The following is a 53,497-nucleotide window of genomic DNA, read 5'->3' as shown; positions in this document are numbered from 1 at the left end:
AGCAGCTTCGTCGAATTTATCCGCGGTAACCAGTTTATGCATTGCTTCGCGGTCAGCCAAGTCTACACGCGGCTGGTCTTGGCGAGACTGACGCATCAGGTCACGCATTTGCTGGCGTTGTTGTTCAGTCAGATTGACGCCATCAAACATGTTATTGTGGCCGCGACCGTCTTTCTTGTTCATCATCGAACCGTCACCGTGGCACCAACTGTTATCCGTGGCTCCAGTTTTATCGGCGGCGAAGGCGGCGCTAGAGCCGAGAACTAACATTGACGCCATGATTAACGTTGATACTTTAGTTACTTTGCGCATTATTAACTCCTAGGTTCTGTCTGCTAAGCGATTTGCTGCTATGCGATTCAATGAGAAGAAGTCTATCGGTCTGGCTGCAAACAAGCGTCAGGGGATGTAAAACTGGGGTCAGTGCATGTAAAGCTAAGTAAAGTCATGGAATACCGGCAATCGATAACGTATTTTGCGTCAAGAGGAGAAATAATCATGCATAAAATCCTATTAGTTGATGATGATCGTGAATTGACGTCGCTGTTGAAAGAATTACTGGAAATGGAAGGCTTTAATGTTGTTGTTGCCTATGATGGTGAACAGGCATTAAACCTGCTGGATAGTTCTATCGACTTGTTATTGCTTGATATTATGATGCCACGTAAGAACGGTATCGAAACCCTGAAAGAGTTACGTCAACATCACCAGACACCGGTGATTATGCTGACTGCCCGTGGCAGTGAATTGGATCGGGTGCTTGGCCTTGAGCTAGGTGCGGATGATTATCTGGCAAAACCGTTTAACGATCGCGAGTTGGTTGCACGTATCCGTGCCATTTTGCGCCGCTCCAACTGGAGCGAACAGCAGCAGAATGTTGATCAGGGAGCCCCGACACTGGAAGTTGATTGCCTGCAATTGAATCCGGGCCGTCAAGAGGCCAGTTTTGAAGGCCAATCTCTGGAGTTAACCGGCACTGAATTTACCTTACTCTATCTGCTAGCCCAGCACCTTGGTCAGGTAGTATCGCGGGAGCATCTCAGTCAGGAAGTGTTAGGTAAACGATTGACACCGTTTGACCGTGCCATTGATATGCACATTTCAAACCTACGCCGTAAGTTGCCGGATCGCAAAGACGGGTTACCTTGGTTTAAAACCCTGCGTGGTCGCGGGTATCTGATGGTTTCTGAAACATGATTAACAGTTTAACGACGCGAATTTTTGCTATTTTCTGGTTTACCTTGGCTCTGGTATTAATGCTGGTGCTGATGGTGCCTAAGCTCGACTCGCGTCAACTGACTACCTTGCTCGACAGTGAACAGCGTCAGGGAACGATGCTAGAGCAACATATTGAAGCGGAGCTGGCCAGTGATCCTGCCAATGACCTCATGTGGTGGCGCAGACTTTATCGCGCTATCGAGAAATGGGCCCCACCAGGCCAGCATTTGGTGTTAGTGACCACCGAGGGCCGTGTCATTGGTGCTCAGCGCCACGAAATGCAAATTGTACGTAATTTTATCGGTCAGTCAGATAACGCCGATCAGCCGAAAAAGAAAAAATATGGCCGGGTGGAGATGGTTGGCCCCTTCTCTATTCGTGATGGCGAAGATAACTATCAGCTTTATTTGCTACGTCCAGCCAGCAGCCCGCAATCTGATTTTATCAATTTGATGTTTGATAGGCCGCTACTGCTGTTGATTGCTACCATGCTGATCAGTTCACCATTGCTGTTATGGCTGGCATGGAGTCTGGCAAAACCCGCCCGTAAACTGAAAAATGCGGCCGATGATGTTGCCCGCGGCAACCTGAAACAGCACCCTGAGTTGGAATCCGGGCCGCAAGAGTTTTTAGCCACCGGTGCCAGCTTCAATCAAATGATCAGTGCGCTGGATCGAATGGTTGTGGCCCAACAACGGCTGATTTCTGATATCTCCCATGAGTTACGCACACCACTTACCCGCCTGCAACTGGCAACTGCGCTAATGCGACGCCGTCATGGCGAGGGGAAAGAGCTAGAGCGTATCGAACTGGAAGCACAGCGGTTAGACAGTATGATCAATGACTTACTGGTTTTATCTCGCAGCCAGCATAAAAACGAGCTACACCGCGAACCAATTAAAGCCAATGATTTGTGGTCAGACGTGCTGGAGGATGCCCAGTTTGAAGCCGATCAAATGGGTAAAACACTGGAAGTCACCGCACCTCCGGGGCCATGGACCTTATTTGGCAACCCGGCCGCCCTCGACAGTGCGTTGGAGAATATCGTACGTAATGCATTGCGTTATTCCCATCATCACATTGCTGTGGCATTCAGCTCTGATAATCAGGGTATTACTATCACTGTCGATGATGATGGCCCCGGTGTCAGCGTGGAAGACCGCGAGCAGATATTCCGGCCATTCTACCGCACTGATGAAGCGCGGGATCGCGAATCAGGTGGGACGGGTTTGGGGCTGGCAATTGTCGAAACAGCCGTTAATCAGCATCGTGGATGGGTGCGGGCTGAAGACAGCCCATTAGGTGGCTTGCGCTTGATACTCTGGTTGCCGCTGCATCCGCTTAAGTCCTAATCTATTGTACATCTGCCCGATCATCTGGGATCGGGCAGATCTCGGCTATCACGGTTTGCTGACATCTCTTCCCTCCCTCTTTTTCCAGTAACTGCTGCTTCCGCTCAACACCCCAACGATAGCCTGACAATGCTCCATCCTGACGAATGACCCGATGGCAGGGAATGGCGACCGCCAGTATATTGGCAGCACAGGCGCTGGCAACCGCACGCACCGCTTTCGGTGAACCAATTTTAGTGGCAATATCACCATAACTGGCGGTCTCGCCTGCCGGTATTTCCCGCAGCGCCTGCCAAACTCGCTGCTGAAAAGCAGTCCCACGGATATCCAGTGGCAAATCAAGCCCCAGTTGCGGTGCCTCAACCAATCCCACCACCTGCGCGAACCATTGCTCAAACTCAGTCTCGCCACCGATTAACTCCGCCTGCGGAAACTTATCCTGTAACTGCTGTACCAGCAGAGCGGGTGAATCACCCAATAAGATGGCACAGATACCCAGTTCACTTTTCGCCATCAAAATCGCGCCAAGGGAGCTTTCTCCAACGGCAAAGTGCAGCCTAGTATCGCGCCCACCCTTACGATATCGGGTTGGCGTCATCCCCAATAACTGATTCGATTGCTCATAGAATCGTCCATTAGAGTTGTATCCAGCGTCAAAGATAGCGTCAGTCACCGAGCCTTCGCCCGCCAATTGAATGCGGAGACGTGCACTGCGGGCCGCACTGGCATATGCCTTAGGTGTCAGCCCAGTAATAGCTTTAAACAACCGATGGAAATAAAAGGCGCTGAGATTGAGTTTAGCCGCCAGTTCACTGAGTTTGAGTGGTGTTTCGGCCTGTTCAATTAAACGGCATGCCTGACTGATTTTTTCTGCGTGCTGCCGTGCTTGAGATAACTCAGTTGGCCGACAACGTTTACAAGGCCGGTAGCCGGCAAGTTCAGCCGTATCATTATCGGCAAAGAATTCAATATGTTCGGCTTTAGCCTGGCGGGATGGACAAGAGGGTCGGCAATACACACCGGTGGTTTTCACGGCATAAACAAACTGGCCATCGGCGGTTTTATCGCGATTAATAATAGCGGCCCAACGTGGGTCTGGTGCGCTGTCCATAAATCCCCTCACTGATATCATGATGGATACCCCATTGATGCTGATTGTGGTGACCAGCATATAAAACAGCCACCACTTGCACTCTCCGCTTGTTGCTTTTAAATTTTTTCTTTTACGCCACTCACGTTGGCAACCACTGCACTGAGAGCCAGTTTCTGATATCCTGCGCCCCTCATTATTGGGGGACATATGCTTAATATCGTTTTATTTGAACCCGAAATCCCGCCCAATACCGGTAATATCATCCGGTTATGTGCGAATACCGGCTGCCAGCTTCATCTGATTAAACCCTTGGGTTTCACCTGGGATGACAAACGCTTACGCCGCGCGGGTCTTGATTATCATGAGTTTGCCGACATCAAGCATCACCATGATTATCAAGCATTCCTCGACAGTGAAAAACTGGATGGCGTGCAATCTGCCGATAAAAAACCGGCCCGCTTATTTGCGCTGACCACCAAAGGGACACCGGCCCACAGTGCCGTGAGCTATCAGGAAAATGATTACCTGCTGTTTGGCCCTGAAACCCGTGGTTTACCGGCCAATGTTCTGGATGCATTGCCTGCCCAACAGAAAATCAGAATTCCAATGCAGGCCGACAGCCGCAGTATGAACCTATCAAATGCAGTGTCAGTCGTGGTGTATGAAGCCTGGCGGCAATTAGGTTATCCGGGTGCGTTACTGAAAGAGTAGTTTTTTTGACCAAGTTGTGTTGGCGACCGGCTAGCAACGCAATAGAAAGGTGCCTATCCAAAGTAATTGACGTTGTAGCAAGGTAGCAAACGAACTCATCCCGCGGAGCTGACTCAAGTCAGTGACTCGGGTGAGTAAGTGCAGCTAACACAACTATAGCTTTAAGTACGAAGGATAAGATTAGATGCCGTCTCCATACTCAAAACCGTGCCCCGCCCCATTAAAATGCTGATCCATATCCAGTGATGGTTTATCGCTTTCTGGTTTGCCCACTATTCGAGCAGGTACGCCAGCGGCAGTGGTATGTGCGGGTACTGACTGCAACACCACCGACCCGGCACCAATTTTAGCGCCACACCCAACTTCAATATTCCCCAGAATTTTTGCACCAGCACCAATCATCACACCTTCACGGATCTTCGGATGACGATCACCACTGGTTTTACCGGTACCACCCAAAGTGACAGATTGCAGGATAGAAACATCATTCTCAACTACTGCGGTTTCACCAATAACAATACCGGTGGCGTGGTCCAGCATAATGCCGCAACCAATAGTCGCCGCCGGATGGATATCTACCCCAAAAGCAACAGAGACTTGATTTTGCAGATAAATTGCCAACGCTTTACGATCCTGCGCCCACAACCAGTGACCAATACGGTAAGCCTGCAAAGCATGAAAACCTTTGAGATACAGCAGTGGTGTTGAATATTTATCAACAGCAGGGTCACGTAGCCGTACAGCCATAATATCGCGAGCAGCGGAGACAATCATCTGTCCATCCGCGCGATAAGCATCTTCAACCACCTCACGGATGGCAATAGCGGGCATGATCGGGTTAGCCAGTTTATTCGCCAAAATATAACTCAGCGCACTGCCTAAATTTTCATGCTTCAATAATGTCGCGTGAAAAAAACTCGCCAGCATGGGTTCACACTCAGCCAGTGCTCTAGCTTCTGCTTTAATGCTACTCCAGACCAGTTCTAACTCTTCTGACGACATTATATACTCCTGCCCATAAACAAGCCGCTTCGGGGAACGACCGAAGCAACTAATACTCTATGCCTTGAAATAGCGGTGACGCTAATGACTTTAGGTATGTCGTTATTATTTTATTCCGCCAACCCGCTTAACCTATCAAATGCCGCTTTTCTCATCTTTTTTGGTTCGGCCCAATAAGGTCAACGCCGCGTCACGGGCATTTTTTTGGCAATACAACACCTGGTAAATCTGTTCGGTTATTGGCATCTCGACACCATGGCGCTGCGCCAAAGCCAGAACTTCCTTAGTATTGCGATAACCTTCAACCACTTGACCAATTTTGTCCTGCGCTTCTTGTACTCCTAACCCCTGGCCCAGCATAATGCCAAACCGGCGGTTACGGGATTGGTTATCGGTGCACGTTAGCACCAAATCACCGAGTCCTGCCATACCCATAAATGTTGAGGGATCAGCCCCCAATGCAGAACCCAAACGCGTCATTTCAGCCAGACCACGGGTTATCAATGCCGTGCGAGCGTTCGCACCAAAGCCAATGCCATCGGACATACCGGCACCAATTGCAATCACGTTTTTTACCGCGCCACCCAGTTGCACCCCGATAAAGTCAGGATTGCTATAAACCCGGAAACTTTTACCACAGTGCAATAACTGTTGTAGGTCTTCACTGAATTGCGCATCAGTCGATGCTAATGCAATTGCAGTGGGTAAACCTGCCGCCAGCTCTTTGGCAAAGGTCGGACCGGAAACAACGGCAAGCGGGATAGCATCACCCAGCACTTCCCTCGCCACATCAGCAAGCAAGCGGCCTGTTTCTGCCTCAAGCCCTTTGGTTGCCCAGACAATCCGCGCATCTTTGCGTAAATGCGGTTTCAACTGATGCAATACGGCGCCGAAGACATGACTGGGCACCACGACTAACACATCGCGACTGGCTACCAGCGCGCATGCCAAGTCAGTTTCCAGTAGCAGAGTGTCAGGGAAAGGGACATCGGGCAGGAAAGCGTGGTTACAACGCTCTTGTTGCAGTACTTGAATATGCTTAGGGTCATGGCCCCATAACACGACTTTATGGCCATTACGCGCCAGCGTAATGGCTAATGCGGTGCCGTAAGATCCGGCACCGATTACCGTCATTGAAGCATTGGTGGTGTTCATCAGGCATCCTGACGTTGTTCAACACCTTCAACTTCACCTTCAGCCTGCTGTTGCAGATAGTTCATGAACAGGGCATCAAAGTTAACCGGTGCCAAATTCAGCTGTGGGAAAGTACCACGAGAAACCAGGCTGGTGATGCATTCACGAGCATACGGGAACAGAATGTTCGGGCAGTATGCACCTAAGCAATGCGCCAGTTGGGTGCCGTCGATACCTGCGATGGAGAAGATGCCACCTTGCTGAACTTCGCACAGGAATGCAGTTTCTTCGCCCAAAGAGGCCGTCACAGTCACTCGCAGTACCACTTCGTACACATCTTCAGTCAGCTGACTGGAAGCAGTATCAAGATCAAGTTTAACTTCTGGCTGCCAATCCTGCTGGAAAACCTGCGGAGCATTCGGTGCTTCGAAGGAGATATCCTTGGTGTAGATGCGTTGGATCTGGAAAGCCATCTCGGTGTTGTTTTGTTCTGACATGTGTATAGATACCCTAAAGTTAGACGTCCTTATTAAACTGCACTGCCGCCGTAGGCTCTTTCCATTAATTAATGGGGCCCACTGACGAGTTAAAGCAGCGGGTCAAGCCCACCGCGCGCATCCAGGGCATGTAAATCATCACAGCCGCCGATATGCTGCCCATCAATAAATATCTGAGGCACAGTTGTCCGCCCGCTGCGAGCAATCATCTCTTCGCGTTTGGCCGGGTCATTATCAATTGCGATGTCATGGAAAGCAGCACCTTTATTGTTCAGCAGTGCTTTAGCACGATGGCAGAACGGGCATGTTGCTTTGGTATAAATCTCAATCTTCGCCATGGATACACCTCAAATTTACATTTCATTGATATAGCGATTTTTATAGCAATTACTTGCCGCGTGCCAGAGGTAAATTCTCGCCACTCCAGCCGGAGATGCCATCTTTCAAGGTAAACACCTGCTCAAAACCGGCTTTATTCAGCAGCTCAGCAGAAGCACGAGAGGTTGTCCCTGTTGAGCAGACGACGATAATCGGCTGTGCCTTGTGCTTTCCCAACTCAGCCAGATTGCCATTTTTGATATCAACCGGCAGCAAGTTAATAGAACTGGCGATATGACCCTTGCGGTAATCATCACGTGTGCGGATATCAACCACAACCGCATCTTCTTTGTTAATCAGACGCGTCGCTTCACCACGGGTAATCTCTTTCACTTTTGACAGCGAACTTTTGAAGGTGGTGAAAATTACGGCGACGAACAACGCCACCCAGGCCAGGCTCAAAACTGGATGCTGGCTAATGAATTGCATAATTTCTTGCAACATGGGGGTAAAAACTCCCGTTAGTTAGGGGATAATATTCAAGGTCACAGAGTATACCTGCGCGTTGCGGCAAATACAGCCAATATGCAAGCGCTATTGCAGAAACTGCGAGCAATCTCGGGAAGTTTTATTACCTAAATGATGATATTTATACAAAACCCCGCGCCAATGTTGATCTCTTTGGGCTATTTTTAACCGGCTTTGTAGTAAATTACCGGCTTTCTATCTATATACCCATAAGAAGGTTATGCAATGTCGAGCACTAAAAAACCACTGGTTCTGACTATTCTTGATGGCTACGGCCACCGTGAAGAACAGCAAGATAATGCCATTCTGAATGCCAAAACGCCGGTAATGGACCGTTTATGGCAGCAACAGCCCCACACATTGATTGCGGCTTCAGGTCTGGATGTCGGCCTACCGGATGGACAGATGGGTAACTCTGAAGTCGGTCACGTTAATCTGGGTGCTGGCCGTATTGTTTATCAGGACTTAACCCGCCTCGACAAAGAAATAAAAGAGGGTGACTTCTTCACCAACCCAACCCTGACGGCGGCCGTTGATAAAGCGGTTAAAGCCGGTAAAGCGGTTCATATTATGGGTCTGTTATCTGCCGGTGGCGTACACAGCCACGAAGAGCACATTCTGGCGATGGTCGAGCTGGCAGCCAAACGCGGGGCGACAACCATTTATCTGCACGCGTTCCTCGATGGACGTGACACCCCGCCGCGCAGTGCTGAGTCTTCACTGAAACGATTCACTGAAAAATTTTCCGAACTGGGTAAAGGCCGCATCGCGTCTATTATTGGTCGCTATTATGCTATGGACCGCGATAACCGTTGGGATCGTGTCCAATTAGCCTACGACTTGCTAACACAGGCAAAAGGTGAATTCACGGTAGATAACGCCGCCGCAGGTCTTCAAGCCGCCTACGCCCGCGATGAAAATGATGAGTTCGTCAGACCTACCGTGATCCAGGCGGCAGGTGAAGCAGATGCAGCCATGAACGATGGGGATGCATTAATCTTCATGAACTTCCGTGCTGACCGCGCACGCCAAATCACGCGTGCTTTTGTTAACACTGACTTTGACGGTTTTAAACGCGATAAAGTGGTTAACTTCGGCGATTTCATCATGTTGACCGAATATGCGGCTGATATTAAAGTGGCGAGTGCTTATCCACCTGCATCACTCAACAATACCTTCGGCGAATGGCTGATGAAGCATGACAAAACTCAGCTGCGTATCTCTGAAACTGAAAAATATGCTCACGTCACGTTCTTCTATAACGGTGGTGTTGAAGAGCCGTTTAAAGGCGAAGATCGTATTCTGATTAATTCACCGAAAGTCGCAACCTATGATCTGCAACCTGAAATGAGTTCGGCAGAACTGACTGAAAAATTGGTCGGTGCTATCACCAGCGGTAAATATGATGTGATCATTTGTAACTACCCGAATGGCGATATGGTCGGCCATACCGGTGATTATGATGCCGCAGTGAAAGCAATAGAAACACTGGATAGTTGCATCGAGCAAGTGGTTACCGCCGTAAAAGCGGTCGATGGCCAATTACTGATAACCGCCGACCACGGCAATGCTGAGCAGATGCGCGACCCGGCTACCGGTCAGGCCCACACGGCCCATACCAGCCTGCCTGTACCACTGATTTATATCGGTAATAAAGAGGTTAAAGCGGTTGAAGGTGGCAAACTTTCAGATATCGCACCGACTATGCTGTCACTGATGGAAATGGAAATCCCGCAAGAGATGACTGGTAAGCCGCTGTTCATCGTGGAATAATCCTTCGTTATGAAGGAAAAGGCGTCATTTGCAGGATTAATGATTATGGTCGATGCCAGCACCAACAACAGAAAGTCATCCTCTCTGTTATCAGGTCAATTTGTGCGTCGTCCGTGGTCAGCACTGTGTGCCAGCGTTTTTTACGCTGGCGTATTGCTGTTGCCATTATCCGGCAATGCAGTTGATGCCCCTGCAACGGCAAAAACGGCGGAGAACAAAACCCAACTGAAAACTCTTCAGCAGGATATCGCCGAGAAAGAAAAAAGTGTTAAGCAACAAAAGCAGCAACGCAGCTCATTGCAGGAGCAACTGAAACAACAGGAAAATACCATTGCTCAGGCCAGCCGCAGCCTGCGTGAAACCCAAGGTACCCTGACGGAGTTGGACAAAGAAATATCCAACCTCACCTCCTCGATTGAAAAACTACAAAGCAAGCAGTCTCAGCAACAAAATATTCTGTCAAAACAACTTGATGCCGCCTTTAAACAAGGCCAGAACAGTAGTCTACAGCTTATTTTAAGTGGCGAAGAGAGCCAGCGTAGTGAGCGTATTCTGGCGTATTTCAGTTATCTTAATGAAGCCCGACAGGAATCCATTGAGGAGTTGAAACAGACCCGCATTCATCTCTCAACCGAGAAAAAAACGCTGGAGCAAAAGCAAAACCAACAAAAAGTGCTGTTGGATGAGCAAAAAACTCAGCAACAAAAGCTGGAACAAGCACGTGCTGCGCGCAAGAAAACCCTGACATCGCTGGAAGCCTCGCTGGAAAAAGATCAGCAGAATCTGGCGGAGTTAAAACTGAACGAATCACGTTTACGCGACCAAATCGCCAAAGCAGAACGGGAAGCCAAAGCCCGTGCCGAACGGGAAGCAAAAGAAGCGGCCCGAGTACGCGAACAAGTGAAAGTCAAAGAACAACAAGCCAAGAAAACGGGTTCCAGCTATAAGCCAAGTGAAAGTGAGCGCTCGTTAATGGCGCGAACCGGTGGCCTCGGTCGCCCGGATGGTCAAGCCGTTTGGCCGGTTCGTGGCAACGTGACTCATCGCTTCGGCGAAGCCTTACAAGGTGAGCTACGCTGGAAAGGTATGGTTATTTCCGCCCCCGAAGGCAGTGAAGTCAAAGCGATAGCTGATGGCCGGGTGTTGCTGGCAGACTGGCTGCAAGGTTACGGTCTGGTGGTGGTCATTGAGCACGGCAAAGGGGACATGAGTTTATATGGCTACAACCAGAGTGCGCTGGTCAATGTCGGTGCTCAAGTAAAAGCTGGCCAGCCGATCGCTCTGGTTGGTACCAGTGGCGGTCAGGGTGAGCCATCACTCTATTTCGAAATCCGCCGTCAAGGACAAGCTGTTAACCCACAACCCTGGTTAGGAAGATAGGGAACAATGTTAGGGAACACCTATTGCGCTATTTCAACACCCGTCGGTTTATCATAGTAAGCACCCTGCTGATCGCCAACGCAGTACAAGCGGGCAAACTTTCGATTGTTATTGATGACTTTGGTTATCGCCCTCAGAATGAAAACAAAGTATTACAAATGCCGCTGCCCATTTCGGTGGCTATCTTGCCTAACGCCCCTTACGCCAAAGAAATGGCGATCAAAGCCCATAATCAAGGGCGTGAAATCCTGATTCATCTACCAATGGCCCCGCTGAGCAAGCAGCCGCTGGAACGCGATACATTACAACCATCAATGAGCAGCGAAGAGATCCAGCGCATCATTCGTCAGGCGGTGAGTAATGTTCCTTACGCCACTGGCATGAATAACCACATGGGTAGCGCGATGACCTCCAGTTTGCCAGGCATGCAGAAAGTGATGCAGGCACTGGAACACTATCAGTTCTATTTCCTCGACAGCGTGACTATTGGCAACAGCCAGGCCAGTAAAGCGGCCGAAGGTACTGGCGTCAAAGTGATTAAACGCAAAGTCTTTTTGGATGACTCGCAAAATGAAGCGGCGATCCGCCAGCAGTTTAACCGTGCGGTAGAATTAGCACGCCGTAACGGTTCGGCCATTGCTATCGGCCACCCGCATCCGGCCACCATTAAAGTGCTGCAACAAATGCTGCCTCAGTTGCCTTCCGACATCGTATTAGTCAGGCCCAGTGCACTACTTAATGAACCGGTGCAAAATAATCGTGGTAGTGGCTCAGTGGCACCAGATACATCAAAACCGCACGATCCAGCGAAAGACCATCGCCTGAAAGCTATCAAGCAATGCAGCGCAAAGGCCAGTTATGTACCAGAGAAAATCTATGCCGACAGGATGTTTAGTATCATAGGTGAAAGCCTAATGCAGAACCCAGCGATGCTCTTTATTCAGCAGCATTGGCAGCAGTATTCCCCGCCAGCGGTGCCCGTTACTCCTGTTGAGAAACAGGCAGTCGATAAACCTAAAGCTGATAATCCGTAATCTGCTCAATAAAAATGGGGCAGCCATCACCTGACTGCCCCACTCTCACCCCTGCAGCTTCAAGGCCGAAGGGCGTTCCCAAAGTCATTGGAGGTGCAGGTAGGCGGCCAGCAAACTCATCCCGATGAGCTTACATAAGTAAGTGATTCGGGTTAGTGCGCGCAGCCAACACCCCTGCAGCTTCAAGGCCGAAGGGCGTATTTTAGTCCCAGCTTAAAACCACCTTACCCGACTTACCCGAACGCATGGCATCAAACCCTTGCTGGAACTCATCAATAGAGAAACGATGAGTAATGATCGGGGTTAAATCCAAACCGGCTTGAATCAGTGCCGCCATTTTGTACCAGGTTTCGAACATCTCGCGGCCATAAATCCCTTTGATAAACAGCCCCTTGAAAATTACCTGATTCCAATCGATCGACATATCAGAAGGCGGTATCCCCAACATCGCAATACGCCCACCGTGATTCATTGAGTTAAGCAAGGTACGAAATGCTACCGGCGCACCTGACATTTCCAGACCCACATCAAAACCTTCAGTCATGCCCAGTTCAGCCATAACATCACTCAGATTCTCTTTGCTGACGTTAACAGCACGGGTCACCCCCATTTTGCGCGCCAGATCCAGACGGTATTCATTCACATCAGTGATGACAACATGGCGAGCGCCAACATGTTTACACACAGCGGCGGCCATGATACCAATCGGGCCAGCACCGGAAACCAATACATCTTCACCCACTAAATCAAAGGATAACGCGGTATGTACTGCATTGCCGAAGGGGTCAAAAATGGCAGCAAGCTCATCAGAAATATTGTCTGGGATCTTAAAAGCATTGAACGCCGGGATCACCAGGTATTCGGCAAAAGAACCGGGCCGATTGACGCCGACCCCCACAGTATTGCGACAAAGATGGGTACGCCCACCCCGGCAGTTACGACAATGGCCACAGGTAATATGACCTTCGCCAGACACCCGGTCACCAATATTAAAACCTTTAACCTCCTGACCTATAGCCACAACTTCGCCGACATATTCGTGGCCGACCACCATCGGAACGGGGATGGTTTTTTGTGACCATTCATCCCAGTTATAGATATGCACATCGGTACCACAAATAGCGGTTTTGCGAATTTTGATCATGATGTCGTTGTGGCCCAGCTCCGGCTGTGGCACGTCGGTCATCCAGATACCTTCTTCGGCTTTCAGTTTGGACAGTGCTTTCATGAACATTCCTTACGCAATAACATTAAGTTGTTTGCCAATACGCACAAAGGCGTCGATAGCCCGCTCGACTTGCTCTGGCGTGTGATCTGCCGACATCTGGGTGCGGATACGGGCCTGACCTTTCGGCACCACCGGATAGAAGAAACCGGTGACATAAATGCCTTCTTTCAGCAGAGCATTGGCAAACTCTTGCGCGAGTGTCGCGTCACCCAGCATCACGGGGATAATGGCATGATCGGCACCGGCTAATGTGAAACCGGCGGCACTCATTTTCTCGCGGAATAAACGCGCGTTCGACCATAAGCGATCACGCAGTTCAGCACCGTCTTCCAGTAGCGATAACACTTCAATCGAAGCCGCAACGATGGCCGGAGCCAATGAATTTGAGAACAGATAAGGCCGTGAACGCTGGCGCAACCACTCAACCACTTCTTTACGGCCAGCGGTATAACCGCCCGATGCTCCCCCCAGTGCTTTGCCCAAGGTTCCGGTGATAATATCAACGCGATCCATCACTTCGCAGTATTCATGAGTACCACGGCCATTCGCGCCAACAAAACCGACGGCATGGGAGTCATCGACCATCACCAGCGCCTGATACTCATCGGCCAAATCACAAACGCCCTTCAAATTGGCAATCACGCCATCCATTGAGAACACACCGTCGGTTGCAACCATAATATGGCGCGCACCATCCACTTTGGCTTGTTTTAGCTGGGCTTCCAGTTCGCTCATATTATTGTTGGCATAACGGTAACGCTTGGCTTTACATAACCGCACGCCATCAATGATTGAGGCATGATTCAGGGCGTCAGAAATAATGGCATCCTCTGGCCCCAATAGGGTTTCAAACAGACCCCCGTTAGCATCAAAACACGACGAATAGAGAATGGCATCTTCCATACCAAGGAAACTGGCCAACTGTTGTTCAAGCTCTTTATGAGTGTCTTGAGTGCCACAGATAAAGCGAACCGACGCCATACCAAAGCCATGAGTATCCATGCCTTTTTTAGCCGCAGCGATCAACCGTGGGTGGTTAGCCAGACCCAAATAGTTATTGGCGCAGAAATTAATCACATGATGCCCACCAGCCACTGCGATATCGGCTTGTTGGGCGGAAGTGATGATCCGTTCATTTTTATACAGCCCTTCAGCACGGGTCGTTTTGAGTTGTTGTTCTAATTGCTGATAAAAAGGGTTTCTATTAAAAGGCAGGGACATTGGGTTATCTCCAGGATGGGCAGTTTCACCCTACATTTTACTGCCTGATGGGTTAACTGACGAGGAACCTTATCTTATATTATGAAAAATGCAGCACATATCACGGTGAACATTCCTAAAGCCGCACAGAAACCGAGAGATTACGTCCCTTCCGGCTGTGCGCTATCCTATGAAATGTTATGATAATACCAAATAGAGAGTGGGGCATGGTGCCCGACCGAGAAGATTAGCAAGGGTGAACCTGATGATTATCGTCACTGGCGGTGCCGGATTTATTGGCAGCAACATCGTTAAGGCACTGAATAATATCGGCTATAAAGATATTCTGGTTGTTGATAACCTAAAAGACGGTACCAAATTCGTCAATCTGGTTGATCTGGATATCGCTGATTACATGGATAAAGACGATTTTGTCGCCAGCATTGTTGCCGGTGATGACATGGGCGATATCGATGCTATTTTCCATGAGGGTGCGTGTTCTTCAACCACCGAATGGGATGGTAAGTACATGATGGATAACAACTATCAGTACTCTAAAGACATTCTGCACTTCTGTCTCGATCGCCGCATTCCTTTCTTGTACGCCTCTTCTGCTGCCACTTACGGCGGGCGCACTGATAACTTCATCGAAGATCGTCAGTACGAGAAACCACTTAATGTTTATGGTTATTCCAAATTTCTGTTCGATCAATATGTGCGCGAAATTTTGCCAGAAGCTGATTCACAAATTTGTGGATTCCGTTATTTCAACGTTTATGGCCCACGTGAAGGCCATAAAGGCAGCATGGCAAGCGTGGCCTTCCACCTGAATAACCAGATCAACGCTGGCGAGAATCCTAAGTTATTCTCCGGCAGTGAAAACTTCGAACGCGATTTCATCTATGTGGGCGATGTGGCTGACGTTAATCTGTGGTTCTGGGAAAACAGTGTCTCCGGCATTTTCAACTGTGGAACGGGCCATGCAGAATCCTTCCAGGCAGTTGCCGATGCAGTGGTGGATTTCCACCAAAGCGGGCCAGTGGAATACATTGAATTCCCAGAAAAGCTGAAAGGCCGTTATCAGACATACACGCAAGCGGATCTGACTAAGTTACGTGCTGCGGGTTATGACAAACCGTTCAAAACTGTCGCCGAAGGCGTCAAAGAATATCTGGCCTGGCTCAATCGCTCAGTCTAAATTACTTGCTGCAAGGAATTGATAAACGGTATGAAAATACTGGTCATCGGCCCTTCTTGGGTTGGCGATATGATGATGTCGCAAAGTCTTTACCGTACCCTGAAGGCCGAATATCCGGCAGCAGATATTGATGTGATGGCACCCGCGTGGTGCCGCCCGCTTTTGGCCAGAATGCCGGAAGTTCGTCACGCAATCCCAATGCCATTAGGGCATGGAGCCTTTGCTTTTGAGGAGCGTCGCCGCTTGGGTCTTGCCTTGCGTGAAACAGGCTATGACCGTGCTTACGTGCTGCCAAACTCGTTTAAATCTGCCCTGATACCTTATTTTTCAGGGATTAAACAACGCATTGGCTGGCGTGGCGAAATGCGCTACTTCTTGCTTAATGATATGCGCATTCTGGATAAACAAGCCTTCCCCCTGATGGTCCAGCGCTATGTTGCCCTGGCCTATGATAAAGAACGCATTCACTCAGCCGCAGATTTACCCCAGCCTTTGCTATGGCCACAGTTGCAGGTTCGGGATGAAGAAATTGCAGAGATTACGGCGTCATACAACCTGACTGATAACCGGCCCATTATTGGTTTCTGCCCTGGTGCAGAGTTCGGCCCGGCAAAACGCTGGCCACATTATCACTACGCCACGCTGGCCCAGAAACTGATTGATGCTGGCTATCAAGTTATCTTATTAGGGTCTGCCAAAGATAATGAAGCTGGCGAAGAAATTCGTCAGGCACTGGCTGAAAACTCCCGCGAATATTGCCTCAACCTGGCGGGGCAAACCTCACTGGAACAAGCCGTGGTATTGATTGCGGCCTGTTGCGCAGTGGTCACCAATGATTCTGGCTTAATGCATGTCGCTGCGGCATTAAATAAGCCGTTGGTTGCTTTGTATGGCCCTAGCAGCCCGGATTTCACCCCACCACTGTCTGACAAAGCCACTGTCATTCGCTTAATTACCGGCTATCACAAAGTGCGTAAAGGCGATAGCGCGCAGGGTTACCATCAAAGCTTGATTGATATTCAACCAGAAAAAGTGATGATCGCCCTTAAGGCGTTATTAGCGGCACACCAAAGTACTGTCAGCGAGGCCGATTAATGCATGTATTGATCGTTAAAACCTCTTCAATGGGGGATGTGTTACATACATTACCCGCACTGACTGATGCCATGCAGGCCATTCCCGATATTCGCTTTGATTGGGTAGTAGAAGAAGGATTCTGTCAGATCCCCAGTTGGCATCCGGCGGTGGATAAAGTGATTCCGGTGGCTATCCGCCGTTGGCGTAAAAACTGGTTTGGCAGTGATACCCGGCAGGAACGTTGTGATTTTAAACGTGTGGTGCAGCAACGCAGCTATGATGTGGTGATCGACGCGCAGGGGCTGATTAAAAGTGCCGCGCTGATTACCCGTATTGCCAAAGGGATAAAACATGGCCCGGACAGCAAAAGCGCCCGTGAGCCGTTTGCCAGTTGGTTTTATAACTGCCGCCATCATATTGATATCAAACAACATGCGGTCGAACGAATACGTCAGTTATTTGCCAAGAGTCTGGGCTATGATAAACCAGAAAGTTATGGCGATTATGCTATCGCGCCACGTTTTTTAAGCCACTTACCAGCCGATGCTGACCAGTATCTGGTCTTCCTGCATGCGACAACCCGCGAGAGCAAACACTGGCCTGAAAGCCATTGGTTGAAATTGATTGAGCAGGTTGCACCTACCGGTTTAAAAATCAAATTGCCCTGGGGTGCGGAACATGAATATCAGCGCGCTTTACGGTTAGCGGAGCATTTCCCTCATGTTGAGGTATTGCCTAAGCTCAGTCTCCAGCAGGTGGCAGAGGTTCTGGCGGGCGCAAAAGCTGTCGTTTCTGTTGATACCGGCCTTAGTCATCTGACCGCCGCCTTGGATCGCCCCAACATTACGTTGTTCGGCCCAACCGATCCGGGTTTAATTGGCGGCTACGGAAAGAACCAAATTGCGGTTATTTCTGAGCAAAAAAGTATGGATACCATTACGGCTGAAACTATTATGGCGCGCCTGGAAGCACTAATTTCATGAGCGAGCATTGTTTATTTTCGCTGAATTATTCACGCTAAAAACGCTGCCAATACGTATTTATCATGTAATGACAATCGGCTCTGATAATTATCAGGGTCGGCTGCTGTTGGTTAATTCATTATTTAAATAATGAATAGGAGCAACTCGCCCATACTGTCTTAATAATTGTTCGCTGGCTTCTCTTTTTAGATGATTAATTGCTAAATACCATACCAATAAAATATAAACTTCATTAACAAGTGATAAACAGCTAACAGAAGGCATATTGTCAGATAAAAACATCACTGACTGATGACCTTATGGCATCTATCTCTGTCTTATTAAAGACATCAAGAGGTAATGACAATTGTTCTCATCTTTAAACAAGAGAAATGAACTTTATCACCCTCCATTCACTGAAACTTGTTACAACTTTATATTCTTTTTATGAATAAACCGGCGCGCCTCCGGCCATCCATCGAACCCAGTTGAAAAGAGCCTTTCTTGCTCAAATATGGTATTATTCTTAATAATCCATATAAATGAAATTGATAGAATGTTGCTGCGTTTATATCAGGTACTACTTTACCTTATTCAACCTTTGATTTGGCTGCGGTTGTTGTTACGTAGCCGTAAATCCCCTGCTTATCGCAAGCGCTGGGCAGAACGCTATGGTTTTTGTGCCGGTAAAGTCGTCGCTGGCGGTATCATGCTGCATTCAGTTTCAGTCGGTGAAACACTGGCTGCCATCCCCTTGGTCAGGGCATTACGTCACCGTTATCCATCATTACCTATTACCGTCACCACCATGACACCGACCGGTTCTGAGCGTGTTCAATCCGCTTTTGGTAAAGATGTTCACCACGTTTATCTGCCCTACGACCTCCCCGGTTCGGTGAACCGTTTTCTTGATCAGGTTAATCCCAAGCTGGTTATTATCATGGAAACAGAGCTGTGGCCGAACCTTATCAATGCACTGCATCGCCGCAAGATACCGTTGGTCATTGCCAATGCGCGTCTTTCTGCCCGCTCTGCCGCTGGCTACAAAAAAATCGGTAGTTTTATCCGTAATATGTTGCAACGGATCACCCTGATTGCGGCACAAAATCAGGAAGATGGCGATCGTTTCATTGAATTAGGTCTTCGTCGCTCACAGCTCACGGTAACCGGTAGTCTGAAATTTGATATTTCCGTCACCCCTGAGTTAGCCGCCAGAGCCGTGACATTGCGCCGCCAGTGGGCACCTCATCGCCCAGTGTGGATTGCGACCAGTACCCATGACGGCGAGGAATCCATTTTGCTGGAAGCCCATAGTCAATTATTGCAACGCTTCCCAACATTGTTGTTGATTCTGGTGCCTCGTCACCCAGAACGTTTCCCTAAAGCGGTTGAACTGACGGAGAAAGCCGGGCTGAGCTACACATTACGTAGCAAGGGCGAAGTTCCTACAGGCAATACACAGGTAGTGATTGGTGACACCATGGGTGAGCTAATGCTGCTGTACGGCATTGCTGATCTGGCCTTTGTGGGCGGCAGTCTGGTTGAACGTGGTGGTCATAACCCGTTGGAAGCTGCAGCTCATGCGATACCCGTGCTGATGGGGCCGCATACGTTTAACTTTAAAGACATCTGTGCCAAGCTGGAACAGGCCGAGGGATTGATTACGGTCACCGACACGCTATCACTGGTGAAAGAAATCACCATGCTGCTGACTGATGAAGATTGCCGTCTCTATTATGGCCGCCATGCGGTTGATGTATTGCATGAAAATCAAGGCGCGCTACAACGGTTATTACACTTGCTGGAGCCTTATTTACCGCAACGGAGCCACTAAATGAGTGCAAAAAAACGCCTGTCAGTGGTGATGATTACCAAGAATGAAGCCTCACTGCTAGCGGATTGTTTGGCATCCGTTATCTGGGCTGATGAGATAGTGGTATTAGATTCAGGCAGTGAAGATGAAACCGTCGCATTAGCGCAACAATATGGCGCAAAAGTGTACAGCAACACAGAATGGCCGGGTTATGGCAAACAGCGGCAATTAGCCCAGCAATATGCCAATGGTGATTATATTCTCATGCTGGATGCTGATGAGCGAGTGACGCCACAGCTAAAAACCGCGATTGAAGCCGTGCTACTGGCACCAGAAGAAGGCGCAGTTTATAGCTGTGGCCGGCGAAATCTGTTCTTAGGCCGCTTTATGCGCCACAGTGGCTGGTATCCCGATAGAGTGACCCGGTTATATCCACACCATCAATTCCGTTACAACGACGATTTAGTCCATGAATCACTTAACAGTGGCTCGGTTAACGTCATCCCCTTAGCAGGCGATTTACTACATCTAACTTGCCGTGATTTCTTTACTTTTCAGCGTAAACAACTCAGTTACGCTGAAGCATGGGCAACCCAACGCCACCAACAAGGCAGAAGTTGCAGTTATTTTTCAATTCTCAGCCATACTCTCGGGGCATTCTGTAAGACATGGCTACTACGTGCTGGCTTCCTCGATGGTAAACAAGGGCTATTGCTGGCGGTGGTAAACGCGCAATATACCTTTAATAAATATGCGGCTCTGTGGGCATTGAGCCATCAATATCAGAAGAGCGAGAATTCATGACCACCAAAGCCATCTATCCGGGGACATTTGACCCCATCACCAATGGGCATTTGGACTTAGTGACACGGGCATCAGCGATGTTCAGTCATGTCATCCTGGCTATCGCCGACAGTTCCAGTAAAAAACCGATGTTTACCCTCGCCGAACGGGTGGCAATGGCAAAAAAAGTGACGGTACACTTGAAGAATGTTGAAGTGTTAGGGTTCAGTGAACTGATGGCGGAGTTTGCCAGAAAACACGATGCGAATATTTTAGTGCGGGGTTTACGTTCAGTTTCAGATTTTGAATATGAATGGCAACTAGCAAATATGAACCGCCATCTAATGCCAAAGCTGGAAAGTGTCTTTCTGATGCCATCAGAAAAGTGGTCGTTTATCTCCTCATCACTGGTGAAAGAAGTGGCGCGCCATGGTGGAGACATCACGCCATTCCTTCCAGCATCGGTCACCAAGGCGCTAATGGCGAAACTGGTCTGACCCCCTTATTGACGCACCAAGGCAGCCAGGCAGCCAGGCAGCAAGCTAAGATAGCTAACAGCCCTGCGGCTTCAAATACGAAGGGGATATGATTAATGCTGGCAGTGGCGGCAAAAAAACGTGCTGCGCTGCCCATGTTTCGCAATTTCAATCCGATGCCCACAACGGCGGCATACCTCACCAGCTCGCCCATACACCTGTAACTCTTGTGCAAAGTAACCCGGCTTACCATCTGACTGTAAAAAATCGCGCAATGTCGTGCCCCCCTGCTCAATAGAATGCAATAACACGGCTTTTATCGTTGCTACCAGCAAAGTGATTTCGGATGCGGTTAATGAACCGGCAGCACGCTCTGGCAAAATACCGGCGGCAAACAGAGATTCACTGGCATAGATATTGCCAACCCCGACCACCACTTTGTTATCCATCAACCACTGTTTAATCACGGTGCGTTTGTTACGTGATTTATCAAACAGATATTGGGAAGAAAATTCATCACTCAGTGGCTCAGGCCCTAAATGCGCTAAAACGCTGCTGGTTTCCAGGTCTTTCGCCCATAACCAGGCACCAAAGCGGCGCGGGTCGGTATAACGCAATATTTTGCCATTACTGATCACCAAATCGACATGATCATGTTTTTCCGCCTCAGCTTCCTCTGACAAAATGCGCAGGCTGCCTGACATCCCCAAATGCACGATAATCCAGCCAGTCGGCAGTTCTATCAGTAAATACTTTGCCCGACGCTGAACACTCAGCACGGGTTGATCACTTAATGCCAGAATTTCATCGGATACTGGCCAGCGTAAGCGGGCATTTCTGACCACTGCATAAAGAATAGTCTGACCGACAAGATAAGGTTCGATCCCGCGTCGGCTGGTTTCAACTTCTGGTAATTCAGGCATCTAACCTCCCTTCAACGTATCTCACTGTACTGTATATAATAAAAAACCCGGCCGAAGCCGGGTTTTTCTTAATCCACTAAAATTATTTAATTTTAGCTTCTTTGTAGATCACGTGTTGACGGATAACTGGATCGAATTTCTTCAATTCCAATTTTTCCGGCTTCGTACGCTTGTTCTTCGTAGTGGTATAGAAGTGACCAGTACCAGCAGAAGAAACTAGCTTGATCTTCTCGCGAACACCTTTAGCCATGATTCAGTTCCTTAATACTTCTCACCGCGGGCACGAATTTCGGCCAAGACCGTTTCAATACCCTTCTTATCAATAAAACGCATACCTTTAGCAGATACACGCAGAGTTACAAAGCGCTTCTCGCCCTCAACCCAAAAACGGTGAGAGTGAAGGTTCGGCAGAAAACGGCGTTTGGTCGCGTTCATTGCGTGGGAACGGTTGTTACCGCTCACCGGGCGCTTGCCAGTAACTTGGCAGACTCGGGACATGTCTATTCTCCAAAAATCAAATCAGCTCGAGCTTCGTATAGGATTTGGCCGCCTCGTCAGGCTTTAGAGCCCATCTCAGCAAATTCACTGAGAAGACTCACTGTCATCAGGTCAGAAACCCCTATCACCAGGCTATAAACCTGCTGAGATAGGCCCTTCACGCCAAACCCAAGATTCTCAAAGGTGGCGTAGTATACGCTCTGAAGCGTAAGTGCTCAAGTCCCGAACAGCTAAAGATCCCGAAAGGATCAATTATTATTTGGCTAAAGCCATCCCCGTTCGGCAAATGAGACACATTCACCCCGACCAACCACCAAATGATCGAGCACCCGAATATCTAATAATGAACAGGCTTTTATCACCTGCGTAGTAATCAAACGGTCGGCCTGGCTCGGTTCAGCCTTACCCGAAGGGTGATTATGCGCCAGAATCAGCGCGGCGGCATTAACCTTCAACGCTTCGCGCACAATTTCCCTTGGATGGATCTCAACGCTGTTGATGGTACCAGTAAATAACTCCTCATGGCGAATAACACGATGCTGGTTATCCAAAAACATAACTAAAAAAACCTCACGCTCACGGTGAGAAAGAATATTTTGCAGAAATTTTTGTGTGATATCGGGATTAAGTAGAACACTTTCTCGCATTAGATGAGATGAAAAACAGCGAGAAGCCAGCTCCCCAATCGCCTGAATTTGGCTGAACTTCGACGCTCCAATCCCCTTTCGTGCGCACAACGTCTGATAATCTGCAGACATCAGCCCGTGCAGCGAACCAAACTCTTCAATCAAATACTCTGCCATCTGCATTACATGCATCCCCGGAATACCGGTGCGTAAAAAAATAGCGAGCAACTCGGCGTCAGTCAGCACGGCAGCACCGTATTGCAATAATTTTTCTCTTGGGGCTATCTGCCCATACCATCCATCCATCCTTTTGCTCCTGTTATCCCTGAACAGCGTAGGCAGCATGACAGAAGGCTTTATACCCAGCGACACCATGATTAAGAGCATGCGTAACGTCTCGCAAATTTGCTGATTGATGACATCAGGAGACAGCCTGATAGCTAATCTGCTCAGCGGTTATGCTAAAATATCGCCTCCTATGGCTTTCATTCGGACAATCATGATGACGGGACTTGCCGGCAAACATATTGTGCTCGGAATTAGCGGGGGTATTGCCGCGTATAAATCTCCTGAGCTGGTACGCCGCTTACGCGACAGAGGCGCAGATGTACGCGTAGTTATGACCCCCGCCGCCAAAGCATTCATTACGCCGCTCACGTTGCAGGCAGTCTCGGGCTATCCCGTCGCTGACGATTTGCTCGATCCTGCGGCAGAAGCGGCTATGGGCCATATTGAGCTGGGTAAATGGGCTGATTTGGTGATTATGGCCCCTGCTACCGCAGATTTACTGGCGCGAGTGGCAGCAGGTATGGCTAATGACCTACTGACTACAGTTTGCCTGGCAACCGTAGCCCCTGTTGCAGCCGTGCCCGCCATGAATCAACAGATGTACCGGGCAGCCGCTACCCAAGCGAACTTGCAGACCCTTGCCAATCGCGGAGTGTTACTGTGGGGGCCAGACAGTGGCAGCCAGGCTTGTGGCGATGTCGGCCCAGGCAGAATGCTGGACCCGCTGGAAATTGTCGCATTGGCGCATGATCATTTTTATGCCAAACAAGATCTGCAACATTTGAGTGTCATGATTACCGCTGGGCCAACGCGTGAAGCACTTGATCCCGTGCGCTTTATCAGCAATCAAAGTTCGGGCAAGATGGGCTTCGCTATTGCTCAGGCAGCGGCTGCCAGAGGAGCCAAGGTCACTCTGGTTGCCGGGCCGGTGAACCTCTCCACGCCAGTTGGTGTGGATCGCATTGATGTTATCAGTGCTATTGAGATGCAGCAGACCGTTCAGAGCCTGGCAGGCCAGCAGAATATTTTTATTTCTTGTGCCGCAGTAGCAGATTACCGTGCAGAGCACGTTTCTGACGAGAAAATAAAAAAACAGGGTGACGAGATTACCCTTAAGTTAGTGAAAAACCCGGATATTGTTGCCGGCGTGGCTTCGATGGTTAAAAATCGTCCATTTGTGGTTGGATTTGCTGCCGAAACCCAGAATGTGGAAGAATACGCGCGACAAAAACTGGCGCGAAAGAAGCTGGATCTTATTTGCGCTAATGATGTATCGCTCGCAGAGCATGGTTTTAACAGTGATACCAATGCCTTGCACCTTTTTTGGCCAGCTGGCGAGAAACGTTTACCGCTCAGCGATAAACATCTCCTCAGTCAGCATTTAATAGACGAGATTGTCAGCCGTTATGATGAAAAAAATCGACATTAAAATTCTGGACCCACGTGTTGGCAATGAATTTCCTTTACCAGCCTATGCTACAGAAGGTTCTGCTGGGCTGGATTTACGGGCCTGTCTGGACGAGGCAGTTGATTTGCTGCCAGGGCAAACCACATTGTTACCCACTGGTTTAGCGATACATATCGGTGACAACGCCTTGGCTGCGGTCATTCTGCCGCGCTCCGGTTTGGGGCATAAACACGGTGTGGTATTGGGTAATCTGGTCGGGCTGATTGATTCCGATTATCAAGGTCAGTTGATGGTGTCAGTCTGGAACCGTGGTCAACAACCTTTTACCATCGAACCCGGCGAACGCATCGCACAAATGGTATTTGTTCCCGTAGTACAAGCAGAATTCAATTTGGTTGAAGATTTTTACCTCAGTGAACGTGGTACCGGTGGTTTTGGTCATTCTGGGCGCCAATAACCTACCCTAGACCTCAATACCGTAAAAAAGCTATCACATAAGCCGCCGGGGCTTGGTACCCAGTGCGGCCGGTATTTGGGTTTTTGTTATTAAGTCATTTTTAGCAAGGGTCTACTCGGACATGGCAGAAAAAGAAAATACGAAAAGGAATAGGCGCGAGGAAATTTTGCAGTCTTTAGCGCAAATGCTGGAATCCGGTGACGGCAACCAACGCATTACTACCGCTAAACTCGCGGCTAATGTGGGGGTTTCCGAAGCCGCGCTTTATCGGCATTTCCCCAGTAAGACGCGGATGTTTGATAGCCTGATCGAGTTTATTGAAGATAGTTTGATGTCCCGCATTAATTTGATTTTGCAAGATGAAAAAGAGACGTTCAATCGCCTCCGGCTTATCCTGCTGCTGATATTAGGTTTTGCGGAACGCAATCCAGGGCTGACCCGTATCATGACCGGGCATGCGCTGATGTTCGAACAAGATCGCCTGCAAGGGCGGATTAACCAGTTATTTGAACGAATTGAGGTACAGCTACGTCAGGTTCTGCGCGAGAAAAAACTACGCGACGGGCAAGGTTTTATCCATGATGAAGCGCTATTGGCAACTCAGCTACTGGCATTTTGTGAAGGGATGCTTTCACGCTTTGTTCGTTCTGAATTCCGCTACCGGCCGACGCAAGAGTTTGATGCGCGCTGGCCACTGATTGTGGCGCAGTTGCAATAAGCCCCAAATATACTCTGGTTGTTATGTAAAAAGGGCCATCTGGCCCTTTCACATTTATTCCGTATTACGGTTTAAACGCCATACAGCTCACGATATTGACGCACTGCCGCCAAATGGTCAGCCATTTCTGGCTTTTCTTCCAGATAACCGATCACATCATTCAGCGTGACAATGGCAATCACTTTGCAGTGATAATCTCGCTCTACTTCCTGAATTGCTGAAATCTCACCACGGCCACGTTCCTGACGGTCCAATGAAATCATCACACCGGCCAGAGTGGCACCGTGCGCATTGATAATCTCCATTGATTCACGAATAGCAGTGCCAGCAGTTATTACATCATCCACTAACATTACCCGACCTTGTAACGAACTACCCACCAGACTGCCACCTTCACCGTGATCTTTCGCTTCTTTACGGTTAAAGCAATAAGGCACATCACGCTCATGGTGCTCTGCCAACGCTACGGCGGTGGTGGTGGCAATAGGAATGCCCTTGTATGCTGGCCCGAACAATAGATCGAACGCCACTCCACAATCCATTAATGCCGCAGCGTAGAAACGCCCCAGTCTTGCCAGGTCAAGCCCAGTATTAAACAACCCGGCATTAAAGAAATAGGGGCTAATCCGCCCAGACTTCAGGGTAAATTCGCCAAACTTCAACACCTGCTTGTTAAGCGCAAACTCGATAAAATCGCGCTGATAGGCTTTCATGGGTACGTCTCCTCTCTAGATTGTGGCTACTGTCATTAATTTTTTTGTTGACTGATTCGGTGCCTAAATTGCAGGCAAAAAAAAGGCGACTCGCAAGTACCTTGGCAACCCCAGCAATAGCAGTAATTGCCATTACAAAACAATGAGTTATATTTTTTAAGTCGTGCTAACAAGTCCTAATTAGTGCCAGTTAATGGACAGTTATGGACACTTTATGGACATTCCCGCGATGGGATTATACGCCACTGCATCCTGTAAAAAGTCTGGCGCAAAGTGCGCATAGGTCATTGTTTGCTGTATCGTCGCATGTCCCAAGATCCGCTGAAGTGTAATGATATTCCCTCCGTTCATCATGAAGTGCGTTGCGAACGTATGCCGCAAAACATGCACCGCCTGACCCGGTGGCAAATCTGGCTTCACTTTCTTTAGCACATTACGGACTGTTGTATAGCTTGGGCGGAATAAAGCACCAGACTTGCCAGTCCTTACGAATGATTTTAATTCATCCGATATTGGAACCGTTCGGCGCTTTCCATTTTTGGTTTTCATGAATGTTACCTTATTACCGATAATATGCTCACATTTAAGGTTTGACACTTCACCCCATCGCCCACCAGTAGCAAGGCACAGCAATACAGCTTTGTGATCATCCCCCGACAGTAGGCTGATGAGACTTTCTATCTCTTCATCAGATAAAAAGGACATATCTGTCTCGCCTTCTTTGAATGGCTTAACCCCTTCAAATGGGTTCGGACTGTGGTACTCATCGGCATTAATTAATTTGGTAAACATCCCCCTTAAAATGGCGTGATGCCGGTTAACGCTCGACGGCCTTAGCCCTGCACTCAACATACGCACACGGTAGTCTATAATCGACTTTCTTGTAAGCTGGTCGGCCCTGATAACACCTTGAACGCTGAGATTTTTAATAATCGCGGTCAATCGCTCTCTTTCTTTTTTGCCCCTAACGTGGCTCTGGCCGTGATATACCCACCACAATTCAAGTAATTCAGTGAATCTTCTACGGTCTGCTGGTTTTTCCAGCCAATCTTTATCGTGGTAATTAACAAGAATATGGCGCTCAAAAACTTGAGCCTCGCCTTTCGTGTTAAACCTGCGCCGAATTCGCTTTCCCTCGGAACCCTGCGGTCTAATGTCCACCTCATAACGACCATCATCGAGCTTCTTAATCGACATAAGTAAGCCCTCCGACATAACTGACAGATTGCGACCAAAGGTCGTCAGCGTATTCGTAATAAATATCTAACCAATTTTCGTCTCTGATGGGGGTAACGCTGTGGTTTCTGGCCCATTAAGAGAGAGGGCCGGTGCTATTTGCCCGGCTGCTGGATTGACTTCATCGAACATAAACCAGTCCCTGTATTTTCTAAATCTGGATACTTTTAGCATTTTTATGATGGCATCAGCCCCTGGCTTTGATCTTCCTTGCTCATAGTGAATGAACGTTCCGTATGGAATTCCTGTTAAATCAGACATTTCCTTCTGACTAAGCCTCTCTGACTCCCTAATCAGTTTGATTTTTTCACCTAATCCAATTGACATAGTGCGAACATCTCCATAGTATCTATTCCAATTGGGATAGATAATTGTGTTGTAACTGGTTCCAACTAGTTCTAACTCAATACCAAATAGCAGACTGGAGAATAGCAAATGTCTGATGAAGCTAAAACGATAGATGAAACTACCGAAGCCAAAACCAGAGCTGGCAAGCCGGTAAAGGAAGAAATTCGCTTATCTGTAAACCCTTCCGACCTGGTATCGAAAGAGGGTTTCGCCCTCCATATCGGTAAGACTGTTGGCGCAATAGTGGCAATGGCAAAGGCCGGAAAACTGCCCGCCTTTTACATGGCTGATCCCCTTAAGCCTGGCGGCCAAGCGGAGTTATGGGTTAACCGCAGAGAGTGGGACAACCACGCGAAACAGTTAGTCGATACCGCGCCAGCAGCATGGCACGGCTGGAAAGACCGTATTAACGTCAGCAAGCCCGGCAGGGGCCGCAAGAATAAAGCAGGGGCCGCAGCATGACCTACCAGTCATTAGAAAACTTAGCGCATGAGATTACCCAGCCCGCCCCTATTCGTGCGCTGAACCGTATTAGTAACCACACCTATTCCTACTGTGGTTTTTTAATTACCTGCAACAAGCGCAGCAAGATAAACCCAATCACTCGTTACCGCGTTCGCCAGGGCGATGAGTCTTACGGCAAATTTGACGCGCTAGCGCAGGCGCTGGAATACATCGACACGCTGCATGAAATGAGGAACGCACAATGAAAAAGTCACTAATTCTACAGCTCGCCAATATCGTGCTGCAAAACCATTACTTTAACAGTGACGAATTGTGGGCAAGCTTCCCCGGTAACGCGATCAGCTCTCTGCCTGATACCGAGCGGAAATTAGTCATTCAGAAATACGACATCATTACCGCAAATACCATTGCCAATCTGGACATGCTGACAACGTTGGCGGTAACCACTGGCGAGGGTGACATAACCGTCTACCCATTATTGAGAGACGCCACCCGCGACTTCAAGGCAAGCAAGGTACCACCCGAACCATTTAATGAAGTACTGAGGGGATAAAGCCCTCCCTCAAATAATAGATTTGCGAAAGGGTTTTATTCTTATTAACCAGCGAGGATTTAAATATGTCTAATTTTGTGAAAATAAAATCTACCGAAGGATTCTTTATTCTTAATACTGAAATGATTGAATCAGTATTTCCCTCCGGTACCGGATCAGTAATAAATTACCCCGGCGACGCCCGCGCGCGCACATCAGTAGCCCTTGACGTTATTGCCGCCGCCCTTATTCCAGCAAGCGACGGTGCTCATATCATTGATGCCGTATCGATATACCCACCCAATGCAGTCAAAGGCATACCCGACGGATACATTAAAGAAGAGCCAGTGGGGCGAGCTGAGCCAGTCCCACCCATTCAAGAGATGAAACCCATTACCGTAAATGATGCAATGTTTTCGGATTGCGTTATTGCAAGAATGATTACCGAACTCGAACACCATCTTGTTCGTAAAGATATTATTGAACTATTAAAGATGGTGCAGGGCTTTATGTGGAGCCTGGCAGATCATTCTGAAAATGCCGAGCCAGTAAAGCAGCCCGACATTGATAAGTTAGAACAAGGGGTTAGATACTCTATTGCTCGCTGGATCTCATCTCGTCAGCGAGCCTGATAAGGGCATCAATTCGCATTTTCACATAGTTGGAATCAAAAGATAGCGACACGGTGGGCTGACTACGGCCAAAGGCGAGATTCATTATTGAGTCAAGTTTTTCAGTAAACCGCTTAGCGGCGTCTTTATCCATCGCGAAAGGGTTTTATTTTTATTTACGGAATGGGATTGTGAAAATGAAGAAATTACAACCGCGTGGTACATCGAAAAAAACCAGCCCCACTCCTGAGGCTGAACTTACACCATCTTTTATTTTTAAAAACCTGCTTGGCTATGAAATGAGATTTCTCACAGTCGAAGAGAGCGGTTTCCACCGTCGATATTATTCAGACCATCAATCAAATCCTGAATAAGGTCTGTAGCCATTTCCGGAGTTAGAGCATATGGCGGCGTATCGTGCCCCATTAAAGTTCCAATACGCGTATGGAGATTGCCCATGATTACGCCAATAAACTTATTTCCGGAAGCGTCGGACATTAGTTTGCACTCAAGTTCCTTTGGGAAAATTGCTTCAATTTCCATGTATATAACTCCTTTTTGTGGTTGGTAGGTATTTGCGCCGGAGTTCCTTCTCACAGTAGTAACCGGCGCAAAAACAGTACCACAAAAAACGCGGGCCGGGCGCGATGCCGTCCCCCGGCAACTATTCATTTGATGGAGATCACTTTATGACCGCTAATCAATGTCCGTCACTGGCCGCAATGCTGGTAAGCGGTCAAGAAATCAATCAGGGGCAGGTAACGTACCGCTTTCATTATCGGGGTTGGATTGAAACCCCTGAGGGACGTCACTTCCAGCCAGATGCAAGCAAAGTCTTTTTTATCAGGGGTTGTCGCACTCCATTCATGACAAAGCCCAGGGCTAAACCCTGTTGGTGGGCGCGTCTGATGGGAATATTTGCGTAAGGGGATGTATGGCAAACACCGAAGAGGCCCGAACTGTACCGCTGACATTAAAAGAGCGTCAGCACGGCCTACGGCATACCGCTGAAATTTGGTGTTTATTCCCCAACAAAAAACACCAGGGAATCATTCCGGCACTGCTTAAAGAAATGGGCGACACAGACCCAAAAATGAAAGGTGCCATTTACTATCTTGCAGATATTCCAAGGGCCAGGCATGGATTAGCGTTTAAGGAGCTGCTACCGCAAGAGCAGATAAATATAGTTGATGCACTAAACAGATGGAGGGCATCAGCCAGTTTATTACCGGAAAGAATCACCTATATAGATTGTGATCCGCTACCGGATAATAAAATAGATTAAATAAACACCTGAATTTAACAGGCGCTTAGTTGCGCCGGGATTCCCATTATCTAAATGGCGAGGTAATAACAATGGCTGTTGCACCAATAAAGCTAACCAAAGAACTAAACGACATCGAGCTGATCGCGCATTTTAATAATGCTCGTCTTTCTGAACGCTTGTTATTGCTTGAACGATTAGAAAACAAACTAACTGCATTAAATAACCTCAACATTTCTAAAGAAGAAGTATTTAAAGAGTTATCTAACTGGATGTTATTAATTAAATCCATTGCTAATTCATCCACTGAAAATAAAGAGGCTAAATAATGGCTACTAATACTAATACTAATACTAATACTAATACTTTTATCGCACTAAGGGGGCTGTTCCGCGCGTCTTCTGACATTACACGTGCAGCATCCCGCTTTGGTATTAATCCAAGGTATGTACTTACGCAACTAACTGATGCCGGTATTGAAATCGAACGCCTTAATAGTGAAACAATCAGGTTAAGGAAGCGTATTAAGTTTTTAGATGAATTCTATTCATCATCCGAACTTAAATGGGATTCTTTAATATTTGCGATTATGGGAACGGATGCGGGTAAAGATGTATGCCAAGAGGGGCGTAATAAAACAACTGCATTAGCAATCCAGGCAATAAATAAAACAGAGGCAGAACGTAAAGAAGCTTTACGCACAGCGGAAGCATTTCAAGAAGTTGCTTCACATTCACAAGCGGTTAAAACCCATCAATTAAAAATCCTGCCTGAATATTTCCAAGCAGTTATTGAAGGAAAGAAAAAAGCCGAACTACGAACTAATGACCGAGATTTTAAGGTCGGCGATTATTTGCTTTTAGCTGAGTGGGACGAAGAGGCATTCGAGTATTCCGGCCGTAAGATTATTGTAGAAATATCAGACGTTACGCAATGTGATTTTACTGCCCCGAAATTAGTCATGCTTTCATTTTTTGATCCATGCGATGAAATTCCATTTTAAAACCGAAATATAAACACAATCCCCTATCAGTTCGTAGTGGGGGCTTATTACACATGTAAATACGAGAATTAAAAATGAGCAAAGAAAGCAAGTCTTGGAAAATAACCCCCGTCATGGCTCTTGGGCTTATTTTCATCACCTTAAAGTTAATGGGGTATATCACCTGGTCATGGTGGTGGGTCACTGCGCCATTTTGGGTATTGCCTGCAATATTAATTGCTGCTGCTGGAATCGTTTCTTTGATCGTGGGTGCCATCAAGCTATTTGGGGGAGATAAATCATGACTGCCCCTACGCGCCACCGCCAACCCTGGTCACCTGATGAGGTGGCTTATCTGCGCGAAGCCATCACAACAACCTTATACCGGGATATTGCCAATCGATTGGGGCGAACACCCAAGGCAGTGCAGCAAAAGGTATCTTTTGAGGGGATAAATCCGTCAACTATCGGTGAGTGCAACCGCAATGCCAAATACAGCGATCATGATGTGGAGCTATGTCGCGCGCTTTACGATGAGGGCGTAAAGCCTAGATTCATCTCAGAGAAAATGGAACTCCCGGTCAGCTACGTCTACCAAGTCACTCAATACCGGATACGCCAGTCACCCACACCTGGTTACTCACTCCAGCAATGACCAACAAACGCGGCAGAATTCAGCCCACCCCATCACAACCTTACCCCGGAAACGATGAAACGTTTGCTGGGGTTTACTCTTGGAATAAACCCAAAGCCAGCATAAACCCACGTCAAAATATAGTGCCGGTGCAACTTACCCCGCTTGCACAAATGATAGCGGCCTACCAGGTGGATATTGAGAGCAAAAAAGCAGCCACCGAAGCCGCACTCACTGACGAGGAGCGCAAGGCCAAAGTAAGGCACCAGTGGCGACTTGATAACTTTGAAGATGACGAGGCAAAGCGTGATATTACCCTCGCCTGGCTGACCTTGGCCAAAGAAGCCGAACGCCATAATCACGCTCTAAAAACTCAGGCCGATCTCACCAGCCAACCGAAATTTATTCGCCAGCCATTACAGCGACGTATTGATTACTTACGCCGGGAACAGTGTGACGAGCGAGCCAATGCATTCTTGAACGGAACTATTGAGAAAGCATTGTCACGCCTGGACGCTATGCGAGGGAAACAACAAACCGCCGCCCTACGATACATTGCCAGCCGCGAGGGATTAGACGGCCTGTTGCATTTGGCCGAACTCAATAAAAGAGAGGTCACCACTCTGGCAACCATGGCCGCTGCGCATATGGATATGTTACTTGATAGCCAGATGGAGAACCTCCCGGCAGACAATGCCACGCCAGCCCAGATATTGCATATTTATCACGCTATTGCTAACGAAGCCCAAAAGCTTTCGATCACCCCGCCGAATTGGGATGCGCTCAACGATAAAATACGCCGCAGAGGCAAGATACCCTACGACCTGATCCCCGGAGCGCTGGCCCGTTTGCGCTGTGCCACATGGTGGAAGGGCCGATTATGGCGGCTGCGGTGTCAGTGGCGAGAGGAGCAATTGCGCGCTGTCATGCTGGTTCACAAGAAAGCCTCCCCTTATATCAGCCAGGAAGCGCTCATTTATCAGCGCGAGCAGTGGCGGCGCTCCGCTGAGTTTATCCGCGCCCATGAGCTGGTTAATAACGACGGTTTTATCATGGATATGGAAGAAGTAGTTAACGCCAGCGCCAGTAACCCACACCTGCGCTACATCGAAATGATGACCACCTGTAAGGGGCTGGAAAATCTGGCAGAAATGCGCGGCGATAAGGCGATGTTTTACACCATCACCTGCCCCTCTAAGTATCACGCCACGCTTAAAGATGGCAGACCTAACCCGAAATGGACGACTAAGACCGTCAGGGAAAGCAGCGATTACCTGGTTAATCTGTTTGCAGGTATCAGGAAAAAACTTAGCCGGCTAGATTTGCGCTGGTACGGCGTCCGCATTGCTGAACCCCATCATGATGGCACTGTCCATTGGCATTTAATGTGCATCATGAAAGGAGAGCACCGGGGCGCAATCACTCGGGTGATGCGGGATTTTGCCATTCGTGAGGACAGGGCGGAGTTAGGGCGGGATATTAAACCCCGCTTTGATGCTAAGCGGGTACTCAAAAGCAAAGGCACCATCACCAGCTACCTCACCAAGTACCTGGGTAAGAACGTGCACGGCAGTAACATTAAAGGAAAGCTGGATAAAAAGACCGGCAAGCCGATAGTCAGCAAAGAAACCGGCCAGCTTTTGGGTGACGATACCGAGAAGGCTGTCGCCTGGGCTTCCCTTCACGGCGTCCAGCAATTCCGCTTTTTTGGCATTCCCTCCCGCCAGGTCTACCGCGAATTGCGCACGCTGGCCGGCCAGCTTCGCCGCAAGGCGGAGGCAAAAGCCCTCAAGCTGGAAGTCACCGCCCCACAAAAAGATGAAAACGGCGAGAGTAAAGCCTGGTTATGTAAAGTCTGGTTATGGAAGAAAGTGCTGGCGAATAAAGCCATGGATGATGTGTTAGCCGCAGCGGACTCCGGCTGCATGGCAACATACATCCTCAAGCAAGGCGGTGTGCTGGAACCCCGCAAAAATCACCTTATTCGCACCGCCTATATTGAGGCCGAAACCCCTAACGACTACGGCGAGCTCGGTACCAAGATTTACGGCATCTGGTCACCCAGCCTAGGCGACCGCTCACGCGTTTGCATCCATAGCGATAACTGGAAGATGGTACGCAAGACTGATAGCAACGACAGCCAAACCAAGGCCACTCCTGTGGCCGCAGGGGTTGACGTTGGTTTTGATTTTGACGTTGGGGCGCGCAGTATCGCCCCTCGGACTCGTGGCAATAAGTGTCCCCACCCCGACGACGAGGCCCCAAAGCAGCGTAAAAAACGGACAACGCCCCCGCCAGATTTAAGCGACTTTAACAAGATAACCTTTACCCAGCGGCGGGAAATGCGTGAACGGTTGCGGAAATTACCGCCAGATATCAATGAAGAGTCCGATTCGCGCCCTCGGAAACAACAAAAACGACATAGTGAAGCAGCGTCACCGCTTTGGCTTAGGGCGGAGTTACGAGAGGTATTAGAAAATCAGGGGTTATCAGGTGATGATATTTATATTAATGCCCTTCTTCGCGGCTCCTTTATCGAAATTGATGAAGATCGGAAAATGAGGTTGCGAGATAAAACAACAATAGAAATAAAACCTATAGCCCGCTATTGTCAGAAATGTTGTAAGGAGATTGATAATAATAATTCGGCTAATGGCCGTGAGTGCGACTCTTGTACTTAGCCGGTCTGAGGGGCAACATGAAATATCATGAAGTAAAAGTGTCTGGTCGAGACTACATAACAAGAACCGATGACGGGTATCTGGTTGTTACTTGCGATAATCTCCATCAATTCAACATCGGTGATGCTGTTGTCCTGCGTTCAGAGAGCACTTTTTACAGTGGATATACAGATTATCGCACTGGTGAACTCAAGGACGAGTACATCACCTTTTGCCCACCGAAGAATGATAAAACGGGCGAAATACTTGATATCAAACCTGATTTTTTACCGACAAAGGTTGCCTTGCTACTGCGTTTAATGCCAGAAAATGAGGTAAGAGAAAGAGAGGAAATGGAAAAAAATGAGCAGTATTAGCTCTCACAAAAACCCCGCCATTCGGCGGGTTTCTCTTATCCTGGCTGACCTTGCAGCAAGTTTAGGGCCATTTGCCGTTCATCTGGCCGTAGCCTTTCCAGCAATGCTTTAATTAAACCCTTATCACCCAGGCCGCTAGGGCTAACAGTATGCGAGCGGGTTAATTCATATACGCTGGTTTCGCTACATTCTACATTAGTGCAGGTGTAATACAGGTTTGCAAGCTGGGGCGCTTGCCATACTGACTTGCGGTTATGCATTCGCGCACCACACGCCGTGCAAAAAACCTTGATTGTCGCCATACCATCCCCCGAAAAACCGCCATCTTGAGATGATTTTAGCACTTTTTGTCGCTTATTTCTCATACGTTATGCTCCATCGCCGGGCGGGATAATAACCTCATTATCAGCCGGCTTGGTCAGTGGCAATCCATCACTGTTTAGCCCCTCAAATTGCAGGTGCAAATGGCCCGGAATATCGGGATCGTGATTGACCGCACTGGCGAACATCCGTTGAAGCGGGATAACCTCATCTTTTCGGTAAGTATCGCGCGCGGTTTCCGGGCTTGCCATCACCGCCCCGTTCGTCGGGATTATCCCCGCCAGGCCGGAAGGGAATCGGTGCGCGGTCAAAACGTCTTGGGCACTGATGCTTTTAATATTGGCGAATTCGTCTTTTACGCCAGCATCACCAATGGGGATAAACTGGACGCCTTTCTCGCCGCCGTCAGCGATATTGATATACATCATCTTGAAGTTACCGACACCTTTCGATTCCTCAATTTTTTTCGATACATCCTCTTCCATTTCATCACTCAGGTTGGGATCGGTGGTGTAGATAATCCCGCCCGTATGCGCACCGTTATGGTAATAGCGACGCCGGAATATGGTCGCCTCTGTATTCAGTAACGCGCTGTGCATCCCGCCGATGTAATCCGGTAAGCCATAAACTTGCTGTTGTGGATCATACTGGCGCAAAAAAATCACATCGCGCGCCGGATAAACCAGCGGCGGGCCTTTCTGCAATACCGAAAAATCCCCGTCTTTACGGCGTCGGACGTACAGCGCCGGCAGCGGCACTAGGTCAATCACATCCCCCCAACCGTTGCGCACTTTCAATATAGCGATATCACCAAACAGCAAATAGTCATATGCCGCTTGCCCCATTTCGCCCAGGCTCAGACCGCCCCCGGCATAGTCGCTCACCACCATATTTTTGCGCGCATACAGAACTCCGCCATGCTGGCCGCACATGTTGGCAAGTTGCGCCAGGGCCAGCCGGTCGATGGGTTGCCGCCAGTGGTCGGCGGTCGAGTCGTACCAGATTTCGTGATACTGCGTTCCCTGCGTCAATATCGGCATAGGGGTATCGGTGGTTACGATGCTGAATGTGCCACGCCGTGCCGGCATGGCTGGCGCATTGGATTTTTGCTGCCTGGCGCTGTAGCGCTGTTTGCGTTTGCTCATTATTTTTTCCTGTCAGACGTCCCGCCCAGCCGGATTTGCGCTTGCGTTCGTTGTTAATTGGCTCGTTTATCACCGCGTGGGCGATGGCAAAGAATCTATCCGCGTGGCCGGTGTCGGCGCTACGGTCGGCAACAAACGTCATGCCCCCGCCGCTCTTGGTGGTGGTGTGGCGAATGGCCATAAAGCTGGCCGCAATACCCTTATCCTCAATATCCCAGGCAATGCGTTTATGCTCGACCACGTCGATCATCTTCATGACCAGGCGATTTTTACTTTCCTGGCTATAGCGGATTTCTGTCACTTCACGGCGCGCAAAGTCTTGCACCATCTCGCACACCGGCCCGCCAATGCCGGTGGTATCAATACCGATATGGGTGATGTTGTAGCGGGTCATGTACTCTTTGATGCGGCCCACCTGATACTTAAAGGCGAAGCCGTGCCAGGTTTCGATATGCAACACCCGGAACGGCTCCCCGTCATTCAGTGGCGGTGCGACCAGGACAAACGAAGCGGTGTCACCTGAGCGGGCGGGGTCGTAGCCGGCCCACACTTCACGGTTACCGAATGGCCGCATGGCGTTGACGTCGTGATCTTCCCAGGTACTGACGCTGGTCAGGCATTGTTCCAGCTGGTCGAAGCGGAAAACACAATCGCCGGTATCGACAAACTGGCACATGTACAACTGGTTAAAGGCGCTTGCGCTGTTTTCTTCCCGTATCTCTTCCAGGTTGATAAGAATGGCCGCAGCGCCATAGACTTTGGCTTTTTCCTCCATATCAGCAACAGCGGTTTCGACCGTGGTGATATAGCGCCAATGGCTATCCGGGCACATAATCCCGGCTTCCATTTGCGCAAAAGTCGGGAAATCGACATTTTCCCGCGCCTTTTTGCCCTTACGCCACTCGTCACCCGTCCAGAACGGGTAAGCCTGATGCGTTTTAGCGCTGGGCGTTGAAATGTAAGTACGGCGTAAATGGGTATGTGTGGCTATCGCGCCGGCCACTCTTTTTAATTCGCTAAATCCGCGTTGATGGAAAATTTCATCTATGTAGACATTGGCGCAAAAGCCCTGGGCGGTGTTGCTGTTGGTTGACAGGAAGTGAAATTCTGCGCCATTGCTCAGTACAATAGGGTCGCCGGTCAGCTCAATGCCGAATAATTCAAAGGCAAACTTGATGATATAGCGCCGGAAAATCAGCGACTGAGGGCGGGAGGCTGACAAGAACGCCTGATTGTTACCGGTCAAAATGGCATCTTCCAGCGCTTCAAATGCAGCGTACCAGGTTGCCCCGATTTGGCGAGACTTCAACCATATGCGGTTACGGTGCTTTTTCGCTTCCCGCAATGTGATTTGATAGTCATACAGACCATCAACAAACTCATCAAAATCAGCCGCCACAATACCGGCCACATTATTTCGTTTGCCGCCACGCTTACCGCTTTTCTTTTTATTGCTGTCGTCGCCCTCGCTGGCGATGGCCTCAATGGTGCCACCGGCTCCCGTCGCAGATATCCCGCGCGCTGCCGCCTCTAAATTCATGGCATGAATTTTTTCAGTGTGCTTATGGCGGCTGACAATTAACTTGCAATGCATATCAATGTATTTATCGAGTTCTTTTAACTCAACATCATTTTTATTGGCCTTATCGACCAATACCGCCGCGCGGCGGTTAATAACCGACTCTAAATCTTCCTCACTTAATAGACTGCGCCAGCCTCCCTTATCAGCCCAATAGTAAACTATCCGCGTTGAATTAAGATTTAATTTGGCGGCTATCTCTTGGGCTGTCCAGCGTTTCAAATATAATGAACGCGCAACGCCTATTAACTCTTCTGGGTATTTTGATTTTCTGGCCATGCCTCATTATGGCGACTTTATTTATTCAAAATGACAACTAAATACCGCAATGAATCGCAATGTGGCTTTATTACGAATCAATAAGAAGTTTGCTCGATGAAATAATAAAAACAATCCGCAATACTGAGCGGAGTTAATACCATCACCACGCCAAACCGATTAATTAAAAGGTTAATTATGCCTGGTTCACAACTGACCACTAATTTTATCCGTATAGCGACTGAGGGCGCGACTGTTGACGGTCGGGAAATTCCAGCGGAATGGTTGGTCGACATGGCCGAAACCTACGACCCGGCAATCTATACCGCCTTGCTGTGGCCTGAGCATGAGCGCTGGTATGGCGCGTGCGGTGAAGTTCAGGAATTAAAAGCCGAGGCAGAGGATGGCTTGATGAGGCTGTATGCCCGCCTTTGTCCTGGCATGGATTTGCTGTATGCCAACCGCAATGGGCAAATGTTGTTTTGCTCCATCGAACCCACCGAAACCCTGAATTTTCGCGGTACCGGTAAACCCTATCTTGAGGGCTTGGGCGTCACCAGCTCCCCGGCCAGCATCGGCACCGAGCGTATGCGCTTTAGTGCAAATAAAAACGGAAAACTTTACGGCGCACTAGAAGCATTGGTTATTAGTGATGTTGCCGACACTGAGGAATTAAATATGTCAACCAAAGACCCAAAAGCAAAGAAAGCATTATTCCGCAGTCTTTTTAATCTTACCGATAAAGGCAGTGATAAAAAACCGGAAAAACCAAAATCGCGTTTATTTTCCAGTTCCAGCCGCAAGTTTTCTGATGAAGATATTCAAACCATCGTCGAAGCGGTAGCCGAATTACAGGACTCAGTCGACGAACAGGCGGAAACCATTGAAGAACAAGCCGCCATTATTGTCGAATTGCAAACCAATGTCACCGACGTGACCGAAATTCAGGAAGCCTTGACGGAAGTTAAAACCGAATTAGGTACCGTCCAGGAAGAAGTCACCGAAATTAAAGAAGAGGTAAGCGGTGGTGAATTCAGCAAACTTAAAAACAAACTTAATGCCGCTGACAAGAAATTTAACAAACTCGACAGCGTTACCACCAAATTACCTGACGCCGCCCCTAATGCATCCAGCGGTAAGAGTTACAACTTCTGATTTGCGGTTAATTAAACCGGAACAGACAGAATTAAATCGTTATTGCGGTAAACGCACTGACAAATAAACGAGAGCACTCATTATGCCAATGAATAAGTTATATGCACTAATACAAGGCTATGCGCGCCGCATTGGTGAGGCCAGCGGTTCGGATGTGACCACCCTCCCAATTACGGCTAATGGCATTGGTCGATTCAGCATCAGCCCACCGCAGGAGAGCGCCTTGCGCCTGGCTCTAATGGAGCAGGGCTGGTTTATGCCATTGATTACTGTACGCGATGTTGACCAAATTCGCGGCCAGGTGATTGATGTCGGTAATCCGGGGCTGTTTACTGGCCGCCGCACTGCGGGACGATTCACTAAAGATGTGGGTTTATCCGGCAACATTTATCAGTTATATCCGACCGACTCATGCACCCGCCTGCCATGGGAAACGCTATCCAACTGGATCCACTCTGGCACTACAGACGATGAATTTATCCAGATGGTCGCCGAGTTTACCCTGCGCTCCTTTGCAAACGATATCTTGCGCGTCGCCTTTAATGGGACTCACGCGGCAATTGAAACTGATGAAGTCGAGTACCCCAACGGGGAAGACCTCAATATCGGCTGGCATCAGACCGCGAAGAATTTCGACACGCTACACGCAAACCCCGATACCCCACTGCAAGACCGCATTCCGGGCTTCACCCCGCGCGTGATCAATCCGGGGCTGGGTGAGTTAACGCTGGGTGAGAACGGCATCTTTAAAACGCTCGATGCAATGGCTTCATGGCTTATCAGTACCACTATCCCAAGTCAGTTCCAAAATGAGCCAGATTTAGTCTTGTTGATCGGCTCAGACCTGATTGCCGCCGAGCAATTCCGTTTGTTCCAGGAAGCGGGCAAACCGACCGAGAATATCGCCGCCCAAATGCTCGCCAATACCGTCACCGGCCGCCGCGTCTATGTTGCGCCGTTCCTGCCGGGTAAGCGCATGGTCGTGACCACCCTGGCAAACCTGCATGTTTATAACCAGCGTAATCACCAATACCGCCGCGCCGAGCATGTGCAAGACCGCCTCGGCTTTGAGAATGCCTGGTGGCGTAACTCGGGTTATGCGTTGGGGCATCCAATGCTGTACGGCGCAATTGATGAGTCAGCAATCGCGATTGAAGCGGAAGCCGATATTGACTTCGCGATCTCGAATGGCCTGATCCCAGGCACCCCAGGGCAAGATGCCCCTGGCCTGGATAACACTCAGATTTAAGCGGAGAGAACCCCATGACGTTTAGCCCTCTACGCTATCGGGCGCAGGCATTAGCCCTGGGAAAAGTACGACATACCACCCGGACAGAGGCCGAGCCTGGCGCAGACGAAAGCCTGCACCTGCAATTACTGGGGCTGGAAAGGGATGTTAAGCGTCTGGGGGTGTTAACCCGCGTTGCCGACAAAATAGCGCTAAAGGCGCGGGAGTTATTGCCTAAATGGCTTCCGTATGCTGAGCGCTATCTCAAGGCAGGCAAGGTCTATCAATATCCTGTTTTTGGTTACTGCGTGGTCTGGCTGTTTGATACCGGTGATATCGATAAGGCGCTGGATTGGGCTGATATTGCCATCACGCAAAGCCAGGCGACCCCGGAGAGAATCAAGTCAAAATTTCCGGCTTTTGTGGCTGATTTCATTCTGGATTGGGCCGCAGATGAGGCGCAAGCGGGCCGCAGTATTGAGCCGTATTTCTCACGCACCTTTACTAACGTGCGTGAGAACTGGCGGTTAAACGAAAGGCATACCGCCAAATGGTTCAAGTTCGCCGGTGAGTTCCTGCTGCGCGATAAAGACGGTAAACCCGCCGCCGCCGCGATCAGTGATATCCCGACCTTGGTCCGGGCTAATGAATTGCTCGCCCAGGCTGAGGGATTCCATAAAAAAATCGGGGTGGAAACCTTGCGTAAGCGCATTGCCTCACGCATTCGCGCCCTGATAAAGCAAGCCGCCGAAATGGCGGAATCTGACCAACCAAAAGGAAGTCGCAATGAAATTTAAATTTGAATTGAAACAACTGGCAAATATCGCCATCAGCAATGAATGGGGCGAAGTAAAAAGCCGCGCCGAATCCTCGGTAACTGAAAACCAGTATTACATTCACTACAAAGCCGCAGACGGTCGGGCGCTAAGCGACTGGTTTTATGAAAGCGATTTGGAAGCCGTTGAAGATGATCGCCATCCTGGCTGCCCGGTCTATGCCCCCGTCGACCTGCCCGAGGGCGCTGTGGTCGAAGAGTAGTTATTTTAATTTTGAACACCGTCCCCTGACCGTTGCTTTTAAACAGGTCGCGGGGCTGTACCGACACCCGGCCAGCCGGGGCGGGCGGAGTGGAGGCCGTAGCGCTTTGCGTCTCACGGGCCGTGGAAACTCGTCAGCCCGCACCCCATAACGAGAGGTTTTTATGTTTCGACCCGGTGATAACGGTTTTCAGAAATCGACGCTAACCAATGACGGTTTTTGGCCTGACCTGGCGCTTGATGAGTTCCAGCGCGAGCGCAGCATACCGCCCACGATTAACGAAAAAACCGTAGTGCAAGCCATGCTCACCGCCGTGGCCGAAATTAACACCTCGTTAGCCCGCGTTGTAACGCAGCAAAAAAATAAGGGTTACATCACGGCCAGCGCCGTGCCCGGCCCGACGATGGAGGGCGAGAACGCATTGACCGCCCAATATAAAAAAGCGGTCTACGCCAGGGCAAAAGCCGATTTGATGGGGGAATTTGCCACCGTCAGCCGCCGCGAGGACAACACTAACCAGGACGCGCCGCAGACAAAAACTTCACTGCTGGCCGAGGCCGCAGTGGTATTACGCGCCATCAAAGGCCGGGGCCGTGTAGGGGTGCATCTGATATGACCCAGCTTGATGAATTGTTTGATTTCGTCAGTAGCAACTTGCCGGAACGGCTGATGAAAACCACCGGCGCTGATGCCTGGATGGAAAATATTGAAATCATTCATGCAGCCAAAGCGTGGGGGCTAAATCAGCGCCGGGTAGCAATACGTCAATATCAGGCGACGTTAGCCTGGGAGCGCTGGCCTTATCGCCAGTACGACCCCGACACCTTATTTGCGCTGGTCATGGTGTGGCTGGTTGAACATGCCAACGAGCATTACAACCGTGATGAAATGCCGCCACCTGACGTTATTTTGCAACTGACTGATAACGAGGACGCGTCCATTTTCATCACCGTGCCGCTGGCTGACGACATTGTCCTGGTCGAAAGCGAGGACGAGGGAGTTATCCCGCTGAGGGGTAAACGTTACCGCGTTGCGCCTCCCACCGTGAACACCGCAACAGCCGGCTGGATTGGGGGCGCAAACGGAGCCGCCGCACCGACCTACCCAGCAGGTGAGAGTGATGCAGACTGACTTTACGTTAAACCGCAGTCAGTGGGAGGCGCTTAGAAGGGAATTAGCCGCGCTGGAGCTGCCCCCTAACAAGCGTAAGCGCCTGCTGTGGCGGCTACTGAAATTAGGCGTAATGCCCGCCGCCCGCCGACACCAAAAGAAGCAGGCGAATGCGGAGGGGGTGCCCTGGGCTAAGCGCAAGAATGGTTTCAAAGGAAAGATGATGCGGGGGTTGCCAAAAATGATGGCAATCAGCGAATTGCCGGCCTCTGACTCCGCCAAAATTTATTTACGTGGCAGTAAGAAAACATCGCCTGGCGTGGTCGGGAAAATGCAGCAATCAGGCTTTACCACCACGATCACTGCTGACCAGGCAAAAAAACGAAACAGTAACGAAGCCGGCGCGACGTTGCGCCAGGCTAAACGGTTATTGGATTTGGGTTACACCGTATTTCCAAAGACCGCACCCCGTAGCCCGTCCGTGAGTGAAATGATGGACTCGCTGAGCCGCGACAAGGCCGGGGCCATTATTCGCAGCCTTGAGGGGCGAGAGGCTAAAGGAAGTTGGACGGTGACCTTGCCGGGCCGCGAATGGCTGGCAGTCAATGATGATGAATTTAACAAAATGCTGGCGCGTCAGATGCAGGCCATTAATTACGGCGGCGGCGTCCGGCCGCAAGACATCAATTAAAAGGTGAGAAAATGACATGGCCTACAGTAACACTAACCCAGTTTAACCAGCGTCAGGGCAGGATTAACGAAGTAGAGCGCACCGTACTGTTTATCGGCAGTGCTACCGCTGATTCTGATAGCCCCGGCGACTTGATCGCACTGGATTCACAATCCGATATCACGATAGTGCTGGCCGATACTGATACCGCACTGAGTGAGAACGTCCGCGCCGCCCAACGCAATGGCGGTCAAAACTGGCAAGCCTATGCCCTTATTTTGGCGGTCGATGCGCAGGCCGGTGACGACATGCTGGCTATTCTCAGCGCCCAACAAATGATTTCTGTTGAGGGGATTGTCTGCACCATCCCGATCACAAGTGTGGCCGACGGTCGCACCAAAATTAATTTATATGCGTCTTTGCGCGCCGAACTGACGAATAAATACGGCCGCTGGGCGTGGTCAATACTGACTGTCGCCGGGCCGACTGCGTTACCTGCCCCGGTGTCGTGGTCAGCATACCAGGCGTTTCTTGCCGAACTGGAGACGGGTATTGCCGCCGAGTCCGTGCAACTTGTCCCGGCATTGTGGGGCAATGAAGCTGGCGTGTTGGCCGGTCGCTTATGCAACCGCAGCGTAACCGTGGCAGACAGTCCGGCCCGCGTGAAAACCGGCGCACTGATTGGTCTGGGGATTGATACCGCTGACATGCCGATTGATAGCATCGGGGTAGAGGTCACTCTGGCGCACTTACGTGCCATGCATGACCTGCGCTATTCGGTGCCGATGTGGTACCCAGACTACGAAGGTATGTACTGGTCTGACGGGCGCACCCTGGACGTAACGGGCGGTGATTTCCAAAAAATTGAGAATGTGCGGATTGTTGATAAAGCCTCACGTCGAGTGCGAATTCAGGCGATCAGCAAGATTGCCGACCGTTCGATGAATAGCACTCCGGCCAGTATTGCGGCACACCAGACCTTTTTTGCTCGCACCATGCGTGATATGTCGCACAGTTCGCAAGTTAACGGCGTGATGTTCCCCGGCGAGGTGAAATCACCCCAGTCCGGCGACGTGGTGATTAACTGGTCGGACAGCGAAACCGTGAACATTTACATCGTGGTGCGGCCGTATGGCAGCGCCAAAACGATTAAGGTCGGCATCATGCTCGATGAGTCGATCACTAACATTACAGGCGGGTAATCATGACCACTTCACGCGTTGGCGGTAACTCAATCGACATCACCCTGGGTACGCAAATTATTCATGTGAAAACCGTTTCAGTGGATATCAGCGATAACACCGCAGTGTCACAGACGCGCGGTATTCCTGACGGTTACGTGTCGGGTGATGTGTCTGCTGAAGGGGAGTTTGAGGTTGATACCAAAAACTTTAAGAAACTCGGTGCCGCCGCCAGGGAGGCCGGCGGTTATCGCGCCATACCGACCACGGACATTTTATTTTATGCCAACACCGGCGATGAGGAATTAACGGTCGAGGTATTCGGTTGCAAGCTCATCATCACCAGCCCGCTGGGTTTCGACCCAAAAGGCGGCGAGACAGCCACGCATAAATTTAAGTACATCGTGACCAGCCCGGATTTTGTCCGCATTGACGGCACGCCGATTTTATCCAGCGCTGACGTTCGCGACCTTATTGGGTGAGTAATACATATGCCAAACGGAGAAACATCATTTATTCGAATTGTGCTGATGCTGGGTAGTGTTGGGGCTTTTATTGCATTCGGCAAGGTGTTGCTCGGTAACGAACCGATCACCCTGCGTCTGATTGCTGGCCGCGCAATATTAGGTTCAGCCACTTCATTGCTGGCGGGTATGGCGCTTATTCATTTACCCGATATGCACATTTTGACGTTAATCGGCGTTGCGGCGGGCCTGGGAATTATCGGTTCAAGTGTGATTGAACTGATCCTCACAAGGCTGCTGGCCCGTTATTTAGTCAAGTTAAAGAAGGATTGATAATCATGACATTAAGCGAAAAACAGGCGCTATTTACCGTCAAAATCGCCCAATTGATTTATTGGGCTGACGAGCGCGGCTACCGCCTGACCTTTGGCGAGGCCTATCGCACCCCGGAACAAGCCGCATTAAACGCCAAGAGCGGCAAAGGCATTCCCAACAGCTTGCACACGCAGCGTCTGGCAGTGGATTTCAATTTGTTTATTAACGGCCAGTACCAGACCCGCACCGAAGCCTATACCCCGTTGGGTGAGTATTGGGAATCCATCGGTGGCACATGGGGCGGGCGCTTTAAGTCCAATCCAGACGGAAACCATTTTAGCCTTGAGCATAACGGGGTGAAGTGATGCGCGAGTTGTGGTCGGTTGCATTGCCCCTGATTGTGTCCTGGTTGCTGGGCTGGGCCATGCACGGCGAGAGTCAGTCAAAAATCGAACAGGCCATTAACCAGCTCGCCACTGAAAACCGCCTGCAGCTAGAGGGCATCGCCAGCACGTCAGCGCGCCAACTTGAGAACAGATTAACGGAGCTAAGGGCTAATGAAGTGCATACCGAGCGACTTATCAGGACTGAGATCATTAAACCGGTATTCAGCAATGTGTGTGCTTCTGATGATTATGTCCGGTTGTTCAACGCCGGCGCGGAAAGTGCCGAGCGTACCTTATCAGGAAAGCCTGTTAACCCCTTGTCCGGTAACGCTGCCGCGCCTGACAGGTAATACCGGCGCCGATTTTAGTGACGCGTTAGAGCAGTACAAAAAAATATACCCGGAATGTGCAGCACGACATAACCAGTTAATAACCGAAATACACCAACGGCGAGATTTTCAACATGACCGATAAAGCCAATGTCAATGACGTACTCATCAACTTGATTAATCGCGCCGCCAGTGGCGTGGATCAGGCTATTGATTTCAGTAAAGCACAGCTACCGGATGTTATTCATCAGCTGATGGTATGGAAAGCCGTCTCTTACAGCTTGAGTATTCTTGTGACTGCTTTCTTGCTGATTGGCTGCGTTATGGCCTTCAAAAGGGGATTGGCGTTGTTAGCAGAAGACGGGAGCAGCAATCGTGGCTTTGCGTTAGTTATGTCACCCATCCTACCGGCAATTACCTGTTTCATTATCCTGATAGCCGATATTGGAGACGCCTTGCAGCTGTGGCTTGCGCCCAAAATCTGGTTGATTGAGTACGCCGCCAGCCTGGTGAAATAAGACACGCAGAAAAACGATATATCAATAAGTTAAACAACCCAACGAAAGGAATTAGACAAATGAGCAAAGAAACCAAAGGCGTAATCACTCTGTCCGTAAAGGGCTTAACCGTACAGTTTGCCCCCACGCTCACCGCCTACAACAAGTGCCTGAATGAATCGGCCCGTGACGAGAATATCGTCGGCGCAATGGCGACTTATCTTAAGCGCATTGCGGTACCAGAATCACGCGACAACCTGGCTGAGTTGCTGCAACTCCCAGGCGTCGGGGCGCAAATCGTGAAAAAGGTCAACGAGCTTTACGCCCCGGACGCTGAAATCGAAGTAAAGGAATAACCGCGCTTATTCAAGCGATTAAGAATAACCCGCTTGAACAATATATGACGCTCCGGCGTCATTACCTCCCCGGCGAAGGTGATGACGCCATGAGCCTGGCGCGCGCGGCCTGGCTGTCGGAGTACTTCCACGAAAGCACGATTAACGGCACCACGGCCGGCATATGTAAAGCCTTTAACGGTGAGTAGAGATAATCATGAGAAAACTGTCTTTTCTGTTGAGCCTTAAAAATAATCTGAGTGCGCCGCTCGGCAGGGCGCAACAGTCTGTCGAGCAGTTCGCCAAGAAATCTCAGCGCGCATTTAAACAAATCGGCATCGGTGCGGCGGGGTTGTGGGGTGTGGGGCTGGCAGTTAAGAGCCTGCTTAACCCCGCCCACGAAGTGCAATCCGCCCTTGATGAGCTATCAACGCGCAATGTCAGTACCCAGGCGCTGGATGCGGTGTATAAATCCGCGCAAAAATTCAGCACCGCCTACGGCAAGTCAGCCGCCGATTTTGTCGCATCCACGACCGTGATTAAAAGCCAGCTTTCCCACTTAACTGACGCCGAACTGCCCCGTTATGCCGTGGCGGTTAATACGTTAGCGGTTGCCACTAAAAGCAGTACAGAGCAGAGCGCCAGCTATATGGCCGACATGGCGAATAAATTTAGCAGCACCGCCCGGCAAATCGGCAACGTGCCTTTTGCTGAAATGATGGCCTCAAAAACCGCCTATATGGTGCAGAACTTTGGCGCAGACATGGCAAAAATTCAGGCCATGATGGCGGGCAGCAAAGGCACCGGTACCCAGATGGGTGTCGGTATGGATGAGCAGCTCGCCGTCATGGGCCAACTGAGCGGCACCCTTGGCACCGGTGCCGGGGGTGCCTATGACGCGTTCCTGAAAAACGCGGTCGCCGGGGGTAAGCAATTGGGCCTCAGCTTTACCGACGCGCAGGGCGAGTTGCTTAAGTTCCCGGAAATACTGGATAAATTGCAGGGCAAGTTTGGTAATACCATTGAGGGCAATATCAAGGCGCAAGCGGCGCTTAATAAAGCCTTTGGCAATGGCGCGCAGGCATTGACCGGCGCATGGGGCCAGGCCGACAAATTGCGTAAACATATGAGCGATATGGGGAATACCCAGGGATTGGACAAGGCCACAGAGATGGCTAAAAAAATGGCCGACATGTGGGAGCGTGTTGATCAGGTCTGGAAGCGCATTCGGATTGCTGTGGGGATGCAGTTGATACCGGCCATATCTCCGCTGGCTGATTACGCCATCAATGCCGGAACCCAGTTCGCAAAATGGCTGGAAATGTTCCCCAATATCGCCCGCTGGATTGGCTACCTCGCCCTGGCAACCTTAGGCGTAGCCGCCGCCGGCGCAATCGCTAACATCGTGATGGGCGTATCAAAATTTATTTGGATAGGGTTGACGGGGATCTGGGCGGTGGCGACGGCAACTGTGCGCGGCCTGATGTGGGCGATTAACCTCAAAGCGCGCGCCATTCAGTTAGCAACCTTTGTTACTGGGATTTATAGCGCCGCGATGAAATTCTTGCGCGTCGCGCTGCTCGCGACTCGCATGATGTTGATCAGTAGCACGGTTGCCATGCGCGCTTACGGTATCGCCACCATGCTGGCCGGTGTCGGTATGCAGTTATTAACCAGCCCTATCACATTAATTATTGCTGGCCTTGTCGCACTGGCGGCGGGCGTTTGGTATGTCATTTCTCATTGGGATCAGCTTAAGGCCGCGCTGCTGGACAGTGCCGCATTTCAGTGGGTGATGGAGATTGCCGGCCAGGTCGGGGAGATGTTCACCGGGGTATGGGCGGCCATTACCCTGGGCTGGGAAATGGTAGTGGGGTTCTTTGCTGGCCTGTCGCCAGTCGAGGCATTTGGCGGCTTTGTTGACGCCATCAGTAATGTGTTTAGCGGCCTGTGGGATTACTTAACGGAATCCTTTGGCGCGACCTACAACTGGATTGTCAGCAAGTTAAATAAAATCCCCGGCGTCAGTATCGACTTAAAACCCATCGGCCAGAATGAGGGCGGCGCAGCCTCGCCGGCCACCACATTACCCACGCCGGCGGGGTTAGTCAGCCCGGCGATGAATAAGGGCGGGATAGCCAAGACCCTGACCACCAATAGCAGCAATCAGACTAATAACACGCGCAGCGGTAATACCATCGGCGAAGTGAATATTTACCCGCCGAACGGGGCCACACTGGATAGCATCATGGAATCAAGGGAGCTTGCCGCCGGATGAGTGAACAACTGTATATCGACCTGTTAATTACTGATGGCGATTTTACGCTCTCGTCGGGTAATGAGCCGCTGTTATGCGACAACCGCATCAGCATTGCACAAGACTGCGTCCATCGGATTATTGAGTCCGGCCTGGTCAAGTTGCTCATTGCCGAGCGTAGCCCGGTATTGCGCGCTGATGTTCTGTTGAGAATGGAGCTACTGACTGAAACCGATACCCGCATAGTGCCGGGTACGGTGCTGATTACCGACGATAGCCAGGGCAATTATTTTATCACCGCCGATACATACGACTTCGGCCCGCTGTCGCTGCGAGAATCATTATGAATAATCGCCCCAATCCCGACTATAAAACCATTCTCGCCGATCAGGGGATGCCGACCACCGAAACCCAGGTACGCGCCGAATTTGACAAGATAGTCGCTGATGAAAATTTAGTGACCAACACCTCGAATATGTCTCCGTTCTGGCGACTCATTAAGGCGATTGTGACAGCGCCGGTGCTGTGGCTGATCGATGCACTGATTAATACAGTGATGGCAAATTTATTTCTTGCCACGGCCAGCGGGGCTTTTGTCGATTTGTTTGCCTGGGCGGTCAATTTATCCCGCAAGGAGGCCAGTACCGCACAGGGCGTCATTCGCTTTACCAAAGACACCGTCGGCGCTGAAATCACTGTACCCGCCGATACCGTGATCCAGACCGAGCGCATTAACGGCGCAGTCTACAAATTAATGACATTGGCCGATACCGTCATCCCTGCCGGGGTGAGCGGTGCGCTGGTCGCGGTAAAAGCCGAATCCGCCGGCAGTGGCCACAACCTGGCACCGGGTTATTTTCGTATCTTGCCCCTGGCGATCAGTGGCATCAGCAGCGCCGTAAATGAAAATGATTGGCTAACAACGCCAGGCGCGAATACCGAGCAGGACGACGACCTGCGCGACCGGGTGCGCAATCAATTTAATTTGCCCGGCCAATATCACATTGATGCGGTTTACCGTGGACTGATTGCCGGCATTGCCGGCCTCACCACTGACCGTATTTTTTTCTTGCACGATGCGCCGCGCGGTCCGGGTACCGCCAACGTCTATTTATTACTGGATTCCGGTATCGCCAGTCAGCCGTTTATCGATACGGTGAATGATTATGTGATGAGCCAGGGCAATCACGGCCACGGCGACGATGTGCTGTGCCTGCCGCTGCCGGAAGTGGCTTACGACTTGGCAGTCACGCTTTACTTTTTCGACAGCAGCAATTTAGACGATGAGCAGCGCAGCGCATTACTGATAAATATCCGCAATCTGATCGGCTCCGCATTCCGTGAAAATAGCGATTACAGCGTACAAAAGACCTGGCCGCACAGTCGTTTTTCCATGTCGCGTCTGGGGGAAGAATTGCATGATCACTTTGCGGAAATCGAATCACTGACATTTTCCCAGGGCGATATTATCAGCGCGCTATCGGTGCCGCGCCTGGGCGTACTAACACTGGAGAGCGGCGATGAATAAGCTACCCACGTTTACCTTGCCGGTGTGGATGAATAAAGGCGAGGCCGTCAAGGTAATGCGCGCCTGCCAGGTCTACTGGCAGCAGGTCTACACCTGGATTAAGTGGCCGCTTAACCAGACAGACCCGCTCACGTGCACTGTGCCGTTGCTCGGCGTGTTGGCGTATCAGCGAGACGTGACCCGCTTCCCCGGTGAACCGTTGGCGCTGTTTCGTAAGCGGGTACACTTTGCCTTTATCAATGCCAAAGACGCCGGTTCGGTGGCCGGATTTATTGCCATCTTCGCCCGGCTGGGCGTGGGTTATGTTGAGTTATTAGAGCGCCAGCCGGATATCGACTGGGACGTGATAACGGTGCGGGTGAGTGATAACCAATTGGCTGAAAACAGTGAATTACTCATGAGTATCATTCGTAAATACGGTCGCACCTGCCGCCGCTACCGATACGAAATCATCACGCCAGTCGATATGTCTATTCGCGCCGGTCATGTGGGCTGTGAATATATCTGTTACAGCGCCAGCACCGTATCAAATGAAGTGACACCCCGCGCCGGCACTTTCGGCGCGTCGCTAATGGAGAAAAACTAATGTCACAGACTGTCATTACCGTCGCTTTCGAACAATGGAAAGCCCAGGAGGCCGCAACTGGCACTCTTGTTGTACTGGATGAATTTGTCCTGGCGTATGTGCCGGGCCTCGATCATACACAGCCCATTGACCGCGCTGAGACATTGCCGCCCGCCGCGCAGATAGTTCATCGCCAGGCGGTGAATAAAATCGGCGTAGTCAACGATAACGCGGTGGTCTATTCCGTCACCTTGGGTACCGAAATCGGCGACTTTGATTTTAATTGGCTTGGCCTGGTCAATAAGGCCAGCGGCACCGTGGCGATGATTGTTCATGCACCGACGCAGAGCAAGGTCGCTAATGTGACCGGTCAGCAGGGTAACGTCCTGACCCGCTCATTTTTAATGGAGTACAGCGGCGCAGTCGCGGCAACCGGTATCACCACCCCGGCTGAGACTTGGCAAATTGATTTCACCGCCCGGCTGACCGGCATTGATGAAATGCAGCGATTAATCAATGTCGATAATTACGGCGCAGGCGCATTTTTTGACGCGGGTTATCTGGTTGCTAAAACCGGCGCGCAGTTCTTTGTCACTAAAGGCACTGGCTACATCGGCGGTATTCGTGCTGACCTGCCCGCCAATTACAATATCGCGGTACCCGGCACCGCAACAAAGGTATGGGCTGATGTCAGTTTGCAGGGGAATATTACCAGCCAGTGGGAGGCCGTGATAAAAATCACCGTCGCACCGGCACTAGCAAATTACAGTCAATCCGGCTTTATGCATTATGTGTTTGCCGTCGCCAGCATTGACGCAGCAGGCAATATTACCGACTTACGGCCTAAAAACTCACTGACCGAGCAGCAAACCAGCGACGCACTGGCCGAACATGAAAAATCACGCAACCACCCAGACGGGACGCTTGTTGCAAAAGGTTTTGTTCAGCTTAGCAGTGCCGTTGATAACGATAGCGAATTACTGGCCGCCACGCCGAAAACGGTCAAGATTGCGATGGATAACGCCAACGCCCGGCTAGCCAAAGACCGCAACGGCGCAGATATTCCTAACCCGGCGCTGTTCCGGCAAAGTATTTCGCTGAAGGGCGCAGCGCTGGTTGATATAGGTAAAATTGCCGGCACTGCCGCAGCTGGCGACGATAGCCGGATAGTCAACGCGCTACCCACCACGGGCGGGGAAATGTCTGGCCCGTTAAAAATCAACGGCACCCATGATGCACCGTTGGGGCCGAACGGATTTAGAAGCTGCCTTGTGACTCCTGCTAATGGCGGCATTACAAATCCTAGCGGCGTGGGTATCGGACTGCATTCAAGCGGGACTATTTACGCCTGGAATGACGCAACGGGCTATGCCTGGAGTTTGAGTTCAGCGCTAATGTCGGTCTCAAGGCCAATAGCATCATCAAGCACCATAACGCCCGGCGATTACTCAAACTTTGATGCCAGATTTTCTAAGTTTGCCGTCGGCCAATCATGGACAAATGTTGTGTCTTCTCGTGCGTCAGGAACGTGGTACACGAACAGCACAGGAAAGCCAATTATGGTGGCTGTTACTACTGAGTACAGGCAAAGCTCCGGATTGAATTGTCAAACGGGCTCT

68 protein-coding genes (1 of these 68 cut by a window edge) are annotated in these 53,497 nt (G+C 49.9%); 48 read left to right on the top strand and 20 right to left on the bottom strand.

The window, feature by feature from the left end; all coding sequences use genetic code 11:
* Nucleotides 1-312 carry the 5' portion of a cell-envelope stress modulator CpxP gene (gene cpxP, locus AEP37_RS15065; protein ID WP_049614101.1) on the bottom strand. Its footprint begins 189 nt before the window's first position, so only the first 312 of its 501 coding nucleotides appear in the window; its start codon is at nt 310-312; its stop codon lies beyond the left edge, outside the window.
* 186 nt (nt 313-498) lie between these two features.
* Here cpxP and cpxR point away from each other — a divergent pair, with 186 nt between their 5' ends.
* Both cpxR and cpxA read left to right on the top strand, forming a co-directional pair.
* Nucleotides 499-1,197 carry an envelope stress response regulator transcription factor CpxR gene (gene cpxR / locus AEP37_RS15060; RefSeq protein ID WP_004876941.1) on the top strand — a complete coding sequence of 233 codons (699 nt, stop codon included), beginning with the start codon at nt 499-501 and terminating at the stop codon, nt 1,195-1,197.
* Nucleotides 1,194-2,570: an envelope stress sensor histidine kinase CpxA gene (gene cpxA, locus AEP37_RS15055; protein WP_049614100.1), complete on the top strand. Its 1,377-nt coding sequence runs from the start codon at nt 1,194-1,196 to the stop codon at nt 2,568-2,570. The genes cpxR and cpxA overlap by 4 nt, the downstream gene beginning before the upstream one ends.
* A gap of 1 nt (nt 2,571) precedes the next feature.
* On the opposite strand, the gene ada is transcribed toward cpxA, so the two are convergent.
* Nucleotides 2,572-3,681 (bottom strand): bifunctional DNA-binding transcriptional regulator/O6-methylguanine-DNA methyltransferase Ada, encoded by a 1,110-nt coding sequence (gene ada / locus AEP37_RS15050; RefSeq protein WP_082170818.1) that lies wholly within the window; start codon nt 3,679-3,681, stop codon nt 2,572-2,574.
* 189 nt (nt 3,682-3,870) lie between these two features.
* Here ada and trmL point away from each other — a divergent pair, with 189 nt between their 5' ends.
* On the top strand, nt 3,871-4,374 hold the full coding sequence (gene trmL, locus AEP37_RS15045) for a tRNA (uridine(34)/cytosine(34)/5-carboxymethylaminomethyluridine(34)-2'-O)-methyltransferase TrmL (RefSeq protein ID WP_049614099.1): 504 nt from the start codon (nt 3,871-3,873) through the stop codon (nt 4,372-4,374).
* A 180-nt stretch (nt 4,375-4,554) separates the two neighbouring features.
* On the opposite strand, the gene cysE is transcribed toward trmL, so the two are convergent.
* The 5 genes from cysE to AEP37_RS15020 all read right to left on the bottom strand — a co-directional run bounded on the left by cysE (nt 4,555) and on the right by AEP37_RS15020 (nt 7,829).
* Nucleotides 4,555-5,376: a serine O-acetyltransferase gene (gene cysE, locus AEP37_RS15040; RefSeq protein WP_049614098.1), complete on the bottom strand. Its 822-nt coding sequence runs from the start codon at nt 5,374-5,376 to the stop codon at nt 4,555-4,557.
* Nucleotides 5,377-5,511: 135 nt separating this feature from the next.
* The gene (gene gpsA, locus AEP37_RS15035; protein WP_049614097.1) at nt 5,512-6,531 is read right to left on the bottom strand and encodes an NAD(P)H-dependent glycerol-3-phosphate dehydrogenase; all 1,020 of its coding nucleotides are present in this window, start codon (nt 6,529-6,531) and stop codon (nt 5,512-5,514) included.
* The gene (gene secB / locus AEP37_RS15030) at nt 6,531-7,007 is read right to left on the bottom strand and encodes a protein-export chaperone SecB (RefSeq protein ID WP_049614096.1); all 477 of its coding nucleotides are present in this window, start codon (nt 7,005-7,007) and stop codon (nt 6,531-6,533) included. The genes gpsA and secB overlap by 1 nt, the downstream gene beginning before the upstream one ends.
* 89 nt (nt 7,008-7,096) lie before the next feature.
* Nucleotides 7,097-7,345, bottom strand: coding sequence for a glutaredoxin 3 (gene grxC / locus AEP37_RS15025; protein ID WP_049614095.1), 249 nt, complete (start codon nt 7,343-7,345; stop codon nt 7,097-7,099).
* A gap of 49 nt (nt 7,346-7,394) precedes the next feature.
* Nucleotides 7,395-7,829, bottom strand: a complete 435-nt coding sequence (locus AEP37_RS15020) for a rhodanese-like domain-containing protein (protein WP_049614094.1) — start codon at nt 7,827-7,829, stop codon at nt 7,395-7,397.
* A 249-nt stretch (nt 7,830-8,078) separates the two neighbouring features.
* Here AEP37_RS15020 and gpmM point away from each other — a divergent pair, with 249 nt between their 5' ends.
* From gpmM to AEP37_RS15005, 3 genes are read left to right on the top strand one after another with little or no spacing between them, the layout of a single operon-like run.
* Complete coding sequence (gene gpmM, locus AEP37_RS15015) at nt 8,079-9,626, top strand: 2,3-bisphosphoglycerate-independent phosphoglycerate mutase (RefSeq protein ID WP_049614093.1); 1,548 nt, start codon at nt 8,079-8,081, stop codon at nt 9,624-9,626.
* 9 nt (nt 9,627-9,635) lie between these two features.
* Nucleotides 9,636-11,006 (top strand): murein hydrolase activator EnvC, encoded by a 1,371-nt coding sequence (envC, locus tag AEP37_RS15010; RefSeq protein WP_049614092.1) that lies wholly within the window; start codon nt 9,636-9,638, stop codon nt 11,004-11,006.
* Between the two features lie 23 nt (nt 11,007-11,029).
* Nucleotides 11,030-12,040, top strand: a complete 1,011-nt coding sequence (locus tag AEP37_RS15005) for a divergent polysaccharide deacetylase family protein (protein WP_049614091.1) — start codon at nt 11,030-11,032, stop codon at nt 12,038-12,040.
* 202 nt (nt 12,041-12,242) lie between these two features.
* Here AEP37_RS15005 and tdh read toward each other — a convergent pair whose 3' ends face one another.
* Complete coding sequence (gene tdh, locus AEP37_RS15000; RefSeq protein ID WP_049614090.1) at nt 12,243-13,268, bottom strand: L-threonine 3-dehydrogenase; 1,026 nt, start codon at nt 13,266-13,268, stop codon at nt 12,243-12,245.
* Between the two features lie 9 nt (nt 13,269-13,277).
* Nucleotides 13,278-14,489 (bottom strand): glycine C-acetyltransferase, encoded by a 1,212-nt coding sequence (gene kbl / locus AEP37_RS14995; RefSeq protein ID WP_049614089.1) that lies wholly within the window; start codon nt 14,487-14,489, stop codon nt 13,278-13,280.
* Nucleotides 14,490-14,733: 244 nt separating this feature from the next.
* Between kbl and rfaD the strand changes: the two genes are divergently transcribed.
* The 6 genes from rfaD to coaD all read left to right on the top strand — a co-directional run bounded on the left by rfaD (nt 14,734) and on the right by coaD (nt 20,798).
* Nucleotides 14,734-15,666 (top strand): ADP-glyceromanno-heptose 6-epimerase, encoded by a 933-nt coding sequence (rfaD, locus tag AEP37_RS14990; RefSeq protein ID WP_049614088.1) that lies wholly within the window; start codon nt 14,734-14,736, stop codon nt 15,664-15,666.
* A gap of 30 nt (nt 15,667-15,696) precedes the next feature.
* Complete coding sequence (gene rfaF / locus AEP37_RS14985; RefSeq protein ID WP_049614087.1) at nt 15,697-16,761, top strand: ADP-heptose--LPS heptosyltransferase RfaF; 1,065 nt, start codon at nt 15,697-15,699, stop codon at nt 16,759-16,761.
* On the top strand, nt 16,761-17,726 hold the full coding sequence (rfaC, locus tag AEP37_RS14980; protein ID WP_049614086.1) for a lipopolysaccharide heptosyltransferase RfaC: 966 nt from the start codon (nt 16,761-16,763) through the stop codon (nt 17,724-17,726). Before rfaF ends, rfaC begins: the two co-directional genes overlap by 1 nt.
* Nucleotides 17,727-18,261: 535 nt before the next feature.
* Nucleotides 18,262-19,539 carry a lipid IV(A) 3-deoxy-D-manno-octulosonic acid transferase gene (waaA, locus tag AEP37_RS14975; RefSeq protein ID WP_049614085.1) on the top strand — a complete coding sequence of 426 codons (1,278 nt, stop codon included), beginning with the start codon at nt 18,262-18,264 and terminating at the stop codon, nt 19,537-19,539.
* On the top strand, nt 19,540-20,322 hold the full coding sequence (locus AEP37_RS14970) for a glycosyltransferase family 2 protein (RefSeq protein ID WP_049614084.1): 783 nt from the start codon (nt 19,540-19,542) through the stop codon (nt 20,320-20,322). It abuts the gene before it with no gap.
* On the top strand, nt 20,319-20,798 hold the full coding sequence (coaD, locus tag AEP37_RS14965; RefSeq protein ID WP_049614083.1) for a pantetheine-phosphate adenylyltransferase: 480 nt from the start codon (nt 20,319-20,321) through the stop codon (nt 20,796-20,798). The genes AEP37_RS14970 and coaD overlap by 4 nt, the downstream gene beginning before the upstream one ends.
* A gap of 92 nt (nt 20,799-20,890) precedes the next feature.
* Here the strand turns inward: coaD and mutM are convergent, their stop codons facing one another.
* The 4 genes from mutM to radC form a co-directional block, all read right to left on the bottom strand.
* The gene (gene mutM / locus AEP37_RS14960) at nt 20,891-21,700 is read right to left on the bottom strand and encodes a bifunctional DNA-formamidopyrimidine glycosylase/DNA-(apurinic or apyrimidinic site) lyase (RefSeq protein ID WP_049614082.1); all 810 of its coding nucleotides are present in this window, start codon (nt 21,698-21,700) and stop codon (nt 20,891-20,893) included.
* 82 nt (nt 21,701-21,782) lie between these two features.
* A complete protein-coding gene (gene rpmG / locus AEP37_RS14955) occupies nt 21,783-21,950 on the bottom strand; it encodes a 50S ribosomal protein L33 (protein ID WP_049614081.1) in 168 nt (55 codons plus the stop codon).
* Between the two features lie 11 nt (nt 21,951-21,961).
* Complete coding sequence (gene rpmB / locus AEP37_RS14950) at nt 21,962-22,198, bottom strand: 50S ribosomal protein L28 (protein WP_049614080.1); 237 nt, start codon at nt 22,196-22,198, stop codon at nt 21,962-21,964.
* Nucleotides 22,199-22,461: 263 nt separating this feature from the next.
* Entirely contained in the window at nt 22,462-23,130 is a 669-nt protein-coding gene (gene radC / locus AEP37_RS14945) for a RadC family protein (protein WP_049614079.1), read from the bottom strand.
* A gap of 193 nt (nt 23,131-23,323) precedes the next feature.
* Between radC and coaBC the strand changes: the two genes are divergently transcribed.
* From coaBC to slmA, 3 genes are all read left to right on the top strand, one after another.
* Nucleotides 23,324-24,541, top strand: coding sequence for a bifunctional phosphopantothenoylcysteine decarboxylase/phosphopantothenate--cysteine ligase CoaBC (gene coaBC / locus AEP37_RS14940; protein WP_049614113.1), 1,218 nt, complete (start codon nt 23,324-23,326; stop codon nt 24,539-24,541).
* A complete protein-coding gene (dut, locus tag AEP37_RS14935) occupies nt 24,519-24,977 on the top strand; it encodes a dUTP diphosphatase (RefSeq protein ID WP_049614078.1) in 459 nt (152 codons plus the stop codon). The genes coaBC and dut overlap by 23 nt, the downstream gene beginning before the upstream one ends.
* A 121-nt stretch (nt 24,978-25,098) precedes the next feature.
* On the top strand, nt 25,099-25,695 hold the full coding sequence (gene slmA / locus AEP37_RS14930; protein WP_049614077.1) for a nucleoid occlusion factor SlmA: 597 nt from the start codon (nt 25,099-25,101) through the stop codon (nt 25,693-25,695).
* A 71-nt stretch (nt 25,696-25,766) separates the two neighbouring features.
* On the opposite strand, the gene pyrE is transcribed toward slmA, so the two are convergent.
* From pyrE to AEP37_RS14915, 3 genes are all read right to left on the bottom strand, one after another.
* On the bottom strand, nt 25,767-26,408 hold the full coding sequence (gene pyrE / locus AEP37_RS14925) for an orotate phosphoribosyltransferase (protein WP_049614076.1): 642 nt from the start codon (nt 26,406-26,408) through the stop codon (nt 25,767-25,769).
* Nucleotides 26,409-26,609: 201 nt separating this feature from the next.
* Complete coding sequence (locus AEP37_RS14920; RefSeq protein WP_049614075.1) at nt 26,610-27,605, bottom strand: phage integrase; 996 nt, start codon at nt 27,603-27,605, stop codon at nt 26,610-26,612.
* Nucleotides 27,606-27,671: 66 nt separating this feature from the next.
* Nucleotides 27,672-27,971, bottom strand: coding sequence for a helix-turn-helix domain-containing protein (locus AEP37_RS14915; RefSeq protein WP_049614074.1), 300 nt, complete (start codon nt 27,969-27,971; stop codon nt 27,672-27,674).
* Between the two features lie 108 nt (nt 27,972-28,079).
* On the opposite strand from AEP37_RS14915, the gene AEP37_RS14910 reads away from it, so the two are divergent.
* The 4 genes from AEP37_RS14910 (at nt 28,080) to AEP37_RS14895 (ending at nt 29,621) form a co-directional block, all read left to right on the top strand.
* Entirely contained in the window at nt 28,080-28,454 is a 375-nt protein-coding gene (locus AEP37_RS14910; protein WP_049614073.1) for a Cox family DNA-binding protein, read from the top strand.
* Entirely contained in the window at nt 28,451-28,702 is a 252-nt protein-coding gene (locus tag AEP37_RS14905) for a hypothetical protein (protein WP_049614072.1), read from the top strand. Before AEP37_RS14910 ends, AEP37_RS14905 begins: the two co-directional genes overlap by 4 nt.
* A complete protein-coding gene (locus tag AEP37_RS14900; protein WP_049614071.1) occupies nt 28,699-29,010 on the top strand; it encodes a hypothetical protein in 312 nt (103 codons plus the stop codon). Before AEP37_RS14905 ends, AEP37_RS14900 begins: the two co-directional genes overlap by 4 nt.
* 65 nt (nt 29,011-29,075) lie before the next feature.
* The gene (locus AEP37_RS14895; RefSeq protein ID WP_049614070.1) at nt 29,076-29,621 is read left to right on the top strand and encodes a hypothetical protein; all 546 of its coding nucleotides are present in this window, start codon (nt 29,076-29,078) and stop codon (nt 29,619-29,621) included.
* A 288-nt stretch (nt 29,622-29,909) separates the two neighbouring features.
* Here the strand turns inward: AEP37_RS14895 and AEP37_RS14890 are convergent, their stop codons facing one another.
* Nucleotides 29,910-30,143: a hypothetical protein gene (locus AEP37_RS14890; RefSeq protein ID WP_049614069.1), complete on the bottom strand. Its 234-nt coding sequence runs from the start codon at nt 30,141-30,143 to the stop codon at nt 29,910-29,912.
* Nucleotides 30,144-30,247: 104 nt separating this feature from the next.
* On the opposite strand from AEP37_RS14890, the gene AEP37_RS14885 reads away from it, so the two are divergent.
* The 8 genes from AEP37_RS14885 to AEP37_RS14850 all read left to right on the top strand — a co-directional run bounded on the left by AEP37_RS14885 (nt 30,248) and on the right by AEP37_RS14850 (nt 35,517).
* Entirely contained in the window at nt 30,248-30,526 is a 279-nt protein-coding gene (locus AEP37_RS14885; protein ID WP_331462903.1) for a phage filamentation protein Fil family protein, read from the top strand.
* A gap of 8 nt (nt 30,527-30,534) precedes the next feature.
* Nucleotides 30,535-30,885 carry a DUF5347 family protein gene (locus AEP37_RS14880; RefSeq protein ID WP_049614067.1) on the top strand — a complete coding sequence of 117 codons (351 nt, stop codon included), beginning with the start codon at nt 30,535-30,537 and terminating at the stop codon, nt 30,883-30,885.
* Nucleotides 30,886-30,956: 71 nt separating this feature from the next.
* Nucleotides 30,957-31,193 (top strand): hypothetical protein, encoded by a 237-nt coding sequence (locus AEP37_RS14875; protein ID WP_049614066.1) that lies wholly within the window; start codon nt 30,957-30,959, stop codon nt 31,191-31,193.
* Nucleotides 31,193-31,867: a DUF3850 domain-containing protein gene (locus AEP37_RS24300; RefSeq protein ID WP_053101970.1), complete on the top strand. Its 675-nt coding sequence runs from the start codon at nt 31,193-31,195 to the stop codon at nt 31,865-31,867. Before AEP37_RS14875 ends, AEP37_RS24300 begins: the two co-directional genes overlap by 1 nt.
* A 74-nt stretch (nt 31,868-31,941) precedes the next feature.
* Entirely contained in the window at nt 31,942-32,151 is a 210-nt protein-coding gene (locus AEP37_RS14865) for a hypothetical protein (RefSeq protein WP_049614065.1), read from the top strand.
* A complete protein-coding gene (locus tag AEP37_RS14860; RefSeq protein WP_049614064.1) occupies nt 32,148-32,501 on the top strand; it encodes a hypothetical protein in 354 nt (117 codons plus the stop codon). Before AEP37_RS14865 ends, AEP37_RS14860 begins: the two co-directional genes overlap by 4 nt.
* Nucleotides 32,498-35,161, top strand: coding sequence for a replication endonuclease (locus tag AEP37_RS14855; protein WP_235801417.1), 2,664 nt, complete (start codon nt 32,498-32,500; stop codon nt 35,159-35,161). The genes AEP37_RS14860 and AEP37_RS14855 overlap by 4 nt, the downstream gene beginning before the upstream one ends.
* A gap of 17 nt (nt 35,162-35,178) precedes the next feature.
* Nucleotides 35,179-35,517, top strand: a complete 339-nt coding sequence (locus AEP37_RS14850; RefSeq protein ID WP_049614063.1) for a hypothetical protein — start codon at nt 35,179-35,181, stop codon at nt 35,515-35,517.
* 35 nt (nt 35,518-35,552) lie between these two features.
* Here AEP37_RS14850 and AEP37_RS14845 read toward each other — a convergent pair whose 3' ends face one another.
* The 3 genes from AEP37_RS14845 to AEP37_RS14835 are packed head-to-tail and all read right to left on the bottom strand — an operon-like array spanning nt 35,553 to nt 38,841.
* The gene (locus AEP37_RS14845) at nt 35,553-35,882 is read right to left on the bottom strand and encodes an ogr/Delta-like zinc finger family protein (protein WP_082170817.1); all 330 of its coding nucleotides are present in this window, start codon (nt 35,880-35,882) and stop codon (nt 35,553-35,555) included.
* A 3-nt stretch (nt 35,883-35,885) separates the two neighbouring features.
* On the bottom strand, nt 35,886-36,770 hold the full coding sequence (locus tag AEP37_RS14840; protein ID WP_328286903.1) for a phage portal protein: 885 nt from the start codon (nt 36,768-36,770) through the stop codon (nt 35,886-35,888).
* Complete coding sequence (locus tag AEP37_RS14835; protein WP_049614062.1) at nt 36,664-38,841, bottom strand: terminase large subunit domain-containing protein; 2,178 nt, start codon at nt 38,839-38,841, stop codon at nt 36,664-36,666. Before AEP37_RS14835 ends, AEP37_RS14840 begins: the two co-directional genes overlap by 107 nt.
* A gap of 177 nt (nt 38,842-39,018) precedes the next feature.
* Here AEP37_RS14835 and AEP37_RS14830 point away from each other — a divergent pair, with 177 nt between their 5' ends.
* From AEP37_RS14830 to AEP37_RS14740, 21 genes are all read left to right on the top strand, one after another.
* Nucleotides 39,019-39,975: a GPO family capsid scaffolding protein gene (locus AEP37_RS14830; RefSeq protein ID WP_049614061.1), complete on the top strand. Its 957-nt coding sequence runs from the start codon at nt 39,019-39,021 to the stop codon at nt 39,973-39,975.
* An 82-nt stretch (nt 39,976-40,057) separates the two neighbouring features.
* Nucleotides 40,058-41,224: a P2 family phage major capsid protein gene (locus AEP37_RS14825; protein ID WP_049614060.1), complete on the top strand. Its 1,167-nt coding sequence runs from the start codon at nt 40,058-40,060 to the stop codon at nt 41,222-41,224.
* A gap of 14 nt (nt 41,225-41,238) precedes the next feature.
* Nucleotides 41,239-42,000: a phage terminase small subunit gene (gene gpM, locus AEP37_RS14820; protein WP_049614059.1), complete on the top strand. Its 762-nt coding sequence runs from the start codon at nt 41,239-41,241 to the stop codon at nt 41,998-42,000.
* On the top strand, nt 41,990-42,241 hold the full coding sequence (locus tag AEP37_RS14815) for a hypothetical protein (RefSeq protein ID WP_049614058.1): 252 nt from the start codon (nt 41,990-41,992) through the stop codon (nt 42,239-42,241). Before gpM ends, AEP37_RS14815 begins: the two co-directional genes overlap by 11 nt.
* A gap of 163 nt (nt 42,242-42,404) precedes the next feature.
* Entirely contained in the window at nt 42,405-42,857 is a 453-nt protein-coding gene (locus AEP37_RS14810; RefSeq protein ID WP_049614057.1) for a head completion/stabilization protein, read from the top strand.
* Nucleotides 42,854-43,372, top strand: a complete 519-nt coding sequence (locus AEP37_RS14805) for a phage tail protein (RefSeq protein ID WP_049614056.1) — start codon at nt 42,854-42,856, stop codon at nt 43,370-43,372. Before AEP37_RS14810 ends, AEP37_RS14805 begins: the two co-directional genes overlap by 4 nt.
* A complete protein-coding gene (locus AEP37_RS14800) occupies nt 43,362-44,042 on the top strand; it encodes a hypothetical protein (RefSeq protein ID WP_049614055.1) in 681 nt (226 codons plus the stop codon). The genes AEP37_RS14805 and AEP37_RS14800 overlap by 11 nt, the downstream gene beginning before the upstream one ends.
* Nucleotides 44,043-44,053: 11 nt before the next feature.
* Nucleotides 44,054-45,223, top strand: a complete 1,170-nt coding sequence (locus AEP37_RS14795) for a DUF2586 domain-containing protein (RefSeq protein ID WP_049614054.1) — start codon at nt 44,054-44,056, stop codon at nt 45,221-45,223.
* Between the two features lie 2 nt (nt 45,224-45,225).
* Nucleotides 45,226-45,684 carry a phage protein gene (locus AEP37_RS14790; protein ID WP_049614053.1) on the top strand — a complete coding sequence of 153 codons (459 nt, stop codon included), beginning with the start codon at nt 45,226-45,228 and terminating at the stop codon, nt 45,682-45,684.
* Between the two features lie 9 nt (nt 45,685-45,693).
* Nucleotides 45,694-45,999: a phage holin family protein gene (locus AEP37_RS14785; RefSeq protein WP_049614052.1), complete on the top strand. Its 306-nt coding sequence runs from the start codon at nt 45,694-45,696 to the stop codon at nt 45,997-45,999.
* Nucleotides 46,000-46,004: 5 nt separating this feature from the next.
* A complete protein-coding gene (locus AEP37_RS14780) occupies nt 46,005-46,346 on the top strand; it encodes a M15 family metallopeptidase (protein ID WP_049614051.1) in 342 nt (113 codons plus the stop codon).
* The gene (locus AEP37_RS14775) at nt 46,346-46,717 is read left to right on the top strand and encodes a hypothetical protein (RefSeq protein ID WP_049614050.1); all 372 of its coding nucleotides are present in this window, start codon (nt 46,346-46,348) and stop codon (nt 46,715-46,717) included. The genes AEP37_RS14780 and AEP37_RS14775 overlap by 1 nt, the downstream gene beginning before the upstream one ends.
* Nucleotides 46,611-46,841: an Rz1-like lysis system protein LysC gene (gene lysC / locus AEP37_RS28060; protein ID WP_072086313.1), complete on the top strand. Its 231-nt coding sequence runs from the start codon at nt 46,611-46,613 to the stop codon at nt 46,839-46,841. Before AEP37_RS14775 ends, lysC begins: the two co-directional genes overlap by 107 nt.
* Nucleotides 46,831-47,214: a hypothetical protein gene (locus AEP37_RS14770; protein WP_049614049.1), complete on the top strand. Its 384-nt coding sequence runs from the start codon at nt 46,831-46,833 to the stop codon at nt 47,212-47,214. The genes lysC and AEP37_RS14770 overlap by 11 nt, the downstream gene beginning before the upstream one ends.
* Nucleotides 47,215-47,273: 59 nt before the next feature.
* Nucleotides 47,274-47,549, top strand: a complete 276-nt coding sequence (locus AEP37_RS14765) for a putative phage tail assembly chaperone (protein WP_049614048.1) — start codon at nt 47,274-47,276, stop codon at nt 47,547-47,549.
* Between the two features lie 44 nt (nt 47,550-47,593).
* Nucleotides 47,594-47,737 (top strand): DUF6890 family protein, encoded by a 144-nt coding sequence (locus AEP37_RS27915; protein ID WP_408068337.1) that lies wholly within the window; start codon nt 47,594-47,596, stop codon nt 47,735-47,737.
* A gap of 8 nt (nt 47,738-47,745) precedes the next feature.
* On the top strand, nt 47,746-49,806 hold the full coding sequence (locus tag AEP37_RS14760; protein ID WP_049614047.1) for a phage tail tape measure protein: 2,061 nt from the start codon (nt 47,746-47,748) through the stop codon (nt 49,804-49,806).
* Entirely contained in the window at nt 49,803-50,132 is a 330-nt protein-coding gene (locus tag AEP37_RS14755; RefSeq protein WP_049614046.1) for a DUF2590 family protein, read from the top strand. Before AEP37_RS14760 ends, AEP37_RS14755 begins: the two co-directional genes overlap by 4 nt.
* A complete protein-coding gene (locus AEP37_RS14750) occupies nt 50,129-51,313 on the top strand; it encodes a baseplate J/gp47 family protein (RefSeq protein ID WP_049614045.1) in 1,185 nt (394 codons plus the stop codon). Before AEP37_RS14755 ends, AEP37_RS14750 begins: the two co-directional genes overlap by 4 nt.
* Nucleotides 51,306-51,899 (top strand): hypothetical protein, encoded by a 594-nt coding sequence (locus tag AEP37_RS14745; protein WP_049614044.1) that lies wholly within the window; start codon nt 51,306-51,308, stop codon nt 51,897-51,899. The genes AEP37_RS14750 and AEP37_RS14745 overlap by 8 nt, the downstream gene beginning before the upstream one ends.
* The coding region (locus tag AEP37_RS14740) for a phage tail-collar fiber domain-containing protein (RefSeq protein WP_156168608.1) at nt 51,899-53,497 on the top strand (1,599 nt) is incomplete at its 3' end. The genes AEP37_RS14745 and AEP37_RS14740, both read left to right, overlap by 1 nt.

The organism is Yersinia pekkanenii (genome assembly GCF_001152565.1).
GTDB lineage: Bacteria > Pseudomonadota > Gammaproteobacteria > Enterobacterales > Enterobacteriaceae > Yersinia > Yersinia pekkanenii.
The sequence above is the reverse complement of the archived record's forward strand: the minus strand, read 5'-3'. Positions and strand labels throughout refer to the sequence as shown.

What these genes read in the sequence shown, in the direction of transcription:
- cpxR (WP_004876941.1), top strand. Translation starts at nt 499, where the DNA reads ATGCATAAAATCCTATTAGTTGATGATGATCGTGAATTGACGTCGCTG.
- cpxA (WP_049614100.1), top strand. Translation starts at nt 1,194, where the DNA reads ATGATTAACAGTTTAACGACGCGAATTTTTGCTATTTTCTGGTTTACC.
- ada (WP_082170818.1), bottom strand. Translation starts at nt 3,681, where the DNA reads ATGGACAGCGCACCAGACCCACGTTGGGCCGCTATTATTAATCGCGAT.
- trmL (WP_049614099.1), top strand. Translation starts at nt 3,871, where the DNA reads ATGCTTAATATCGTTTTATTTGAACCCGAAATCCCGCCCAATACCGGT.
- cysE (WP_049614098.1), bottom strand. Translation starts at nt 5,376, where the DNA reads ATGTCGTCAGAAGAGTTAGAACTGGTCTGGAGTAGCATTAAAGCAGAA.
- gpsA (WP_049614097.1), bottom strand. Translation starts at nt 6,531, where the DNA reads ATGAACACCACCAATGCTTCAATGACGGTAATCGGTGCCGGATCTTAC.
- secB (WP_049614096.1), bottom strand. Translation starts at nt 7,007, where the DNA reads ATGTCAGAACAAAACAACACCGAGATGGCTTTCCAGATCCAACGCATC.
- grxC (WP_049614095.1), bottom strand. Translation starts at nt 7,345, where the DNA reads ATGGCGAAGATTGAGATTTATACCAAAGCAACATGCCCGTTCTGCCAT.
- AEP37_RS15020 (WP_049614094.1), bottom strand. Translation starts at nt 7,829, where the DNA reads ATGTTGCAAGAAATTATGCAATTCATTAGCCAGCATCCAGTTTTGAGC.
- gpmM (WP_049614093.1), top strand. Translation starts at nt 8,079, where the DNA reads ATGTCGAGCACTAAAAAACCACTGGTTCTGACTATTCTTGATGGCTAC.
- envC (WP_049614092.1), top strand. Translation starts at nt 9,636, where the DNA reads ATGAAGGAAAAGGCGTCATTTGCAGGATTAATGATTATGGTCGATGCC.
- tdh (WP_049614090.1), bottom strand. Translation starts at nt 13,268, where the DNA reads ATGAAAGCACTGTCCAAACTGAAAGCCGAAGAAGGTATCTGGATGACC.
- kbl (WP_049614089.1), bottom strand. Translation starts at nt 14,489, where the DNA reads ATGTCCCTGCCTTTTAATAGAAACCCTTTTTATCAGCAATTAGAACAA.
- rfaD (WP_049614088.1), top strand. Translation starts at nt 14,734, where the DNA reads ATGATTATCGTCACTGGCGGTGCCGGATTTATTGGCAGCAACATCGTT.
- rfaF (WP_049614087.1), top strand. Translation starts at nt 15,697, where the DNA reads ATGAAAATACTGGTCATCGGCCCTTCTTGGGTTGGCGATATGATGATG.
- rfaC (WP_049614086.1), top strand. Translation starts at nt 16,761, where the DNA reads ATGCATGTATTGATCGTTAAAACCTCTTCAATGGGGGATGTGTTACAT.
- waaA (WP_049614085.1), top strand. Translation starts at nt 18,262, where the DNA reads ATGTTGCTGCGTTTATATCAGGTACTACTTTACCTTATTCAACCTTTG.
- AEP37_RS14970 (WP_049614084.1), top strand. Translation starts at nt 19,540, where the DNA reads ATGAGTGCAAAAAAACGCCTGTCAGTGGTGATGATTACCAAGAATGAA.
- coaD (WP_049614083.1), top strand. Translation starts at nt 20,319, where the DNA reads ATGACCACCAAAGCCATCTATCCGGGGACATTTGACCCCATCACCAAT.
- mutM (WP_049614082.1), bottom strand. Translation starts at nt 21,700, where the DNA reads ATGCCTGAATTACCAGAAGTTGAAACCAGCCGACGCGGGATCGAACCT.
- rpmG (WP_049614081.1), bottom strand. Translation starts at nt 21,950, where the DNA reads ATGGCTAAAGGTGTTCGCGAGAAGATCAAGCTAGTTTCTTCTGCTGGT.
- rpmB (WP_049614080.1), bottom strand. Translation starts at nt 22,198, where the DNA reads ATGTCCCGAGTCTGCCAAGTTACTGGCAAGCGCCCGGTGAGCGGTAAC.
- radC (WP_049614079.1), bottom strand. Translation starts at nt 23,130, where the DNA reads ATGGATGGATGGTATGGGCAGATAGCCCCAAGAGAAAAATTATTGCAA.
- coaBC (WP_049614113.1), top strand. Translation starts at nt 23,324, where the DNA reads ATGATGACGGGACTTGCCGGCAAACATATTGTGCTCGGAATTAGCGGG.
- dut (WP_049614078.1), top strand. Translation starts at nt 24,519, where the DNA reads ATGATGAAAAAAATCGACATTAAAATTCTGGACCCACGTGTTGGCAAT.
- slmA (WP_049614077.1), top strand. Translation starts at nt 25,099, where the DNA reads ATGGCAGAAAAAGAAAATACGAAAAGGAATAGGCGCGAGGAAATTTTG.
- pyrE (WP_049614076.1), bottom strand. Translation starts at nt 26,408, where the DNA reads ATGAAAGCCTATCAGCGCGATTTTATCGAGTTTGCGCTTAACAAGCAG.
- AEP37_RS14920 (WP_049614075.1), bottom strand. Translation starts at nt 27,605, where the DNA reads ATGTCGATTAAGAAGCTCGATGATGGTCGTTATGAGGTGGACATTAGA.
- AEP37_RS14915 (WP_049614074.1), bottom strand. Translation starts at nt 27,971, where the DNA reads ATGTCAATTGGATTAGGTGAAAAAATCAAACTGATTAGGGAGTCAGAG.
- AEP37_RS14910 (WP_049614073.1), top strand. Translation starts at nt 28,080, where the DNA reads ATGTCTGATGAAGCTAAAACGATAGATGAAACTACCGAAGCCAAAACC.
- AEP37_RS14905 (WP_049614072.1), top strand. Translation starts at nt 28,451, where the DNA reads ATGACCTACCAGTCATTAGAAAACTTAGCGCATGAGATTACCCAGCCC.
- AEP37_RS14900 (WP_049614071.1), top strand. Translation starts at nt 28,699, where the DNA reads ATGAAAAAGTCACTAATTCTACAGCTCGCCAATATCGTGCTGCAAAAC.
- AEP37_RS14895 (WP_049614070.1), top strand. Translation starts at nt 29,076, where the DNA reads ATGTCTAATTTTGTGAAAATAAAATCTACCGAAGGATTCTTTATTCTT.
- AEP37_RS14890 (WP_049614069.1), bottom strand. Translation starts at nt 30,143, where the DNA reads ATGGAAATTGAAGCAATTTTCCCAAAGGAACTTGAGTGCAAACTAATG.
- AEP37_RS14885 (WP_331462903.1), top strand. Translation starts at nt 30,248, where the DNA reads ATGCCGTCCCCCGGCAACTATTCATTTGATGGAGATCACTTTATGACC.
- AEP37_RS14880 (WP_049614067.1), top strand. Translation starts at nt 30,535, where the DNA reads ATGGCAAACACCGAAGAGGCCCGAACTGTACCGCTGACATTAAAAGAG.
- AEP37_RS14875 (WP_049614066.1), top strand. Translation starts at nt 30,957, where the DNA reads ATGGCTGTTGCACCAATAAAGCTAACCAAAGAACTAAACGACATCGAG.
- AEP37_RS24300 (WP_053101970.1), top strand. Translation starts at nt 31,193, where the DNA reads ATGGCTACTAATACTAATACTAATACTAATACTAATACTTTTATCGCA.
- AEP37_RS14865 (WP_049614065.1), top strand. Translation starts at nt 31,942, where the DNA reads ATGAGCAAAGAAAGCAAGTCTTGGAAAATAACCCCCGTCATGGCTCTT.
- AEP37_RS14860 (WP_049614064.1), top strand. Translation starts at nt 32,148, where the DNA reads ATGACTGCCCCTACGCGCCACCGCCAACCCTGGTCACCTGATGAGGTG.
- AEP37_RS14855 (WP_235801417.1), top strand. Translation starts at nt 32,498, where the DNA reads ATGACCAACAAACGCGGCAGAATTCAGCCCACCCCATCACAACCTTAC.
- AEP37_RS14850 (WP_049614063.1), top strand. Translation starts at nt 35,179, where the DNA reads ATGAAATATCATGAAGTAAAAGTGTCTGGTCGAGACTACATAACAAGA.
- AEP37_RS14845 (WP_082170817.1), bottom strand. Translation starts at nt 35,882, where the DNA reads ATGAGAAATAAGCGACAAAAAGTGCTAAAATCATCTCAAGATGGCGGT.
- AEP37_RS14840 (WP_328286903.1), bottom strand. Translation starts at nt 36,770, where the DNA reads ATGTGCGGCCAGCATGGCGGAGTTCTGTATGCGCGCAAAAATATGGTG.
- AEP37_RS14835 (WP_049614062.1), bottom strand. Translation starts at nt 38,841, where the DNA reads ATGGCCAGAAAATCAAAATACCCAGAAGAGTTAATAGGCGTTGCGCGT.
- AEP37_RS14830 (WP_049614061.1), top strand. Translation starts at nt 39,019, where the DNA reads ATGCCTGGTTCACAACTGACCACTAATTTTATCCGTATAGCGACTGAG.
- AEP37_RS14825 (WP_049614060.1), top strand. Translation starts at nt 40,058, where the DNA reads ATGCCAATGAATAAGTTATATGCACTAATACAAGGCTATGCGCGCCGC.
- gpM (WP_049614059.1), top strand. Translation starts at nt 41,239, where the DNA reads ATGACGTTTAGCCCTCTACGCTATCGGGCGCAGGCATTAGCCCTGGGA.
- AEP37_RS14815 (WP_049614058.1), top strand. Translation starts at nt 41,990, where the DNA reads ATGAAATTTAAATTTGAATTGAAACAACTGGCAAATATCGCCATCAGC.
- AEP37_RS14810 (WP_049614057.1), top strand. Translation starts at nt 42,405, where the DNA reads ATGTTTCGACCCGGTGATAACGGTTTTCAGAAATCGACGCTAACCAAT.
- AEP37_RS14805 (WP_049614056.1), top strand. Translation starts at nt 42,854, where the DNA reads ATGACCCAGCTTGATGAATTGTTTGATTTCGTCAGTAGCAACTTGCCG.
- AEP37_RS14800 (WP_049614055.1), top strand. Translation starts at nt 43,362, where the DNA reads ATGCAGACTGACTTTACGTTAAACCGCAGTCAGTGGGAGGCGCTTAGA.
- AEP37_RS14795 (WP_049614054.1), top strand. Translation starts at nt 44,054, where the DNA reads ATGACATGGCCTACAGTAACACTAACCCAGTTTAACCAGCGTCAGGGC.
- AEP37_RS14790 (WP_049614053.1), top strand. Translation starts at nt 45,226, where the DNA reads ATGACCACTTCACGCGTTGGCGGTAACTCAATCGACATCACCCTGGGT.
- AEP37_RS14785 (WP_049614052.1), top strand. Translation starts at nt 45,694, where the DNA reads ATGCCAAACGGAGAAACATCATTTATTCGAATTGTGCTGATGCTGGGT.
- AEP37_RS14780 (WP_049614051.1), top strand. Translation starts at nt 46,005, where the DNA reads ATGACATTAAGCGAAAAACAGGCGCTATTTACCGTCAAAATCGCCCAA.
- AEP37_RS14775 (WP_049614050.1), top strand. Translation starts at nt 46,346, where the DNA reads ATGCGCGAGTTGTGGTCGGTTGCATTGCCCCTGATTGTGTCCTGGTTG.
- lysC (WP_072086313.1), top strand. Translation starts at nt 46,611, where the DNA reads ATGATTATGTCCGGTTGTTCAACGCCGGCGCGGAAAGTGCCGAGCGTA.
- AEP37_RS14770 (WP_049614049.1), top strand. Translation starts at nt 46,831, where the DNA reads ATGACCGATAAAGCCAATGTCAATGACGTACTCATCAACTTGATTAAT.
- AEP37_RS14765 (WP_049614048.1), top strand. Translation starts at nt 47,274, where the DNA reads ATGAGCAAAGAAACCAAAGGCGTAATCACTCTGTCCGTAAAGGGCTTA.
- AEP37_RS27915 (WP_408068337.1), top strand. Translation starts at nt 47,594, where the DNA reads ATGACGCTCCGGCGTCATTACCTCCCCGGCGAAGGTGATGACGCCATG.
- AEP37_RS14760 (WP_049614047.1), top strand. Translation starts at nt 47,746, where the DNA reads ATGAGAAAACTGTCTTTTCTGTTGAGCCTTAAAAATAATCTGAGTGCG.
- AEP37_RS14755 (WP_049614046.1), top strand. Translation starts at nt 49,803, where the DNA reads ATGAGTGAACAACTGTATATCGACCTGTTAATTACTGATGGCGATTTT.
- AEP37_RS14750 (WP_049614045.1), top strand. Translation starts at nt 50,129, where the DNA reads ATGAATAATCGCCCCAATCCCGACTATAAAACCATTCTCGCCGATCAG.
- AEP37_RS14745 (WP_049614044.1), top strand. Translation starts at nt 51,306, where the DNA reads ATGAATAAGCTACCCACGTTTACCTTGCCGGTGTGGATGAATAAAGGC.